This is a genomic window from Nonomuraea sp. NPDC048826, assembly GCF_043198225.1.
Classification (GTDB): domain Bacteria; phylum Actinomycetota; class Actinomycetes; order Streptosporangiales; family Streptosporangiaceae; genus Nonomuraea.
Genome location: NZ_JBICUQ010000004.1, coordinates 446,577 through 503,404 on the forward strand (window position 1 = coordinate 446,577; position 56,828 = coordinate 503,404).

Here is a 56,828-nt window from a genome sequence, read left to right on the forward strand (position 1 = left end):
ACGAGCGTGGTGCCGAGGTCGCTGCCGAGCATCACCAGGATCGCCAGGATCGCGACGCCGGGCAGCAGCGGGATCAGCATCTGCCGCCATTCGATGCGCCCCTTGCGCGCCCGCCGCGCCAGCAGGTCGGCGCCCCACAGCGCCAGCCCGAGCTTGGCCGGCTCGGACGGCTGGACGGTGAACGGGCCGAAGTAGATCCACCGCTGCGCGCCCAGCTCGGACGAGCCGATGAACAGCACCAGCACCAGCGCGATGATCGACAACGCCATCAGCGGGTAGCCCATCCAGCGGAAGAACCGGTACGGCAGCCGGGTGAAGAACCACATGATGGGCAGGCCGACGGCCGTCGACAGCGACTGCTTGATGAACCACGAGAACGGGCTGCCGGTCGCCTGCATCGCCTCGATGCTGGAGGCCGAGAGCACCATCATCAGCCCGAGCGCGAGCAGCAGCAGGCTGCACCCGAGGATCAGGTAGTAGGTGGCCAGCGGCTTGTCGAGGAGCTCCTTGAGCGTGCCGAGCTGCTCGCGGGCCCAGCCCGACGGATGCTGCGTCGCGGCCGGCCTGGCGCGCTCCTCGCGCTCGCCGCGTTCCTCGGTGGCGGTGCTCACGTGCCCGCCTCCAGGGCGCGTACGGCTCGCGCGAAGGCCTCCCCTCGGGCCGGGTAGCCGGGGAACATGTCCAGGGACGCGCCCGCCGGGGAGAGCAGCACGGTGTCCCCCGGGGAGGCGAGGCGGGAGGCTTCGGTGACGACACGGTCCATCACACCAGTGTCCTGACCATCGACGGTCACGACGGGGACATTCGGCGCGTGTCGCGCGAGAGCTTCGGCGATCGCGGCCCGGTCGGCGCCGAGCAGCACGGCCCCGCGCAGCCTCGGCGCGGCCTGCTCGACCAGTTCGGCCACGTCGGCGCCCTTGAGCTGGCCGCCGGCCACCCACACGATCGACGGGTAGGACGCCAGCGCGGCCGCGGCGGCGTGCGGGTTGGTGGCCTTGGAGTCGTCCACGTAGTCGACCTCGGCGACCCGGGCCACGTGCGCGAGCCGGTGCGGGTCGGGGGTGAAGTCGCGCAGTCCCTGCCGTACCGCCTCGGCGGGCACGCCGAACGAGCGGGCCAGCGCGGCGGCGGCCAGGGCGTTGGCGACGTTGTGCGGCGCGAGCGGGCGCACGTCGGCGAGCGTGGCGAGCTCCTCCGCCGCCGTCACGGGGTCGGGGACGAAGGCGCGGTCGATGAGCAGGTCCTCGACCAGGCCGACCTGCCCGGGGCGAGGCGCGCGCAGGGTGAAGCCGACCGCGCCCGGGTAGGGCGAGGCCAGCCTGGCGGACTCCGGGTCGTCGGCGTTGTGGACGACGGTGCCGGCCCGCTCGAAGAGACGGCCCTTGGCCTGCGCGTACGCCTCCATCGAGCCGTGCCAGTCGAGGTGGTCGGGCGCGACGTTGAGCACGGCGGCGGCGTGCGGGGCGAGCGTGGCCGACCAGTGCAGCTGGAAGCTGGACAGCTCGACCGCCAGCACGTCGTACGGTTCGCGCACGGCCTCCACGACGGGCACCCCCACGTTGCCGACGGCGGCGGCCTTGTGGCCCGCGGCGGTCAGCATCGCGGTGAGCATGCGCACGGCGGTGGTCTTGCCGTTGGTGCCGGTGAGGGCCAGCCACGGGGCGGGCTCGGCCGGACGCAGCCGCCAGGCCAGCTCCACCTCGCCGACCACCTCGACCCCGGCCGCGAGCGCGGCGGCGATCAGCGGGTGGTGCGGCGCCCAGCCGGTGGTGACCAGCCGGGTGGCGCCCTCGGGCAGCGCCGGCGGCCCGAGGCGGACCTCGACGCCGCGGCCGGACAGCTCGGCGGCCGCGGCCAGCTGGCGCTCGCCCTCGCCGGACTCCACGACCACCACGCGCTCGCCCCGCCCGGCCAGGGCCCTGGCCACCGCGGTGCCGGAGACGCCGAGGCCGGCCACGCAGGTCAGACCCGTCACTTGGGCATCCACTCGACGTAGAACAGGCCGAGCCCGAGCGCCGCGCACAGGCCGGCGATCAGCCAGAAGCGGACCACGATCGTGGTCTCGGCCCAGCCCTTGAGCTCGAAGTGGTGCTGCAGCGGCGCCATCCGGAAGACCCGTTTGCCGGTCATCTTGAAGAAGCCGACCTGGATGATCACCGACAGGGTGATGACCACGCACAGCCCGGCGAGGAGGATGAGCAGCAGCTGGGTGCGGGTGGCGATGGCCAGGCCGGCGAGCACGCCGCCGAGGGCCAGCGACCCGGTGTCGCCCATGAAGATCTTGGCAGGGGGCGCGTTCCACCACAGGAAGCCGACGAGCGCGCCGAGCACCGCGGCGGCCACCACGGCGAGGTCGAGCGGGTCGCGCACCCAGTAGCAGTTGGGGCCGAGCTGGTCGATGCAGTTGTTGCGGAGCTGCCAGTTGCCGATCAGGACGTAGGCGCCGAGCACCACGCCGGTGGCGCCGCTGGCCAGGCCGTCGAGGCCGTCGGTGAGGTTCACCGCGTTGGAGAACCCGACGATCATGATGAGCACCCAGATGGTGAACCCCACGATGCCGATCGACGGGCCGAAGTCACGCAGGAAGGACAGGCGGGTGTCGGCGGGGGTGATCTGGTAGATGTTCGGCTGCTGGGTGACGAGCACGGCGAAGATCGCGCCCACGATCAGCTGGCCGAGCGCCTTGGCGCCGCTGCGCAGGCCGAGGCTCCGCTGCTTGTAGATCTTGATGAAGTCGTCGAGGAAGCCGACGGCGCCGAGCCCGGTCATCAGGAACAGCACGAGCAGGCCGGAGGCGGTGGGCGACTCCAGCATGGCCAGGTGGGAGGCGCCGTAGGCGATGAGCGAGGCGAGCACGATGACGGTGCCGCCCATGGTGGGGGTGCCGCGCTTGCCGTGGTGGCCGGACGGGCCCTCCTCGCGGATCTCCTGGCCGTAGCCGCGCCTGGAGAACAGCCGGATGGCCAGAGGGGTGCCGAGCATCGAGAGGATGAGGCCGACGGCGCCGGCGATGATGATGTTGGTCACCGGCCCGCACCTCCCAGCAGCAGCTCGGCGGTGCGCTCCAGCCCCATCGCGCGCGGGCCCTTGACGAGCACGACGTCGCCGGGCCGCAGCCACGGGCCGAGCTCGGCGGCGGCCGCCGCGGCGTCGGGCACGTGGACGATGCGCGGCAGCGGCGTGCCCGGGGGCCCGCCGCGCCGGGCCTCTTCGGCACCGGCGTGGGCGCCTTCCAGCACCGGCCCGGCGTCAGGACCGGCCACGACGAGCCCGGCCAGGCCGCAGACGCCGGCCAGCCGGCCGACCTCGGTGTTGAGCGCCACGCTGTCGTCGCCCAGCTCGCGCAGGGAGGCGATGACCGCGAAGCGGCGCCTGCCTCGCCCGAGCACGGCGAGGGTCTCCAGCGCGGCGCGCATCGAGTCGGGGTTGGCGTTGTAGGCGTCGTTGACGATCGTCACGCCGTCGGGGCGGTCGGTGACCTCCATCCGCCACCGGCTGACCGGCTCGGCGGCCGACAGCTCCTCGGCGATGGCGGCGACCGGCAGGCCCAGCTCGTAGCCCGCCGCGGCGGCGGCCAGCGCGTTGTCGACCGCGTGTCCTCCGTACAGCTTGAGCGTGACGGGAGCGGCGCCGGAGGGGGTGCGGAGCGTGAACGAGGCCCGCCCGCGCTCGTCGGCGGTGACGTCCTCGGCGCGGATGGCCGCCTGCTCGCTCCGGCCGAACGTGGTGACGCGCGCGTCGGTGCGCGCGGCCATGGCGCTGACCATCGGGTCGTCGGCGTTGAGCACCGCGACGCCGTCGGCGGGCAGCGCCTCGACCAGCTCGCCCTTGGCCTTGGCGATGGCCTCCTTGCCGCCGAACTCGCCGATGTGGGCGGTGCCGACGTTGAGCACCACGCCGATCGTGGGCGGGGCGATGCGGGCCAGGTCGGCGATGTTGCCGATGTGGCGGGCGCTCAGCTCCAGCACCAGGTAGCGGGTGTCGTGGTCGGCCTTGAGCACGGTGAGCGGGTGGCCGATCTCGTTGTTGTGGTTGCCGGCCGGGGCGATCGTCGGGCCGATCCTCGTGGTCAGCCGGGCGAGGAGGTCCTTGGTGGTGGTCTTGCCCGCCGAGCCGGTGACGCCGATGACGGTCGCCTTCGGCAGCGACGCGGCCTGCGCGGTCGCCAGCTCGGTCAGCGCGGCCGTGGTGTCGGGCACCACGACGGCGGGCGCCTCGACGGGGCGGCCGGCCAGCACCGCGACGGCGCCGGCCCGCACGGCCTGGGCCGCGTAGTCATGGCCGTCGACGCGCGCGCCTCTGAACGCGACGAACAGGGATCCAGGCTCCACGGCCCGCGAGTCGATCACGACGGGGCCGCGCACCACGGCGCGGGGGTCGGCCATGCCCGACAGCGCGCCCGAGGTTATCTCGGCGATCCTGGCCAGAGGCAACGGGATCATTCGTGCTTCCTGCTTTCCTTACGTGCGTCGATCGCGGCGGCGACCACCTCCCTGTCGTCGAAGGGGATCACCTCGCCTGAAACGTACTGGCCCTGCTCGTGGCCCTTGCCTGCCACGACTATGACGTCACCGCGCGAGGCGCGGTTCACCGCGAGGTCGATGGCGGCCGCGCGGTCGGGCTCAATGATCACATGAGCGCGCTCCTCGCGCGGCACGCGCAGCGCCCCCTCCATCATCGCGGCCAGGATGGCCAGCGGATCCTCCGAGCGAGGGTTGTCGCTGGTGAGAACCGCCACATCGGCCAGGCGAGCCGCCGCCTCACCCATGAGCGGCCGTTTGCCCTTGTCGCGGTCGCCGCCGCAGCCGAGCACGACGGTGAGCCGGCCCGCGGTCACCTCGCGCAGCGAGAGCAGCACCGACTCCACCGCACCGGGTTTGTGCGAGTAGTCGACGACGGCCTGGAACTCGTCGCCTGAGCCGGTCACGCGTTCCATGCGGCCGGGCACGCCGGTGAGCGTGCCGATGCCGTGGACCGCGGTCTGCAGCGGCACCCCCGCCTCCACCAGGGTGACGACGGCGCCGAGCGCGTTGGCGACGTTGAACGGGCCGGGCAGCGCGATCTGCGCGTCGGCCTCGACGCCGCCGGGGCCGACGATCCGGAAGGCGCTGCCGTCGGCGCCCAGCCGGGCGTCCAGCGCCCGCCACTCGGCGCCGGGGTCGCCCTGGGCGGAGAACGTGGTCATCGGCACCTTGGCCAGGCGCAGCAGCTCGCGCCCGTACCGGTCGTCGACGTTGGTGACGCCGACCCGGCTCAGCTCCGGCTGGAACAGCCTGGCCTTGGTGGCGAAGTAGTCGTCGAAGTCGCGGTGGAAGTCGAGGTGGTCCTGCGAGAGGTTGGTGAACAGCGCCACGTCGTAGAAGACCCCGTCGACGCGGTTGAGCGCGAGCGCGTGGCTGGACACCTCCATGGCCGCGGCGGTGACACCCCGCTCGCGCATGAGCGCGAACAGGCCGTGCAGCTCCGACGCCTCCGGGGTGGTGAGCCTGGACTCGAAGCACAGGTCGCCGGCGTGGATCTCGACGCCGCCCACCAGGCCGGTGCGGTGACCCGCCGCGCGCAGCCCTGCCTCCAGCAGGAACGTGGTGGTGGACTTGCCGCTGGTGCCGGTGACGCCGAGCACCGTGATGTCCTGGACCGGGCGGCCGTAGACCCAGGCGGCGACCTGGCCGAGCAGGGCCCGCGGATCGGGCACGACGAGCACCGGCAGGCCGGTGGCGACGGCGGCCTCGCGGCCGGCCGCGTCGGTCAGGATCGCCACCGCGCCGCCCGCCATGGCCTCGGCCGCGAAGTCGGCGCCGTGCGCGCGCTCACCGCGCAGCGCGACGTAGAGATCTCCGCGCCGCACCTGGCGGGAGTCGTGGGTGACACCGGTCAGCGCGGCATGCGGCGACCGCGCGGTGCCGGTCTCGGCATCGAGCATGGCCGCCAGCGCGGTCAGCGGGCGCGGCGGACTGTTCGTCGGACGCATGGACGACGGGGGACGCACTGCGGAAGCGTATCCTTCCCGGTCACTGCTCCGCGCGTGCGCGCGCCGAGGACGCGGCCGAGCCTGTAGGCGGGATCTTCCTGCTCTTGAGAGCGAACGTCATCACATCCTTGAACACCGGGGCCGCGAGCTGCCCGCCGTAGTGGCCGTTCTTCGGGTTCTGCAGCACCGACAGCACCACCAGCCGGGGCGCGTCGGCGGGCGTGAAGCCCACGAACGAGGCGGTGTAGCCGTCGTAGCGGCCGAGTTCGGCATCGTAGCGGTTCGCGGTGCCGGTTTTGCCCGCCACGCGGTAACCCGGGATGGCGGCCAGCTCGCCGGTGCCCTCCTCGCCGACCGCGGCCTCCAGCATGGCGGTGATCTCCTTGGCGGTGGCCGTGCTGATGACCCTGGTCTTCTTGGCGGGGGCGGCGGGCGTGAACGTGCCGTCGGGGGCGGTGGCGCCCGCCACCACCCTCGGCTCGATCTTGACGCCGCCGTTGGCGATCGTCTGGTAGACGCTGGCCATCTGCAGCGCGGTCACGGACACGCCCTGACCGTACGCGACGGTGCAGCTCTGGCTGCCCGACCACTTGTCGTGGTGCGGCAGCAGGCCCGCCTCGGCGCCCGGCATGTCGGCGCCCGGCTTGCCGCCGAACCCGAACGCCTTGAGCATGTCGTACAGGCCCTTGCTGCCGACCTTGCGGGCCGCCATGACAGTGGCGACGTTGCTCGACTGGGCCATGGCCTGGGCGAAGGTCATGTCCTGCGGCGGGTGCGGGTGCGCGTCGCGCAGCACCCGGTCGTAGCACTGGATGTAGTCCTTGACGTGGAAGACCGTCTCGGGATCGACCACGCCGGCCTCGATCGCGGCCGCCGCGGTGATCACCTTGTTGGTGCTGCCCGGCTCGAAGACGTCGGAGGCGGCCCGGTTCAGGTAGCGGGACTGGGGCTCGTTCCGCCAGTTCGCCAGGTCGAGCTCGGGGGCGTTGGCCATGGCGATGACGTCGCCGGTGCGCACGTCCATGACGATGACGGTGCCGCTGGCCGCGCCGGCCGACTCGACCTGCTCGGTGATCGCCCGCTGGGCGGCCCACTGGATGTCGCGGTCGATCGTCAGGCGGACGTCGCTGCCGTCGACGGGAGGCGTGCGCTGGCTGCCGGTCATCGGGATGCGCTGCCGGTCGCGGCCGGTCTCGATCTGCAGCTCGCCGTCGCGCCCGGCCAGCACGGAGTTCTTGACCTCCTCGATGCCGCTCAGGCCCTCCTTGTCGTCGCCGACGAACCCGATCAGGCTGCCCGCCAGGTCGCCGCCCGGATAGACGCGGCGGAAGGTGCTGGTCGCGACCAGCGACGGCACCGGCTCCTCGAGCAGCCGGTCGGCCACGGTCGGGGCGATCCCCCTGGCCAGCAGCTGGTAGCGGGTGTCGGTCTTGGCCAGCTTGGCGGCCATGTCCTCCACCGGCCTGCCGAGGTGGCGGGCGAGCAGCGAGGCCACGGCCTGCCTCGCCTCGGCCGGGATCTTGGTCGGGTCGATGGAGATGTCGCGCGCCTCGACGGTGTGCGCCAGGTCGTGCCCGTTGACGTCGGTGATGGAGCCGCGCTTGGCGGGGATCTCCTCGACGTGCAGGCGCTGCCTGGTGGCCGCGGCCTCGTACACCTTGGAGTCGAGGCCCTGCATCTGGATCAGCCGGCCGGCGAAGATCGACAGGATGAAGGTCATGCCGATGAGGCCGATGCTGATGCGCCGCCGGGGGTTGCCGAGGCGGAGCACGAGCGGCGGCTTCGGCGGCGGGGGCGGCCTGCGTCCGCCGCCCCCGGCACGCGGCCGCGGCCCTTCCTGCGGGCCCCGCCGGGCGCCGTCGCCCGCCCGGCCGCCCGCGCCGTCGCGGACGCCCCCACGGCCGCCCGCGTCCGTCCCGGCGCGCCCGCTCGCCCGCGCCTCGGCCCGTGGTCCCTCGCCGTGGCGGGCGCGTCCCGGCTCCTCGTCCCTGACCCGCCGTACGGGGTTGTCCTCCGCGGGGGTACGCCGCGCCGCCCGGTCGTCGCGGCCCCGCGCGTCGCCGTCACCCCTGGACCGGTCGCGCAAGGGCGGCCGTACGCTGTCGGACGGCCTTCTGCGGAACGCGTCGTCCTGCCGCTCATCGGCGTCCCGCTGGGCCCGCCCGCGCGGACCGGCGTCACGCGGCGGGTCGGCTTCCCCGCGACGGAACCTCTCACCGGCGCGCGGCCCGTCCGGCTCGTCATCCCCCCTGCGGAGCCTTCCTCCTCGGACGGACCGGCCGTGCGGGTCCTCCGACGGCACGCCACCGCCCCGACGCGAACCCGCCCCACGACCCTCCTTGGAAGGGTCCCCCTGACGGGACCCGGCACCACGAACGGGGCGTCCCTCATCACGAGGGTCACTCCCGCTCCGGCGGGAGCTCGCCCCGCGGACGGGACGGTCGTCCTCGGGGAGGTCTTCGTCGCGGCGGGGGCGTGCCTTGGGGGTGTCCGCCGATGACGGGTCGCCGCCGGGCGCGCGGGCGCCGCGCGGGGAGCGGCCACGGGTGCCGTCGCCCGAGGGCCGCCCGGAGCGGCCGCGCCGGGGTTCGTCCTCGTCAGGGAGGTCGTCCTCACGGCGGGATCTGCCCCGCTGAGGAGACCGTCCCGCGGACGGGTCGTCGCGGCGGCCCTTGCCGGGGGTCTCGTCGTCGTCGGCCCCCCGTGTCCGCGGGGTGTCGCCGAAGGGCAGGTGGAAGGGGTCGTCGGAGGACGAAGGCCGGCCCGTGCCGTCGGAACGGGCCGGACCGCCCGTCCGTCCCGCCCGTCCGGGGCCACCGGGCGTACGACGAGCGGCGCCGGGCCCTCCTTGAGAGCCGGCGCCGCTTCCGCCACGACCGGGGCCTTGCCCCCTGCCGCCGGAATCCCTCACCGTCCTGAGCCCACCTGACCGGTGGCGGAGCTGTCGTAGGTGTTGACCCGGTCCCAGTCGCGCCGCAGGCCGAGGTCCTCGGCCCGCTCGGCGACCCGGCCGGGCAGCTTCTCCTCCTCGATGCGCCGCTGCAGGTCCTCGTTCTGCTGGCGGGCGTCGGAGATCTCGTCGACCAGGGTGGAGGCGGTCATCGAGTCCTGCGCGAGGACCGTGTTGAGCAGCAGCAGCGTGACCAGGCCGCCGCAGAGCAGCCCGACGACGAGCAGCACGAACGGGGTGCGCTGACGCCGCCCGGGCCGCCCGGGCCGCTTGGCCGCGACGCGCCTCGGACGCGCCTCCTCCGGCCGCGGCCCGCGCACGCCTGGCCGCGTCCGCCGCGGCTCGGTGACGGTCCGCGACCCGCGCACCCCGGTCTCGGCCGCGCGAGCGCCGGCCTGCGCACGGGCGGCGCCGTCACGGACGCCGGTCGCGCCGCGCGCACCGGTCTCACCGCGAAGGCCGGTCGCCCCGCGGACGCCGGTCTCGCCGCGCGCGCCGGTCTCCGTACGGGCGCTCTCCGCGCGGGCGGACGCCGGGCGGGCCGCGCGGGGCGGCTGCTCGTCGTCGGCACGCGGGCGGCGCCTGGCCGTGTCGGGGCGCGGCTGCGGCACGGGCTTGGCCGGGTGCGGCGGCTCGGGCCTGCGCTGGCCGGTCTTGGCCCCAGTCGTGGGCACAGCGCCGCGGACGGGCGCGCCCCGCCTGGTCTCCTGCTCAGTCCTGGTCGTCAACACGGATCCTCTCTGCGGCCCTGAGCCGGGCCGAAGCCGCCCGCGGGTTGCGGGCCAGCTCTTCTTCGCTCGGGAGCTCGGCTCCCTTCGTCAGGATGCGGAACCGCGGCTGGTGAGCCGGCAGCGGGACGGGCAGCCCGGGCGGGCTGGTGTCCCTGGTCCGCGCGGTGAGGACCTGCTTGGTGAGCCGGTCCTCCAGCGAGTGGTAGGAGAGCACGACGACTCTCCCGCCCAGCGCCAGCGCGTCGAGCGCGGCGGGCAGCGCCACCTCCAGGGCGGCGAGCTCCGCGTTCACCTCGATGCGCAACGCCTGGAAAGTCCTTTTGGCGGGGTTTCCCCCGGTGCGCCGGGTAGCGGCCGGGATCGCGTCCCTGACGAGGTCCGCGAGCCGCTTCGTCGAGGTGATGGGCTCCTTGGCCCTGGTCTTGACGATGAGGTTCGCGACCCGGGACGCGAAGCGTTCCTCGCCGTAGTCGCGCAGGATCCGGGCCAGGTCGCCCGCGGAGTAGGTGTTGACCACCGCCTCCGCCGTGAGCTCCTGCCCGGTGTCCATCCGCATGTCGAGCGGTGCGTCATAGGAATAGGCGAAGCCGCGCGCCGCCTCGTCCAGCTGCGGGGAGGAGACACCGAGGTCGAACAGCGCCCCGTCGACGGTCGTGCGACCGGCTCGGGCCAGCACGTCGCTCAGCTCGTCGGACGAGGCGTGGACCAGCGTGGTGCGCCCGGCGTACGGCGCGAGCCTGCGCGTGGCGTACTCGATCGCGAAAGGGTCGCGGTCGATGCCGATCACGTGCAGGGAGGGGTGCGCGGCGAGCAGGGCCTCGGTGTGGCCGCCGAGCCCGAGGTTGGCGTCGACGACGACGGGGGCGGGACCTGACGCGGACGCGGCGATCGCTGGCTCCAGCAGCTCCAGAACGCGTCCGAGCATGACCGGAACGTGACCGGTCGTACCGGCGTCGTCGTGCATCTCCACCCCCCTTTCGCGTCCTGGCTCGCGGATGACGCGGCCGGCCGATGTGTCGGTTCATCCGTGGGTCCCCACCCCGGCGCCGCCCGGCCAGGTCCCCATCCGCACCCTCTTCGTGGACGCCTGCCATCTGACACCGGGGAAGGTGCATCAGCTGACCGGCAGTGGTTGCGGGTGGAGACCTCGCCGAACGACATCTCCGACGGCTCGACCGTTATTTACAAGATCCCTGGCAACACCTCCTCGGACAGGTCGGCGAACGCCTGCTCCTGCGCGTTGAGATAGGTGTCCCACGCCTGCGCGTCCCAGATCTCCAGCCGGGTGTTGGCCCCGATGACCACGCAGTCACGCTCCAGGCCGGCGTACTGCCGCAGGCCCTGCGGGATGGTGACGCGCCCTTGCTTGTCTGGTTTCTCGTCGGACGCACTGGCGAAGAAGACGCGGCTGTAGTCACGCACCGCCTTGGCGGTGACCGGGGCGGTGCTGAGAGCCTCGGTAATGCGCTGGAACTCCTCCACGGGAAAGACGTAGAGGCATCGCTCCTGGCCTTTGGTGATCACAAGACCCTCCGCCAGCTCCTCACGGTACTTAGCCGGCAGGAACAGCCGTCCCTTGTCGTCCAGACGCGGGTGATGGGTGCCGAGGAACATCGGCGCCACCTCCCGTGCCTCGTGAAGCGCTCGGCGCTGGTGCACCGCGCTCTCCACTGCGCACCACCATACTCCACTTCTCCCCACCGTCAACTGATTCGAACCTTCTTCACCCCTCACCTGCGCCGCGTTACCGCAGGTCAGCGTGGTGGGGGTGGCGTGGGGGCGCGGAAGCGGCCGTGGCGTGCCCGTGGGCGTGTCGGGACGCGATCACCCCGGCCCATAAGCGTCCGCGCGCCGGGAGGGGGCGGAGGTGGGGGAAAGTGGTGCGCCGGACTGCCCGGAGTGTTACGGCATTCGCACCTCTATGGGACAAGAACACGAACACCCTCAGGCTTCTCTGGAATATCCACAAAAGTCGCCCAGGAACCCACAGAGTCGTAGGGTCGTACAGATAATGGAAAACAATGGCATGCCTCCCGCAATGGCGACCATGCGCGAGGTGGCCGGTCGCACTTCGCATGGAGGCCCGGTGGCAGTAACCCATGACGTCCCCCACCAGCTCGGGGAGCTGGTAACCACCGCTCACCGCATTCGCGAGGCCATCGAATCGGTGATCGAGGGGAAGGGTGACGCCGTCCGACTCACGCTGACCGTGTTGCTCGCCGAAGGCCACTTGCTGATCGAGGACGTCCCCGGGGTGGGAAAGACGATGCTGGCCAAGGCGCTGGCTCGGTCGATCGACTGCCCGGTGCGCCGGGTGCAGTTCACCCCCGACCTGTTGCCCAGCGACATCACCGGTGTGAGCGCGTACAACCAGCAGACGCGTGAGTTCGAGTTCAAGCCTGGGCCGGTGTTCGCCAACATCGTGGTGGGCGACGAGATCAACCGTGCCTCCCCCAAGACCCAGTCGGCGTTGCTGGAGTGCATGGAGGAACATCAGGTCACCGTCGACGGGCACACCTATCCCTTGGACGCCCCGTTCATGGTGATCGCGACGCAGAACCCGATCGAGATGGAAGGCACCTATCCCCTGCCCGAGGCGCAGCGTGACCGGTTCACCGCCCGGGTGGCGATGGGCTACCCGGAGCCGACGGCCGAGTTGGAGATGCTCGACGTGCACGGCGGCACCTCGCCGCTGGACAAGCTCGAGCCGGTGGCCACGACGGCCGAGGTGCGCGCGCTGATCGAGGCGGTGCGCGGGGTGTACGTGTCGCAGCCGGTCAAGAAGTACGCCATCGACCTGGTGGTGGCCACCCGCCACTCCCCCGATCTGCGCCTGGGCGCCTCGCCCCGGTCCACGCTGCAGCTGGTGCGCGCGGCGCGGGCGCACGCGGCGCTGGCCGGGCGTGACTACGTGATCCCGGACGACCTGCAGGACCTGGCCGTCCCGGTGCTGGCGCACCGCCTGCTGCCCAGCGTGGAGGCCCAGGGCCAGCGGCGGCTGCCGGAGCAGGTGGTGATGGAGCTCGTCAGGCGCGTCCCGGTGCCGGAGACCCGGGCCTCGTGAGAGCGGGACTACGGGCGCTCACCTCCAGGGGGCGGTCGTTCCTGGCGTCGGGTGTCGCCGCGCTGCTGATGGCGTTCCTGCTGGGCGAGAACGACCTGTTCAGGATCGGCCTGCTGGTGGCGGCGCTGCCGCTGCTGGCCGCGCTGGTGGTGGCGCGTACGCGCTACCGGCTGAGCTGCGCCAGGCGGCTGTCCCCCGCCAGGGCGGAGGCCGGCGGCGAGGCGACGGTGACGCTTCGCCTGGAGAACGTGACCAGGCTGCCCACCGGCCTGCTGCTGATCGAGGACACGGTCCCGTACGCGCTGGGCGTGCGGGCGAGGTTCGTGCTGGACCGGGTGGAGCCGCGCGGCGTCCGGGAGATCGACTACCGGGTCCGCTCGGACCTGCGCGGCCGCTACCCCATCGGCCCGCTGTCGGTGCGCATCGCGGACCCGTTCGGGCTGGTGGAGCTGGCCCGCTCGTTCACCATCACCGACACGCTGGTGGTGACGCCGAAGGTGGTGCCGCTGCCGCACGTGCGGCTGTCGGGCGAGTGGACCGGCGGCGGCGACAGCCGCACCCGGAGCGTGGCGGCGGCCGGTGACGACGACGTGGCGCCCCGCGAGTACCGGCAGGGCGACGACCTGCGCCGGGTGCACTGGCGCTCGACGGCCAGGCACGGCGAGCTGATGGTGCGGCGCGAGGAGCAGCAGTGGCAGAGCCGCGGCGCGCTCCTGCTCGACACCCGTAAGTACGCGCATCGCGGCGAGGGACCGCGCTCGTCGTTCGAGGTGGCGGTCTCGGCCGCGGCCTCGATCGGCGTGCACCTCTCCCGTGAGGGCCTGGGCCTGCGGCTGGTGACCGACCAGGGGCCCGAGCACCTGACCGACACCGGCCTGAGCTGGTCGCTGCTGGACACGCTGGCGATGGTGCGCGGGTCGTCGGCGCGCTCGCTGGAGATGGGCGTCTCGGCGCTGCGCGCGGGCGGCGGCGACGGCCTGATCGTCGCGGTGCTCGGCTCGCTCGACGCCGAGGAGGCCAGGGAACTGGCTCGGTTGAGGCACAGCGGCATCACCGGAGTGGCGGTGCTGCTGGACGTGGACACGTGGAACGGGCAGGAGCCGGAGTCCAGTGAGGAGTACCGGGCGGTGCAGACCGTGCTGGCCGGTTACGGATGGCGGATCGTCCGGCTGCCCGCCGGGGTGTCGATCGCGTCCGTGTGGCAGGACGCGGGCAGCCGCGGCCGGTACGCGCTGAGCGGAGGTTCGTCTTCATGAGGCTCTCGATCGCCGCCGCGGTGGCGACCTTCTCCGCCGCGATCCTGCTCTACCCGCTGTTCGAGGGCGGGGGCTGGTTCTGGGGCTCGCTCGGCGCCGTCGTCGCGGTGCTGCTGGCGAGCCTGATCAGCGGCCGGCTGTCGCTGCCGTCGTGGGCGGCGGCGCTGCTCGACGTGGGCGCGCTCGGGATCTACCTGACCGTGGCGTTCGCGGGCGAGGAGGCCTGGGCGCTGTTCGTGCCGACCACGGACTCGGTGCGGGAAGTGGTGGGGCTGCTGGTCACCGGCTGGGGCGACATCCAGCGGTACGCGGCGCCGGTCCCGGCGAACGAGGCGATCACGCTGCTCACCACCGGCGGCGTGGGCCTGATCGCGATCATCGTGGACCTGTTCGCCACCAGGCTGCGCAAGGCGGCCCTGGCCGGGCTGCCGCTGCTGGCGCTGGCCACGGTGCCGGCCACGATCCTGACGGACCCGATCAGCTGGCCGGCGTTCATCATCGCGGCGCTCGGGTTCACCAGCCTGCTCATCGCGGACGGCCGCGAGCGGGTCGGCCAGTGGGGCCGGGCGGTGCTGGTGCGCCGGACCCGGACGACCTCGGCGGACCTGCGGCCGGGGGCGAGCGCCGACACCAGCGGGCTGCGCCTGTCGGGCAAGCGCATCGGGTTCGCCGCGATCGCGCTGGCGGTGGTGGTGCCGGCACTGTTGCCCGCGATGGAGCCGGTCTCGTTCTTCACCTTCGGCGTGGGAGGCAGCGGATCCGGCCGGGGCAACTCGATCAGCATCCCGAACCCGATCGCGAACCTGAAGGGCCAGCTGGAGCTGCCGGAACAGCGGGTCGTCCTCACCTACGCCAACACCGACAACAAGCCCCGCTACCTGCGCATCTACTCGCTCGACACCTTCGACGGCGACCAGTTCGGCATGACACAGCCGGAGGGCGCGCCGGAGAACCGGACGGACAACGGCCCGCTGCCGCCGCCGCCGGGCCTGGGCGGGGGCGTGAAGCTGAACAACGTCCGCAGCTCGATCACCATCAGCGACGAGATCGCCAAGCTGTCGTTCCTGCCGCTGCCGTACCCGCCGCGGGAGATCCGCGTCGACGGCGACTGGCGGGCGGACGTCGCCACCCTGATGGTCTTCTCCACCCGCGACACGGCCGCGGGCCTGGAGTACGAAGTGGCGACCACCGAGCCGGCGCCCACGGCCAGGGAACTGGACGCGGCGCCGTCCACCCGGCAGGGCATCGACGAGCGCTACCTGGCTCTGCCGGACGACCTGCCGGAGGAGATCAGGGACCTGGCGCGGGAGGAGACCCGCGGCGCCCGGACGGCCTACCAGGCGGCGGTGCGGCTGCAGGAGTTCTTCACCGACACCGGCGGCTTCGTTTACAGCCTGCGCACCCAGGGGCACAGCAACTCGGCGCTGTCCGACTTCCTGCTGCGCAGCCGGGCCGGCTACTGCGAGCAGTTCGCCGCCTCGATGGCGGTCCTGGCCCGGGTCGTCGGCATCCCGTCGCGGGTGGCGATCGGCTACACGGGCGGCACGCAGATCGGCGGCCTGTGGACGGTGGCCACGAACGACTCCCACTCCTGGCCCGAGCTGTACTTCGAGGGCGTGGGCTGGCTGCCGTTCGAGCCGACCCCGGCGGGCACGCTCGGCCAGGGCAGCGCCCGGGTGCCGGACTACACGCAGCCGCCGTCCGACCCCGCCTCCGACCCGAGCTCGCCGACGCCGGACCAGACCGCCGCCAGCGGCGCGGAGGAGGACCTGGGCCCGCAGAACCGGCAGAACGTACGGGAGCTGGACCGGGAGGCGCTGCTGGCCAACGGCGGGCTGCCGCCTGAGGAGACGACGCCGCTGGCCGCCCAGATCGGCATCGGCGCCGCGATCCTGCTGCTGGTGCTGCTGATCCCGGCCGCGGTCCGGCTGGTCACCCGCAGCAGGCGGGTCCGGACCCTGGGCTGGAAGGTGTCGCAGCCGTCGGACGAGGTGACGGCGAAGGTCGTGGCGGGCCGCTACCCGGCGGTGGCGGCGGCCTGGGCGGAGCTGGACGACGCGCTGTACGACTACGGGATGGCGCGCGAGCCCAGCGAGACGCCGCGCCAGCTGGCGCGGCGGCTGACCGAGCAGTACGAGTTCGGGGCCGAACCGGCGGCGGCCGTCTCCGCGATCGCCTCGTCGGTGGAGCGGGTGCTCTACGCCCGGGAGCCCGGGGAGATCCCGCCGATGAGCGGGGACCTGCGCAAGGTGCGCAAGGCGCTGGCGGCGACCGTGTCACGGGCCCGGAGGATCCGGGCGGTGCTGCTGCCCCCGTCGACGATGCGGCGGTTGCGGCGCATGGGCGAGGGGCTGCTGGACGGCTTCGACCGCCTGGAGAACATCAGGCTGCGGAGGACGGCAGCGCAGAAGGGCGCGTGAGGGTCTGAACCGAAGGTGCGGTCGTCTCCCAGGGGGACGGCCGCACCTCCGTTTCGAGGGGAGGCTTTCGGGGGAGGCGGATCAGCGCTCGTCGTGACGACGGCGCCAGCGCTCCTCCATCCGCTCCATGAAGGTGCCCCGGTTGCCCCGGCGAACCTGCTTGCCCTGTGGTGGAGCCCCCTGCGCCGAGGAGTCACCACCGAACCCATTCATACGTTTCCAACTGGACAGGCCCCACAGACACGCGGCGAGCATGACCACGAAACCGCCGACGCCGAGCGGAATCAAGTTGATCACTACGCCGACCATCAGCAGGACGACGCCGAGGACAAAGCCGATGGTGGCCTTGACCAGGCGTCGCTTGTAATGGCTGCGCGGGTCACTGATCCTTACGGTGTTGGCCCACTTCGGGTCCTCGGCGTAGAGGGCCTGCTCGATCTGGTCGAGCAAGCGCTGCTCGTGCTCAGAGAGCGGCACGGCGCCTCCCAAGGACGGCCCCAGGACGGGGAAGACGGCAACGGACGACACGGGGTGTCCGAACCTCGCGGTCGGTTATCCCCAGAATACGAGGCTGTAGACGTAGGCGAAAGCAAACGTCCAAGGCAGACCAAACCGGAGGTGACGTCATGGCTTCATTCTGGGCCATCTTGCGCTCCTCCCCCGAAGTCGTGACATCGCCTCACGCCTCCATTTCATCAAGTTTGCCCCGAACTAGCGAAGCAGGAAGCACGGCATCGGGACCGAATCTGCGGATCGCCCGGTCCATCGCCTGCTCCGCCTCACGCCAGCCGGTCTCGCGCTCACCGAGAGTGAGCTGGCGGGAGGCCGAATCGGCGGGCCGCAGGCCCTCCATCCTGACGCCGACCAGGCGCAGGCGGACCCGCTCGAGCCCGGCGGCGTGGTAGAGGTCACAGGCTGTGGCGTAAATCTCCTGCGCGACATCAGTGGGCTCCGGAAGGGTCCGGGAGCGGGTGATCGTGGAGAAGTCGGCGCGGCGCAGCTTCACACTTACAGTCCTGCCCACGTGGCCGCCCTTACGCATCCTCGAGGCGACTCGTTCGGCCAGGCGGAGCAACTCGCGCTTGATGATCTCGGGATCGTCGATGTCGGTGGCGAAGGTCTCCTCGTTGCCGATGCTCTTGTCGGGGACGTGCGGGCTCACCTGCCGCTCGTCGCGGCCCCAGGCCAGCGCCGCCAGGTGACCGCCGGCCGCCGGGCCGAGCTCGCGCTGGAGGGTGGTGACGGGCACCCGGGCCAGATCGCCGACGGTGCGGATGCCGAGGCGGACGAGGGCCTGCTCGGTGCGCTCGCCCACGCCCCACAGGGCGGAGACGGGCAGCGGATGGAGGAACGCCACCACCTCGCCCGGTGGCACCACCAGCAGGCCGTCGGGCTTGCACTGCTTGGAGGCCAGCTTGGCGACGAACTTGCTGCCGGCCACGCCCACCGAGCAGGTGATGCCGTAGCGCTCCAGCACCTCGGCCCTGATCTTCGCGGCGATCGCGGCGGGCGGGCCCAGCCGCCGGCGGGCGCCGCCGACGTCGAGGAAGGCCTCGTCGGACGCGATGGGCTCGACCAGCGGGGTGATCGAGTGGAAGATCTCCATGACCCCCTTGGAGACCTCGGAGTATTTTCCGTGGCTGGGCGGGATGATCGTCGCCTGCGGGCAGAGCCGGCGGGCCCGGCTCATCGGCATGGCGGAGTGGACGCCGGCCGCCCTGGCTTCGTAGGTCGCGCTGAGCACCACGCCGCGCCCGGCGGGCGAGCCCACGATCACCGGGCGGCCACGCAGCTCGGGCCGGTCGAGCAGCTCGACGCTGGCGAAGAACGCGTCCATGTCGACGTGGAGGATCGGGCAGCCGCTGTCGTCGGCCCCGGTCCGCGGAGCGGGGCCGATGCCCGTGATCTGCTTGCGTGCCACGCCGCCGATTCTATCCGAACAGGAGTTCTAAGCCGATGGGCCGCGGCCGACGATGTGCAGCTGGGTCGCGATGTCGCGGAGCACCGGATGGGCGGAGGCGGCGTGCTCAAGCGCCACCAGCGCTTCCGCCGCGCCCGGCTCGCCGTCGACGAGCCTGCTGGGCACCAGGTCGGCGAAGACCCGCACGCCGTGCACGGGCCCGGCCCGCAGCCCGGCCTCGGCCAGCATGCCGGTGAGGGTCTCGCCGGTGAACCGGCGCGGGGTGGGGTCGCGGTCGCCCCAGCTGCCGAGCGGGTCGGACAGCGCGGCCCTGGCCTCGTCGAACTGCCCGGCCAGCGCGCGGTGGATGGCGGCGGCCACCGGGTTGGCGGCCAGCACGCTGACCGCGCCGCCGGGACGCAGCAGCCCGGCCATCGCGGCCAGGGCGCCGACGGGATCCTCCACGTACTCCAGCACGCTGTGGCAGAGCACCAGGTCGGCGCAGCCTGAGCTGAGCAGCTCGCCCAGGTCGGCGGTGTCGCCCTGGAGGCCGCGCACCTCCACGCCGCGCTCCTTGGCCCGGCGCTCCAGCGCGGCCAGCGAGTCGGGGCTGGGATCGACCACGGTCACGGTGTGACCCAGCGCGGCCAGCGGCACGGCGAACCCTCCGGTGCCGCCGCCGGCGTCGACGATGTCGAGCGCGTCGCGCCCGGTGACGCCGGCCAGCTCCGCCAGCACCGCGCGCAGCGCGTCCCAGACGACGGCGGTGCGCATCGCCGGGGTCCTCGTGACGCCTTCAGCTCGCAACGTGGGCTCGCCTCCCTCTCCTCGTGGCTGCGCTCCAGCCTACGCCGTACGCGCGTTCGCCCGCTCCCCGCGATCCGGACCGCTCTCGTACGGGATCGGCACACGGATCCCGTACGGCTCGATCAGGTGTCGAAGGCGGCCACCACCCGCTTCGGGGCGCGCAGCCGCCACGCGTCGGTCAGCAGCTCGCCCAGCTCCTCGGTGTCCACCTCCGGCAGGCGCACCAGCACGACGGCGTATCCGTCGTAGTGCGGCGTGGTGAAGAACGCCTCGGGCCTGGCGGCGACGAGCTCCAGCTTCTCCTCCTCGCCGGCCACCGGCAGGCCGATCACGTCCGGCTCCTCCTTCATCCTGGCGAACCACCTGCCGCGGACGTAGAAAGCGGGCGTGCCGTACATGAGCTTCTCGCCGGTCTCGGGCAGCGCGAGCGCCAGCCTGCGGACGTCGTCTTCGGTGGCCATGTCCCGATCCTGGCCCGGCCCGCAGGGCGCGGGCAACCTCACGGGTCGGCGGGCGGCGTGCGGAACCGCGGCATCCCCGGGACCAGGAGCAGCGCCGGGGGCACGACGAGCATGACGACGGCCGCCGCCCCGAGCACCGCCTCGGGCCCGGCGAGCCCGGCCAGCGGCCCGGTCAGCGCCTGGCCGAACGGCAGCAGCCCGAAGCCGCACAGCCAGGCGAACGAGCTGATCCGCCCGATCAGATGCTCGGGGATCTCACGCTGCAGGGCGACCTCCCAGCGGATCGCGTACATCTCCACCCCCGCCCCGGCGACCGCGAACGCCGCGAAGATCACCGGTCCGGCGGGCGCGAGGATCAGCGAGAGGGGCGCCGCGGCGTAGAGCGCGACGGCGGCCATCGCCACGACACCGTCGGCCCTGGGCTGCCACGCCATCGTGAGCAGGCCGCCCACCAGGCCGCCGACGCCGTAGCAGGTGAGCGCCAGGCCGTAGGCGGCGGGCGAGCCGGACGCGCCGGTCGTCACCACCGGCAGCAGGACCTGCGTCGGCCCGAGCACGAGCATGAGGTTGACCGCGGAGAAGACGAGCATGGCGCGCACCCACGGCCGCCGCCGCGCCTCGGCGACCCCGGTGAGGACGTCACGCGCGAACGAGGCCCGGGACGCGGGCGCCCGCCGCGGCTCACCCACCCGCGAGAGTGTCAGGACCGCGGCCGCGAAGACCACCAGGGCGATCCCGTACGCGGCCCGGGTGCCCGCCACGGCGATCACGCCGACGCACGCCGCGGGCCCGGCCATGACACCGGTGCGGATGGCCACGCTGATCAGCGACCGGCCGGAGACGCGCTCGCGGTCGCCGAGCACGCCCTGCAGGAGCGCGGCGAAGGCGGGCCGGACGAACGCCTCGGCGAGCCCCGACAGCAGGACGGCCACGGCCGCCGTCCAGATCGGGAAGGCCCCCGGCACGGCCAGGACTCCCGCCAGGAGTGCCTGGGCGCCGTAGGCGGCCATCAGGACCCGCTGCCGGGGCAGCCGGTCGGCCCAGACGCCGCCCACGGGCAGGAACGCCACGAGCGTGACCCCACGCGCGGCGAGCACCAGGCCCAGCGCGACCGCGTCGCCGCCGGCGTCGAGGACCGAGACGGTGATCGCGACGGCGAACAGCTGCTCGCCCATGACCGCGGCCGACTGCCCGAGCAGCAGCAGCCGGAACCGGGGATTGCCGAGCGCGGTGAACCGGGACACCGGTCAGCGGAACGTCGGGGGGCCCATACCAGCGATGCTGGCATGCCCGCCGTTCGTCCGGCTCCGGTTACGCCGAGCGCGAGATCGGGGAGCCGTCCGGAGAGGTTTCCATGACCGGCCAGGGAGGTTTCCGTGGCCGGCCCGGGGGCGTCAGAGGGTCAGGCTGGGCTTGAGCTGCTTGAAGCGCGCCAGCAGCCCGTTGACGAACTGCGGGGACTCGTCGGTGGACAGCTCGCCGGCCAGATGGACCCACTCGCTGATGACCACGCCCTCCGGGACGTCGGGCATCCACAGCAGCTCGTAGGTGCCGCCGCGCAGGAGGTTGCGGTCGACGGCGGGCATGCGGTCGAGGGTCCAGCCCTCGGAGTAGGTGGTGATCAGCTCGTCGATGCGGGGCAGATGACGGGTGACGCCCTCGACGATGGCCGAGGTGTACTCGTTCACCGGGGGGTCCTGCCGCTCCACCCGCTCGGCCAGGATCTTCAGCGGGTCCTCGCCGCGGAGCTCGGCCTCGAAGAGGATGTCGAGCGCGCGCCTGCGTGCTTTGCCTCGCGCCGACACCTCAGGCCCGGCCGAGGTATTCGCCGGTGCGGGTGTCGACCTTGACCCGCTCGCCGGTGGTGATGAAGAGCGGCACCTTGATCTCGGCGCCGGTCTCCAGCGTGGCGGGCTTGGTGCCGCCGGTGGAGCGGTCGCCCTGCAGGCCGGGCTCGGTGGTGGCGATGGTGAGCTCGACCGCGGCGGACAGGTCGACGTAGAGGGCCGAGCCCTCGTGGAAGGCCACGGTGGCCGTGGTGTTCTCCAGCATGTAGTTGGCGGCGTCGCCGACGGTCTTGGCGGACACGTTGACCATGTCGTAGGTCTCGGTGTCCATGAAGACGAAGTCGTCGCCGTCGCGGTACGAGTACTGCATCTCGCGCTTGTCGACGTTGGCCACGTCGACCTTGACGCCGGCGTTGAAGGTCTTGTCGACGACCTTGCCGGAGAGCACGTTCTTGAGCTTGGTGCGCACGAACGCGCCGCCCTTGCCGGGCTTGACGTGCTGGAACTCGACAACGGACCACAGCTCGCCACCGTCGAGCTTCAGCACCATGCCGTTCTTGAGGTCGTTGGTCGTCGCCACTCGTTCTCTCCCGCGTGTGGCCGCTCTAAAGGACGAGCAGCTCCTTGGTCGTCTTGGTGAAAAGTTCCGGCTCGCCCTGTCGGGTCACGAGGGTGTCCTCGATGCGAACACCGCCCCGGCCCGGAAGGTAGACCCCCGGCTCCACGGTGATCGGAACTCGATCCTCGAGTCTACCGGTCCGAGAGGGGCCCAGGAACGGCTCCTCGTGGATCTGGAGGCCGACGCCGTGGCCGAGGCCGTGCCGGAAGTGCTCGCCGTGACCCGCGTCGGCGATGAGGGAGCGGGCGGCGGAGTCCACCTCCTGGGCGGTGGCCCCGGGGGCGAGGGCGTGCCGGCCGGCCCGCTGGGCGGCGGCGACGAGGTCGTAGAGGTCACGCTGCCAGCCGGCGGGCGGGCCGAGGCAGACGGTGCGGGTCATGTCGGCGTGGTAGCCCTGGTAGGCGGCGCCGAAGTCGACGGTGACCAGCTCGCCGGAGCGCAGCTCGCGGTCGGTGGGGGCGTGGTGCGGGATGGCGCCGTTCTCGCCGGCGGCGACGATGGTGTCGAAGGCGGGCTTGGCGGCGCCGAGCTCGATCATGCGGGCTTCGAGGAGGCGGGCCACGTCGCGCTCGGTGACGCCGGGGCCGATGGTGTGCAGCACGTCCGCGAAGGCCTGGTCGGTGATGGCGCAGGCGGTGCGGAGGAGCTCCAGCTCGTCGTCGTCCTTGACCGCGCGCAGCCCTTCGACGAGCGGCCCGAGCGGGACCAGCCCCGGCCCGAGCCGCTGGTAGGTGGCCACGCTCATGTGGGCCGCCTCGATGCCGACGCCGGGCGCGGCCAGCTCGCCGGCCACGTCGGCGGCCTCGGCCGCCTCGACGTCGAGGCCGCGCGTCTTCTCGATGTAGCGGTTGTCCGTCACCAGCCGCGCCGAGCCGTCGGCCCGGATCAGGACGGCGGCGTTGGAGCTGACCAGCCCGGTGAGGTAGTGGACGTTGACCGTCGAGGTGACCAGCAGGGCGTCGACCTCGTGGGCGGGGAGCAGGGCCGCGAGCCGGGCTCGCCGCTGTGCGTGGTTGATGGTCACGCGCTTAATGTACGGGGATCCGCGCCCGGTCCTCCATCGGCTACACCTGCCAGTCGTCGAGCCAGTCGGACAGCGGGCCGCTGGAGGCGATCTCGTTCCTCTCCCGCGCCTTCCGCAGGTCGCGGAGGACGTCGGCGACCTGGGAGAGCCCGGCCCGCTCGTTGCCCTCGGCGAGCTTGCGCGCGGCCTTCCTCAGCTTGTCCTGCGCCTTGTCGGCGACGCCGGGATGCATCCCGTTCATGGCCATCTGGCTGCTGATCGCGTCGTCGAACCTGCGCACCCAGGTCTCCCAGCCGCCGGCCGGGACGGACTGGCCGACGGTGCCCTTGGGGATCGGCGCGTCCTCGGTCCCGCGCAGTTCGGTGGGCTCCTCCGGCTCGTAGGTCGGCGTGGGGGTGGGGGTGGGGGTGGGCGTGGGCGTCGGGGTGGGAGTCGGGGTGGGCGACGGCGGCGCCTCGCCGGTGACCTGCGTGGTGGGGGCGGCGGCGGGCTCCTCCTCGTCGCCGCCCGCCCACACGATCATGGCCACGGTGACGGCCACGATGGCGGCGAGCGCGACCCCGGCCTGGACGAACAGGCGGCGGTTCTCCCGGACGGGCGGGGCGAGCTCGGCCGCGTCGTAGACGGCGGTGTCGCCGGCCCGCGTCGGCTGAGGCCCTGACCCGGCCGGCGCGGCCGGTCCGGTGGGTGAGGCCGTCACGGTGGCGCGCGGCCTGGCGATGGCGGCCAGCGAGCGGCGCACCGCCTCGCCGCCGGCGGGGCGGTTGCCCGGCTCGGGGTCGAGCATGGCCAGCACCAGCCGGTCCAGCTCGGCGGGCACGCCCTGGCGCAGGGTGCCGGGAGGCGCGATCGTCCCTTCCCGGTCGGGCGTCCTGCCGGTGAGCAGCTCGTAGCAGACCGCGCCGAGCCCGTACAGGTCGGCCGGCGGCCGCGCCTCCTCCCCCGCGGGCCGCTCGGGCGCCTGGTAGCGGGCGTCGCCCGACTCGCCCGGCAGGCCGAAGCCGACGACCTTGAGCACGCCGCTGCCGGCCAGGCGGAAGCTGTCGGGCTCGACCTTGCCGTGGACCAGCCCTGCCCGGTGCGCGGCGTCCAGGCCGGCCGCGGCCTGTCCGATCAGGTCGCACACCTCGACCACCTTGAGCGGCCCGCGCCCGGCCAGCTCCTCGCCGAGGCTCGGCCCGGTGAGGAACTCCGTCACCAGGAAGGGGGCGCCGTCGTGCTCGCCGACGTCCAGCACCATGGCCACGTTGGGGTGGATCACCCGGGCGACGGCCTGGGCGTGGCGGCGCAGGACCTCTCTGGCGGCCGCTCCGGCCATCATCTTCACGGCCACGGTCCAGTCGGCGCGGGTGTCGTACCCCCGCCACAACTCGCCCATCGAGCCGCTGCCGATGCGCTCATCAAGCCGGTACCGCCCGGCGACCAGGGACGGCGTCGCGTCGGACATATCTCCGCCAATACTCAGCAAGTTTCAGTTTTCGACCCACCATAGGGCCCAACGGAAACGCCCGCCTCCCCCGGCGCGGGGAAGGCGGGCGTTTCGACGTGATGAGAACCGGTGTGCAGGTCGCCTCTCGGCGAGGTGCTCAACGCGGCTCCAGCCGGACGGTATTCCGCGAAGGCGATAGGTGAGGCCCGGGGACACTGGACACACCGGCCACGCTGTGTGTAACGGTGCGGCTCACCGGGGCATTCCCGGGCCGCCGTCAGGAGGCCAGGTCCTTGACGGTCTCGATCAGCCGGACCCGCTCCTCGTGCGTGCGGCCCAGCGGGGTGACGTTGAGCGTGGTGACGCCGGACTCCCGCATCGCCTGCAGCCGGTCGCGGACGAACGCCTCGTCGCCGACCAGCGACATCTTCTCCAGCAGCTCCCGCGGCACCAGCGCCGCCGCCTCGTCCTTCTTGCCGTCGAGGTAGAGCTCCTGGATCTGCTCGGCCTCCTTCTCGTAGCCGTAGCGCCTGGCCAGGTTGTTGTAGAAGTTCTTGCCCTTGGCGCCCATGCCGCCGATGTAGAGGGCGGCCATCGGCCGGCCGAGGTCGAGCAGGCCCTCGGCGTCGTCGCCGATGTACAGCGAGGCCTGGGCGACCACGTCCAGCTCGCCCAGCTCCGGGTCGCGCTTGGCCTTGCCGGCGGCCAGCGCGGCGCCCCACACGTCGGCGGCCTTCTCCGGCACGTAGAAGATCGGCTCCCAGCCTTCGGCGATCTCGGCGGCCAGCTCGACGTTCTTGGGGCCGATGGCGGCCAGCACGATCGGGACGCGGGTCCGTACCGGGTGGTTGATGATCTTGAGGGGCTTGCCCAGGCCGGTGCCCTGGTCGGGCGGGAGCGGCAGCGTGTAGTGGCGGCCGTCGTACTGCAGGCGCTCGCGCCGCCACACCTTGCGGCAGATCTCGATGACCTCCCGGGTACGGCCGATCGGCGCGGTGTAGGGCACGCCGTGGAAGCCCTCGATGACCTGCGGGCCGGAGGTGCCGAGGCCGAGGGTGAAGCGGCCGTCGGAGACGTAGTCGAGACCGGCCGCCGTCATGGCCAGCAGCGCGGGGGTGCGCGAGTAGATCGGCAAAATGCCGGAGGCGATCTGCAGCCGTTCGGTGACGGCCGCGATGTAGCCCATCTGACTGACCGCGTCGAAGCTGTACGCCTCGGCGATGAAGACGATGTCCAGCCCGGCCTTCTCGAAGTCGGCCAGCTCGGTCACCGTTTCCTTGAAGCCTCCGGAGTAGCCCAGTGTCATTCCGATACGCATGCCGACTCCCACCACAGAATGATGTTCCGTTCCGATGCCGCCAGGTTAGCGCGTCCGCGCACGGGGCAGCGAGGGGCTACCTTGGTCAGAGTGCTGAAGCGCGTCCTCGTCGCCTTGTCCGCCGTCGTCGCCATGGTGCTGGCCGGACACCGGTTCGTGCCTGCTCTGGGCGGTTTCACGACGGTCATGGAGAGCCTGCTCCCGTGGCTGGGCCTGGCCGTGCCGATCCTGTTGCTGGGCGCCGCCCTGGCCCGCTCCACGGCCGCCGCCGGAGCGGCGCTGGCGCCCGCGGTCGTGTGGGCGGTCATGTTCGGGCCGGCGCTGCTGCGCACCCCGCCCGGCGGGGCGAGCGACCTGGCGGCCGGCACGGTCAACGTGGGGGTGCGCAACGACGCCTCGGGCGAGGCCGTGCGCGCCGTCGCCGAGGACCTCGACCTGCTCGCGGCGCAGGAGCTGACCCCGGGCGGCCCGGCGGCCAAGCAGCTCAACCGGATGTTCGAGCACCGCTACACGGTGAGCACGGTCGGCCTGTGGAGCCGCTACCCGATCAGCCGCAAGCGCCCGCTGGACGTCGGCATGGGCTGGGTGCGCGCGCTGCGCGCGGTCGTGTCGACCCCGAAGGGCGACGTCACCGTGTACGTGATGCATCTGGCCTCGGCGCGGCCGGGCGAGACCACCTCCAGGGACGCCTCGCTGGCGCAGGCGCGCAAGCTGATCGACCGCGACGGGAGCAAGCGGATCCTGCTGCTGGGCGATCTCAACACGGCCACGACCGACCGCGGCATGCGCGGGCTGACACCGCCGCTGTCCGACGCGCAGGCCGTGGCGGGCACCGGGTTCGGGTTCACCTGGCCGGCCGGTTTCCCGGTGACGCGGCCGGACCACATCCTGTTCCGCGGGTTGACGGCCACCCGGGCGGGGGTGGCGCCGGCGACGGGCAGCGACCACCGGGCCGCCACCGCCTCGTTCCGCCTCTGACGGGATCTCCGGCTCACTCCGCGTCGAGGAGCCGCGCCTCCAGCCGGGCCAGGTCGTCCGGGGTGTCGATGTCGGCGGGGTCGCCGGCGCAGGGCACCTCGGTGACCAGCCCTGGGTGGGCCGCCAGGAACGGCCGGGCGCCCACGTCGCCCCGGGCCAGGGCGGCGACCTCGGCGAAGTGACGGCGCTCGATCAGCACCGGGTTCCTGCGCCGGCCGCCGTAGGTGGCGACGGCCACGGAACCGCCGGACTCGATGAGGGCGCGCACCGCCTCGGGCCGCACCAGCGGCTGGTCCACCAGCGCGATCACCACGGCCCGCGACTCGGCGGGCAGCGCGGCCAGGCCGACGCGCAGCGATGACCCCATGCCGGACCGCCAGTCGGGGTTGCGCACCGTCACCGCCCGCCGCACCTGGACGGTCGCGGCGCCCAGCACCACCACGACCGGGTGGCAGCCGCCCTCCTCCAGCAACCGCACCCCGCGGTCGACCAGCCGCTCCCCGGCCAGCTCCAGTGTCGCCTTGGGCAGGCCGAGCCGCGATCCCTCACCGGCGGCGAGCAGCAGCCCGGCCACCTCGCTCCCCTTCATGGCCGGTCTCCTACCCTTCGTGGTGGATGCGGCCCCGGGTGGTCGACAGCGGCCGGCCGGACCCGCCCCAGCGGAGCTGGATCAGCTCGGCGGCGATGGACACGGCCGTCTCCTCCGGCGTGCGCGCGCCCAGGTCCAGCCCGATGGGCGAGCGCAGCCGCGCCAGCTCCGCCTCGGTCATCCCGGCCTCGCGCAGCCGATCCAGCCGGTCCTCATGGGTGCGCCGCGAGCCCATGGCCCCCACGTAGCCGGCGGAGGTGCGCAGCGCGACCTCCAGCAGCGGCACGTCGAACTTGGGGTCGTGGGTGAGCACGCAGATCACCGTGCGCTCGTCCACCGTGACGGACGACAGGAAGTCGTGCGGCCACTTGACCACGACCTCGTCGGCGTCCGGGAAGCGCTTGGCGGTGGCGAAGATCGGCCGGGCGTCGCACACGGTGACGTGGTAGCCGAGGAACTTGCCCACCCGCGCGACGGCCGCGGCGAAGTCGATCGCGCCGAACACCAGCATGCGCGGCGGCGGCGCGAAGGAATGGACGAACACCGACAGGTCGTCCAGCCGCCGCTCGCCCTCGCCGCCGTAGTGGCGGATGCCGGTCAGGCCCTGGGCGAGCATGCCGCGCACGTCGTCGTCCACCGCGTCGTCGAGGCGGCGCGGGCCGAGCGAGCCGGTGGCGCGGTCGGGCCAGATGATCCGGCGGGCGCCCGTCCGGCCGGGGCCGGCGACGATCGTGGCGACGGCGACGGGCTCGTGCGCCTCGATCGAGGCGGCCACGTCGCCCAGCTCGGGGAACTCCTCGCGGGAGATCGGCTCGACGAAGACGTCGATGATGCCGCCGCAGGTGAGCCCGACGGCGAACGCGTCGTCGTCGCTGACCCCGTACCGCTGCAGGACGGGACGGCCGGTCTCGGTGGCCTCGGTGGCGAGCTCGAACACGGCGCCCTCGACGCACCCGCCGGACACGCTGCCCACGACCTCGTCGCCGCGCACGGCCATGGCGGCGCCCGGCGGCCGGGGCGCGCTGCTGAAGGTGCCGACCACCGTCCCGAGCCCGAACCGGGCCCCCGACCTCCACCAGCGCATGATCTCGGGGAGCACGTCACGCATGGGCGAGCCTTTCGGTGAGTTCCTCGTAGGCGGCCAGGCTGTGCCCGGCCACCAGGGCGTCGAGGTACGGCAGGGCGGCCCGCATGCCGCCGGTGAGCGGCTGGTAGTCCTCGTAGCCCTTGTGCGGGTTGACCCAGATCACCCGGTGCGCCTGCCGGGCCAGCCGGGCCATCTGGGTGCGCAGCAGTTCGGGGTCGCCCCGTTCCCAGCCGTCGGAGGCGACGACCGCGATCGCGCCGCGGGCGCTGTCGCGGGACAGGAACTCCTTCAGCTCCTCCCCCAGCCGGGTGCCGCCGCTCCAGTCGGGGATGGTCCGCGACACCTCGTCCAGCGCGGTGCCGGGGTCGCGGTGGCGCAGCTCGGCGGTGACGTCGGTGAGCCGGGTGCCGACCGAGAAGACGCGGGTGGCGCGCGGCTCGCTGCGCACCAGGGCGTGCGCGAAGCGCAGCAGCGTCTCCGCGTACGGCGACATGGAGCCGCTCACGTCGACGAAGAGCACGACGCGGCGCGGCCGGGTGGTGTGCCGCCTTCGGCGTAGCCTGGCCACCTCGCCCTTCTTGAGCGCGTCGCGGATGGTGCGGCGCTGGTCGAGTGCGCCGCGGTGGGCGCTCTCGTACCGGCGCGAGCGGCGCCGCGCCCGCCCGGCCCGCAGCATGGAGAGCATCCGGTGCACCTCGGCGCGCTCGGCCTCGGTGAGCCTGGCGACGTCGCGGTGGCGCAGCACCTCGGTGCGGCTGGCGGTGGCGGGGGCGGCCTCGCCGTCGCCCTCGCCGTCGGCGCTCTCGGCCCCGGTGGCGGTGTAGCGGGTGATGGACGTGGTGGCGACGGGGGCGGTGGTGGCCTTGGCGCCGCCGAAGTAGGCCTGGAAGCAGCGGTCGTAGCGGGGCAGGTCGTCGGGGCCGGCGCAGAGCGTGAGCCGGCCCGCCCAGTAGACGTCGACGGGGGCGGCGACGTCGAGGTGTTCGAGCGCGCGCAGGAAGCCCTGGGTGCGCTCGTGGTCGGCCCCGACCCCGGCCGCCCGGAGGGTGCGGACGAACCCGGTCATGGTCAGGGCCAGCTCATTCATGGCGGAGCAGCCCGTTGCCCAGGACGCGTTCGACGTCCTCGCGGTACTTCAGGGCGGCGCCCAGCGTGGCGGCGGCCCGGTCGGGGTCGAGCTCACCGGCGCCGAGGGTGAGCAGCGCCTCGGTCCAGTCGATGGTCTCGGCGATGCCCGGCGGCTTGACCAGGTCGGCCCGGCGCAGCCGCTCGGCGGCGGCGGCGACCTGCCGCGCCAGCGTCTCGGTGCAGGCGGGCAGGCGGCGCAGCAGGATCGCCACCTCCCGGTCGAAGCTCGGGTGCTCCAGCCAGTGGTAGAGGCAGCGCCGCTTGAGCGCGTCGTGCACCTCGCGGGTCCGGTTGGAGGTCACCACCACGACCGGCGGGGTCTCGGCCTTGATCGTGCCGAGCTCCGGGATGGAGATGGTGAAGTCGGAGAGCACTTCGAGCAGGAACGCCTCGAACTCGTCGTCGGCCCGGTCGACCTCGTCCACCAGCAGCACGCTCGGCTGGGTCTCCAGCGCCTTGAGCAGCGGGCGGGCGATGAGGAAGCGGCGCTCGTAGATCTCCCCCTCGAGCCGCCGCACGTCGGTCACGCCCGCAGCCTCGGCCGCCTTCAGGTGGAGCAGCTGCCGGGCGAAGTCCCAGTCGTACAGGGCCTGCGCGGCGTCGAGCCCCTCATAACACTGCAGCCGGATGAGCGGCGCCCCGAGGAGCCCGGCCAGCGTCTTGGCCAGCTCGGTCTTGCCGACGCCGGCCTCGCCTTCCAGAAACAGCGGCCGCCGCATCCTCAGGGCCAGGAACGCGGCCGTGGCCAGCCCTTCGTCGGCTAGATACGCATGCCGGTCGAGCAGCTCGATGAGCTTTTCCGGCGACTCGATGTCCATCACCCATATTGTCCGCCGCGGGGGGCTGTCAGGCTATGGGTCAGGAGGCTTTCCTGATATTCAGTCCTCGCGGGCCTCGCCGCGCTCGTGGATGAGGGCGGCGAGCTCGGCGATGGCGCGGCGGGCGGCGGGCTTCTCCGAGCCCTGGATGCCCATGGCGCCGATCGTCCGCCCGTCGGAGAAGTCGATCCGGGGCCACGGGTCGCCCTGCGCGAACGTGACGTCGATGACCTCGGGCCAGGTGTAGCGGTGCGTGCGGGCGGCGTTGACCAGGGTCACGCCCTCCTCGTCGGCCTCCACCCGGACCCGGCCCAGCAGGTGGAGCACGAAGGCCACCGCCCCGCCGAACGCCACGATCGCGACGCGGTCGGGCAGCTGGAACGGCGGGGCGATGAGGATCGCCATCACCACCGCGCCGATCACGATCAGCGTGGCGAAGGTGTAGGCGACGATCCTCCCCCGGCGCGGGCGCCAGATGACGGGCAACGAGGGAGGAGTCACGGGCTCGGGCACGACGAGAATCTATCGCAGGTCAGGCGAGGGTCCGCAGGAGGAGTGCGGTCTCCAGCGCGGCGATCGCCGACTCGTAGCCCTTGTCTTCCTTGCTGTCCGGCAGCCCCGAGCGGTCCAGCGCCTGATCGAGGGTCTCGCAGGTGAGCACGCCGTTGCCGACCGGGGTGCGCTCGTCGAGCGAGACCCGGGTCAGCCCGGCGGTGACCGAGTCGCAGACGTAGTCGAAGTGGGCCGTCTCGCCGCGGATGACCGCGCCCAGCGCCACCACCGCGTCGCAGCGGCGGGCCAGCGCCTGGGCGATCACCGGGAGCTCCAGCGAGCCGGGCACCCGCACCACGGTGGCGGTGGCGCCGGCGTCCTCGCAGGCGCGCACCGCCCGGTCGACCAGCCGGTCGGTGATGTCGGCGTGCCAGCTCGCGGCCACCACGCCGACGGTCAGCCCGGACGCGTCGGGCACCGCGGTGATCGCGGGTCGTCCTTCGCCGCTCATGACGCCTCCTGGATGTCGTCGATCTGGTGGCCCAGCCGGTCGCGCTTGGCCTGCAGGTAGCGGGCGTTGTGCGGGTTCACCGCGACCGGCATCGGCTCGCGGCCGAGCACCTTGATGCCGTAGCCGTCCATGCCGGTGAGCTTGACAGGGTTGTTGGTGAGCAGCCGCACGCCCTTGACCCCGAGGTCGGCGAGGATCTGGGCGGCGTTGGAGAACTCGCGGGCGTCGACCGGCAGCCCCAGCTCGACGTTGGCGTCGACGGTGTCGACCCCCGCGTCCTGGAGGCTGTAGGCGCGCAGCTTGGCCAGCAGCCCGATGCCGCGGCCCTCGTGGCCGCGCAGGTAGACGATCACGCCGCGGCCCTCGGCGGCGACGGCCGCCATGGCGTGGTCGAGCTGCACGCCGCAGTCGCAGCGCAGCGACCCGAACACGTCGCCGGTCAGGCATTCGGAGTGGGCCCGGACCAGCACGTTCTCGCCGTCGCCGAGGTCGCCGAGCACGAGCGCGACGTGCTCGCCGCCGTCGAGCGAGCTGGAGTAGCCGTACGCCCGCCACATCCCGTGGGCGTTGGGCAGGTTGGTCTCGGCGACCCGGGTGACCATGCTCTCGGTGCGCCGGCGGTAGTCGGCGAGCTGCTCGATGGAGATGAGCGCCAGGCCGTGCTCGTCGGCGAAGACGCGCAGCTCGGGCAGCCTGGCCATGGTGCCGTCGTCGTTGACCACCTCGGCCAGCACCCCCGCGGGGCTGAGCCCGGCGAGCCTGGCCAGGTCGACGGCGGCCTCGGTGTGGCCGCGCCGGGCCAGCACGCCGCCCTCGTGGTAGCGCAGCGGGAAGACGTGGCCGGGCCGGACCAGCTCGTACGGCTCGGTCGCGGAGTCGGCGAGCGCCCGGATGGTCTTCGCCCGGTCGGCGGCCGAGATGCCGGTGGTGACGCCGTCGCGGGCGTCCACGCTGATCGTGTACGCGGTGCGCAGCCGTTCCCGGTTCTGGTGGACCATGAGGGGCAGGCCGAGCCGGTCGAGCTCGCGGCCCTCCATCGGCACGCAGATCACGCCGCTGGTGTGCCGGATGGTGAAGGTGAGCAGCTCGGGCGTGGCCCTGGCGGCGGCGAAGATGATGTCGCCCTCGTTCTCGCGGTTCTCGTCGTCGACGACCACGACGGGCCGGCCCGCCGCGATGTCGTCGATGGCCCGCTCCACCTGGTCGAAGATGATCTCGGTCATGACGCCACCGCCAGATCCGCGGCGGCGGAGGCTCGATACTCGCGCAGCCACTTGACGAACCCGACCAGCACCATGACGAAGAAGATCGCGTACACCGCGCCGGAGACGTACAGCCCGGAGTTGAACGCGACCGGCACGCCCACCAGGTCGACCGCCACCCAGACGATCCAGAAGTCGACCAGCGCGCGGCCCTGCGCCCAGGTCGCGACCGCGCCGCCGACGAAGATGTAGGCGTCGGCGGCCACCACGGCCAGCGGCGCCTCGGGGTACCACGAGAGGTTGAACGTCTTGAACAGGGCCGCCACCACGATCGTGCCGAGCACCGCCGCGGCGATCAGCGCCAGCCGCTCGCGCCCGGTCGCGGGCCGCACGGCCAGCGCGTGCTCCTGGGTGCCCTGGCGCCACTTCCACCAGCCGTAGATCGCCAGCAGGCCGAACAGCGCCTGCTTGAGCGCGTTGCCGGTGACGTGCGCGCTGATGGAGGCGATGAAGAGCAGGACCGCGCCGGTGAACTGCACCGGCCAGGTCCAGATGGACTTGCGCATGGCGAGCACCACGGTCGCCAGCGCGCAGATGTTGCCGATCAGGTCGGTCCACTTCACCGGGAGACCGAAGATCTCGATCGATGCGTCCGCCCAGCTCATCGGGCGCCCACCAGCCTCTCCACGTACTTCGCTATCACGTCGACCTCGATGTTCACCAGGTCGCCCACCTGCCGCTCGGCCATGGTGGTCAGCTTGAGCGTGGTCGGGATGAGGCTCACGCCGAAGCTTCCATCGTCAACAGTCGTCACGGTCAGGCTGATTCCGTCGATGGCGATCGAGCCCTTCTCCGCGACGTACCTGCTCAGCGACTCGGGCAGGGTGAAGCGCAGGTCGTCCCAGGTGTCGCCGGGCCGCCTCGACAGCAGCTCGGCGGTGCCGTCGACGTGGCCCTGCACGATGTGGCCGCCGAGCCGCTGGTCGGCCCGGACCGCCCGCTCCAGGTTGACCGCCGAGCCCTCCGACAGGGCGCCCAGCGAGCTGCGGTCGAGCGACTCCTTCATCACGTCCACGGTGAAGACGTCGCCGTGCACGTCCACGACGGTCAGGCAGACGCCGTTGACCGCGATCGAGTCGCCGTGCCGGGCGTCGGAGGTGACCAGGGGGCCGCGTACCGAGAGCGTGGCCCCGCCGCCGGCCGGCTCGACGGCGACGACCTCGCCCTTCTCTTCGATGATTCCGGTGAACATTCACTTCTCCCTGCGGGGTTGCGAGGGCACGGGGCGCGCGACGAGTCGCACGTCCGGCCCGATGGGGGAAACCTCGTCGAAGATCAGGCGGTGCGCCTCGCCGATGGTGCGCACTCCGGCCTCGCCCAGCGCGGCGGCGCCGGCGCCGAGGAAGGCGGGCGCGAGGTAGGCGACGACCCGGTCGACCAGCCCCGCGGCCAGGAACGCCCCGGCCAGCGTGGGGCCGCCCTCCAGGAACACGCTGACCACCTCGCGGGCGGCGAGCTCCTTGAGCAGGGCGTGCAGGTCCAGGCCGGTCCCGGCGCGGGGCACCCGCAGCAGGTCGGCGCGGAGCGAGGTGACGGTGCCGTCGGCGACGGCGATCAGCGTGGGGGCGGCGCCGTCGAGCACCCGCGCGGTGGCCGGGGTCCTGGCGTCGGGGTCGACCACCACGCGCAGCGGGCGGCCCTCGGTCAGGGCGGGCCTGGCGGTGAGCCGGGGGTCGTCGGCCAGCACGGTTCCGATGCCCGCCACGATGGCGTCGCTGCGGGCGCGCAGCCGGTGCACGTCGGCCCTGGCCTCAGGAGAGGTGATCCACTGGCTGGTGCCGTCGGCGGCGGCCGAGCGGCCGTCGAGGGTGGCGGCGAGCTTCCACGTCACGTGCGGGCGGCCGAGCCTGGCGCTGGTCAGCCACTCGGCGTTGACCCGCTCGGCCTCCTCGGCCAGCACGCCGGCCGTCACCTCGACGCCGGCCGCGCGCAGCCGCGCGGCGCCTCCGGACGCCTTCGGGTTGGGGTCGGCCACGGCGTGCACCACCCGGGCCACGCCCGCGTCCAGCAGGGCGCGGCTGCACGGGCCGGTCCGGCCGGTGTGGTCGCAGGGTTCGAGGGTGACGTAGGCGGTGCCGCCGCGGGCCCGCTCCCCCGCCTCGCGCAGCGCGACGACCTCGGCGTGCGGGCCTCCGGCGTACGGGTGGAACCCCTCTCCCGCGACCCGGCCCTCGGGATCGAGCACGACGCAGCCGACGACGGGGTTGGGACTGGTGTGACCGTGACCGCGCGCGGCCAGCTCGACGGCGCGCGCCATGTGGGCCGCGTCCTGAGGGGTAGCCGCCACCCGGGGGCCTCCTACTCGCCAGTAGCTCCAAGCCATGGCGGGCCCCGGGGGAAAGACGGTGCGCGAACGCACCTATGGCGCCCGGTGGTATGCCGGACACCCGCGTGCTGCCTCCCATCCGGACTTTAACCGTCGGTCCCGGAATTTCACCGGGTCAACCGGCCGATGGCATCGGCCGGGTCGCGGACTGTCACCGCCGGTTCGGACTTTCACCGACCCCGGAGCACGCTAGCTCTGTCGTCTCAGTGTGCCATGGCCGAAATCATGCGCGCGACCGGGGGTTCCCCGTAACGGACGGTCAGGACGGTCAGGGTGGTCAGGCGGCCATGAGCTTGCGGGCGCGGCGGGCGTCGGGGCTGTAGCGGACGTCCGCCGGCACCAGGCCGATGCCGGTCTGCAGGGCCCGCAGCGTGGCGGTGGCCCACAGGTCGCCGACCGGCGTGGCCGGCAGCCCGTACAGCCGTCTGGCCCAGCGCGGCAGCGTGGCGAAGGCGAGCACGGTCAGGGCGGGGACCACCGGCCGGAACGTCGCGAGCAGACCGGGCAGCGGGGTGTGCAGGGACGCCTTGAGCGGGTGCGCGGCCTCCGGGACGAGACGCAGCCCGGGGCGGGCCCGCTCGACGTAGGCGCGCAGCTCGGCGACGGAGCCGGGCACGCCCGCCGGGTCCAGGCCGACGACCTCGGCGGCGCGCCGCCACTCGGACACGAACGCGTCGGCCTCGGCGTCGCTCAGCCGCACGCCGGCCCGGCGGGCCACCGACAGGTAGGAGTCGACCTCGCCGACGTGCACCCACAGCAGCGACTCGGGCTCGTCGAGACGGAACCGCTCGCCGGTGTCGGGGTCGCGCCCGGTCAGCGTCGCGTGGATCTTGCGGACGCGCCGACCGGCCCGCTCCACTTCCTCGCGGGTCCCGTACGTGCGCACGCGGACGAATTCTGTGGTCCGGACGAAACGCGACCACGCTTCGTCGGGATTCATGAAGGCGGAGTTCTGCATGACGCCGCGCATCGCGCGCGGGTGAAGGCTCTGCATCAGCAGTGCACGGAACCCGCCGACCAGGAGAATCGGCTCCCCCATCACCCGCCAGGTCACGGACTCCGGCCCGAACAGCCCGTGGTCTTCCATAAGGAAAGAGCTACCCGTGAGGGCATCAGGTTATGTCACGAGACTGTCGTGGTTGTGCCGCGATTCCGTGACTACGGAGCGTGCAACCGTTCCACATCCTGACATGGGCGGACAAGCCGCGTCAACGACTTTGCGAACACGACCGAATCTATTTTTTACAACAAACTTACGAAATGTCCGGAGGGCATTGTCATCGGCGGATCCTCCTTGAGAACGTCGCCTTTGGTCCGGAAATTTCCGGGCTTCGTACGTGCTTGAGGGACCACCACCACATGACGACACCGACGTCCACCGCGATCACTCCTGACGCGACGTCCGTGACCGAAACCCAGGAAGCAGCCGGCCGTTCACCTGGCCGGCTGATGTGGATGCGCTTCCGGCGCGACCGCACCGGCGTCACCTCCGCGGTGATCGTCATCTTCTTCTTCCTGGTGGCGATCCTCGCGCCGGTGATCTCGTGGCTGTACGGCAAGGACCCGTACACGCTGTACGGGCAGGATCTCCCCGGGCTGCTGAACGACTACGGCTACCCGGTCCTGCCCAACGGCGGCATCAGCTCCGAGTACTGGTTCGGGCTGGAGCCCAGCCTGGGCCGCGACGTGTTCATGCAGCTGGTGTACGGCATCAGGACATCGCTGGGCATCGCCGTGGCCGCCACGCTGATCATCACCGCGCTCGGCATCGTGATCGGCATCGTGGCCGGTTACGTGGGCGGTAGGACCGACTACTTCATCGGCCGGATCATCGACCTGACGTTGTCCTTCCCGTCCACGATCTTCATCATCGCGTTCACGCCGGTGGTGGAGAGCCTGCTGGTGCCGCCCGACGAGGAGACGCCGATCTGGCTGCGCGCGGTCTCGCTCACGATCATGCTCAGCGCCTTCGGCTGGGCCGGGCTCGCCCGGCTGCTGCGGGGTTACGTGCTGTCGCTGCGCGAGCGCGAGTTCGTGGAGTCGGCCAAGGTCACCGGCGCGTCCCCGGCCCGGATCGTGTTCAAGGAGCTGCTGCCCAACCTGTGGACGCCCATCCTCATCCAGTCGACGCTGCTGCTGCCGGCCATGGTGACGGCCGAGGCGGGACTGTCGTTCCTGGGCGTCGGGATGGGCGAACTGGTGCCCGACTGGGGGCGCATGTTCCTGCGGGCGACCCAGGTCTACCAGAACGACATCACGTACCTCATCTTCCCCGGTGTCGCCCTGCTGATCTTCGTCATCGCCTTCAACCTGCTGGGCGACTCCGTGCGCGACGCCTTCGACCCCAAGATCAAACGCTAGAGGAGAGAGATGAAATACCGTACGAGGTCGGTGTTCGCGGTGCTCGCCGCGGCGTCGCTGACCCTGGTCGGCGCCTGCGCGCCGGGCAACCAGGGCGCGCCGTCGGCCGCCCCCAGCTCCGGCGCGTCGGCCCCCGCCCAGGCGGAGTACAAGCCCGCGGTGATCACCCTCGGCACCGCCGAGGACTCCAAGGGCCCCGCCATCCCGCCGGAGGGCATGGTCAAGGGCGGCACCGTCACGATGATCGACCGTGACGACTTCGCCCACCTGGACCCCGCCCAGATCTACGTCAACACCGAGTCCAACTTCGGCCTGCTCATCCACCGCGGCCTCACCGGCTACAAGCGGGTCGCCAAGGGCGAGTTCAAGCTCGTCGGCGACCTCGCCACCGACGCCGGCCAGGTGTCCGACGGCGGCAAGACCTGGACCTTCACCCTCAAGGACGGGGTGAAGTGGCAGGACGGCTCGCCGATCACGTCCGAGGACGTGAAGTGGACGATCGAGCGGATGTTCGCCCCCTTCATCACCTTCGGTCCCTCGTACATCCAGCAGTGGCTGACCGAGGAGGACTACAAGAAGGCGTACAAGGGCCCGTACGACGGCGAGCGGCTGGACGCCATCGAGACTCCGGACGAGAAGACGATCGTCTTCAAGTTCAAGGAGCCGCACGCGGACGCCAACTACGCCTTCGCCATGGGCGGCTACGCGATCGTGCCCAAGGAGAAGGACACCAAGGAGAAGTACGACAAGGAGCCCGTCTCCTCCGGCCCGTACATCATCAAGTCCCACACCGTCGACAAGTCGATCGAGCTGGAGCGCAACCCGCACTGGGACGCCAACTCCGACCCCATCCGCGGCGCGTACCCGGACGTGTGGAAGCTGGAGTTCGGCCAGGAGGCCCTGCAGATCACCGACCGCTTCGTCGCGGACAACGGCCCTGACCAGCAGGCGTTCACCTTCTACGCGGCGGTGCCGCCGGAGCGGCTGCAGCAGGTGCTCAACGACCAGAGCCTGGCCGAGCGCCGCATGATCAGCCCGTCGCCGTACGGCAACTACTACTACTTCAACCTCGACCGGGTGAAGGACATCAAGATCCGCCAGGCCGTCAACCACGCCTGGCCGTCGAAGCAGATCCAGCAGACGCTGGGCGGCCCGCAGGCCGCGGCCCTGCCGACGACGATCCTGAACGAGAACACCACCGTCGGCTACCAGTCGTACGACCTGTTCGGCAAGGCCGACAAGCCCGAGGGCGACATCGAGAAGGCCAAGCAGCTGCTGGCCGAGTCGGGCAACCCGAACCCCACCATCGTCTACGCCTACAACCAGACGCCCGTCCAGGAGCAGGTCACCGTGGTGATCAAGAACGCCCTGGAGAAGGCCGGCTTCAAGGTCGTGGGCAAGCCGCTGGACCGCAAGACGTACTACGACTCGATCAGCCAGACCAAGAACGAGTTCGACCTGTACTGGGGCGGCTGGGGCTCCGACTGGCCGTCCGGCTCGACCGTGATGCCGATCATCTTCGGCCCGGTCAGCGACGGCGGTCAGAACATGTCGCACCTGCGTGAGCCCGAGCTCGACGCCAAGATGAAGGAGATCTCCGCGAACCCGGACATCGACGCGGCCAACGCCGCCTGGATGGAGCTGGACAAGGAGATCCAGGAGAAGTACACGCCGCTGGTCGTCGGTGAGAACCGGATCGCGACCACGCTGCACGGCTCCAAGGTCGGCGGTGCGGAGATCGACCCGCAGATGTGGGTCGTCTCCCCGAACACCATCTTCGTGAAGCCGTAGTGCCACCTGCCCCGGGCGCCCACGCGGGCGTCCGGGGCGCCCCTTTGGAGATTCCGTGCTTCGATTCCTCATCCGCCGCACGCTGGGAGCCCTGGTCATCCTGCTGGTCATCTCGGCGGTGACCTTCTTCCTGTTCTACGCGATCCCCGCCGACCCGGCCCGGCTGGCCTGCGGAAAGGTGTGCCCGCCCGAGACCCTCGAGCAGGCCCGTCACAACCTGGGCATCGACCAGCCGCTCATGGTGCAGTTCGTGTCATGGCTGGCCGGGATCTTCGTCGGCCGCGACTACGAAGGGCTGGGCAACTGCCCCGCGCCCTGTCTCGGCTTCTCGTTCGTCAACCGCGCCCCGGTGTTCGAGACGATCATGGACCGGATGCCGGTCACGATCGCGCTCACGCTCGGCGCCGCGGTGATCTTCCTGATCTTCGGCGTGGCCACCGGCATCGTCGCCGCGCTGCGCCAGGGCAAGCCGCTCGACAAGATCGCCAGTGTCTCGTCGCTGATCGGCGCGTCGGTGCAGATCTACTTCGTCGGCACCCTGGCCATGTACTTCTTCGTCTATCAAACCCAGGTCTTCTCGCAGCCCAAGTACGTGCCGATCACGGAGGATCCGCTCGGCTGGTTCAACGGCCTGCTGCTGCCCTGGCTGGTGCTGGCGCTCATCTTCACCGCGAACTACACCCGCATCACCCGCTCCACCATGGTGGAGAACCTCAACGAGGACTACGTCCGCACGGCCAGGGCCAAGGGCATGTCAGGCCGGAGCGTGGTGCTGCGGTTCGCGCTGCGCGGGACGCTCACCCCGATCGTCACGATCTTCGGTGTCGACCTGGGCACGCTGATCGGCGGCGCGATCATCACCGAGACCACGTTCGGCCTGCAGGGCATCGGCCGGCTGGCCGTGCGCGCGGTCGACTACTCCGACCTGCCGACGCTGATGGCCACCGTGGTGCTCGCGGCCGGCGCGATCGTGGTGATGAACGTGATCGTCGACTCCCTGTACGCCGTCATCGACCCCCGCGTGAGGCTGAGCTGATGTATCTCGAAGTCAACGACCTCACCGTCGACTTCCACACCGAGGACGGCGTCGTGCACGCCGTGGACGGGCTCTCCTTCGAGGTCGAGCAGGGCAGCACCCTGGGCATCGTCGGCGAGTCCGGCTCCGGCAAGTCGGTGACCAACCTGGCCGTGCTCGGCCTGCACAACCCGGAGACCGCGCAGATCTCCGGCAGCATCACGCTCGACGGGCAGGAGCTGCTGGGGGCCTCCCGGTCCACGATGGAGCGGCTGCGGGGCAACAAGATCGCGATGATCTTCCAGGACCCGCTGACCTCCCTGTCCCCGTTCCACACCGTCGGCGTGCAGATCGCCGAGGTGTACCGCAAGCACAAGGGCGTGTCCAAGTCGGTGGCGCGGGACCGGGCGATCGAGATGCTCGACCGGGTCGGCATCCCGCAGCCGAAGGTCCGCGTCGACCACTACCCGCACCAGTTCTCCGGCGGCATGCGGCAGCGCGTCATGATCGCGATGGCGCTGGTCTGCGACCCCGGCCTGCTCATCGCCGACGAGCCGACGACCGCGCTGGACGTCACCGTCCAGGCGCAGATCCTCGACCTGCTGCGCGAGCTGCAGGAGCAGTCCGGCACCGCGATCATCCTGGTCACGCACGACCTCGGCGTGGTGGCCAGCACCGCGCACGACGTGCTGGTCATGTACGCGGGCCGGGCCGTGGAACGCGGCACGATGCACGAGGTGCTGCGCGAGCCCCGCCACCCGTACACGTGGGGCCTGCTCGGATCCATGCCGAGCCTGCGTCACCCGGTGGACGTGCCGCTGCGCCCGGTGCGCGGCACGCCGCCCAGCCTGATCAACGTTCCGCCGGGCTGCCCGTTCCACCCCCGCTGCGACTACATGGAGCTGCTGGGGCGCGAGGTGTGCACCGGCGAGCGACCGGAACTGTCGCCGCACCGCGGCCACGGCGACGCCTGCTACCTGTCGCTGAAGCAGAAGACGGAGATCCGCGAGCGGGCCGCCGGTAAGGAGACGACGACGTGACGGAGAAGCTGCTGGAGCTTTCCGGCCTGGAGAAACACTTCCCCGTCAGAGGCGGCGCGTTCATCAAGCGCCAGATCGGCGCCGTGCACGCGGTGGACGGCATCGACCTGACCGTGTTCGAGGGCGAGACCCTCGGCCTGGTCGGCGAGTCGGGCTGCGGCAAGTCCACCACCGGCCGGCTGGCCGCCCGGCTGCTGGAGCCCACCCAGGGCTCGATCAGCTACCGGGGCCGCGACATCAGCCACGCCTCCCGCCGGGAACTGAAGCCGATCCGCTCCGAGATCCAGATGATCTTCCAGGACCCGTACTCGTCGCTCAACCCGCGGCACACGGTCGGATCGATCATCAAGGGCCCGATGGAGATCAACGGCATCGACCCGCCGGGCGGCCGCGAGGCCAGGGTCCGCGAACTGCTGGAGATCGTCGGGCTCAACCCGGAGCACTACAACCGGTTCCCCCACGAGTTCTCCGGCGGTCAGCGCCAGCGCATCGGCGTCGCCAGGGCGCTGTCGGTCAACCCCAAGCTGATCATCGCCGACGAGCCCGTCTCGGCCCTGGACGTGTCGATCCAGGCCCAGGTGATCAACCTGCTGCAGCGGCTGCAGCGGGAGCTGGGCATCGCGTTCCTGTTCATCGCGCACGACCTGGCCGTGGTGCGGCACTTCTCGCAGCGGGTCGCGGTGATGTACCTCGGCAAGGTGGTGGAGATCGCCGACCGGGAGTCGCTGTACGAGCGCCCGCGTCACCCGTACACGCACGCCCTGCTGTCAGCCGTGCCCGACGCCGACGTGAACGGCCCGGCCCGTGAGCGCATCCGCCTGGCGGGCGACGTGCCCTCGCCGATCGACCCGCCGTCGGGCTGCCGCTTCCGCACCCGCTGCTGGCGGGCGCAGGACAAGTGCGCCGTGGAGGAGCCGCCGCTACTGCGCCTGACGGGCAACCGCGACGGCCACCTCACCGCCTGCCACTTCCCCGAGGAGCCGACGACCAAGGGCGAGGACATCGTCCTGGACCCGGCGCTCAAGGACTGAACCCGGGGTCCCCGCCGTCCACGGCGGGGACCCTCCCGTCTCCAGGAGGCTCTCAGGCCCTTTCCGCGAGGGCGCGCAGCGAGTCGATCGCCGCCACGCGGTCGTCGGCCCCGTAGACGGCGCTGCCCGCCACGAACACGTCGGCGCCCGCCTCCGCGCACCGCTCGATGGTCTCGGCCGACACCCCGCCGTCGACCTGCAGCCACACCTGGCCGCCGTGCCGCTCGATGAGCGCACGCGTGCGCCGGATCTTCGGCAGCACCATGTCGAGGAACTTCTGCCCGCCGAACCCCGGCTCCACCGTCATCAGCAGCAGCATGTCGAGCTCGCCGACGAGATCCTCGTACGGCTCCACGGCCGTCGCCGGGTTGAGCGCCAGCCCGGCCCTGGCCCCCCGCGCCCGGATCTCCCGCAGGGTGCGCACGGGCGCCGCGGACGCCTCCGCGTGGATGGTCACGCTCCCCGCCCCCGCTTCCGCGTACGACGGCGCCCACCGGTCAGGGTCGTCGATCATGAGGTGGCAGTCGAGCGGCAGCGAGGTCGCCTTGCGCAGCGCCTCGACCACGGGCAACCCGAGGGTCAGGTTGGGCACGAAGTGGTAGTCCATGACATCCACGTGCAGCCAGTCGGCGTTCGGCACCGCCGCCGCCTCGTCGGCCAGCCGCGCGAAGTCGGCGGACAGGATGCTGGGAGAGATCTGTACGGCCATGATGCCCCGAGTCTATTGGTGCGCCCCTCCCCCGGCACCCCCGCCCCGGGTCTCAGCGCGCCTTCCTGGCCAGGCGCTAGGCGCGTTTGCGGAGCAGGGCCAGGAACATCGCGTCGGTGCCGTGCCGGTGCGGCCAGAACTGGGCGTGCGGCCCTTCGCCCAGCCCGCCGACCTCCGGCAGGTAATCGCGGGCGTCGAGCTGCTCCACGTCGTCCCTGCGGGCCAACACGTCACCCACGACCACCCGGGTCTCGGCCAGGTGCGGCGAGCAGGTGACGTACGCGACGACCCCGCCGGGCCGGACCGCGTCCAGGGCGGTGCCGAGCAACCGGCGCTGCAGCCCGCTCAGCTCGGCGATGCTCGAAGGATCCCGCCGCCACCGCGCCTCAGGCCGGCGCCGCAGCGCCCCGAGCCCGGTGCAGGGCGCGTCGAGCATCACCCGGTCGAACACCCCCGGCCGCCACGGCGGTTCGGTGCCGTCGGCGGTGATCACCATGGCGTCGGCCGTCGTCTGCCGCACCAGCCGCGCCCGATGCGGCTGCACATCACTGGCCAACAGCCGCGCCCCACCCCCGAACGCCCGCACAACCCCGCTCTCGCGGTCGGTCCCACTCTCGGGCTTTCGCTCCGCCCCGCTCTCGCCTTCGCCCCCGCTCCCGGACGCCTGGCCGGCTCCGCCCTCGGACGCCGAGACGGTGCCGCTTTCGCGGTCTGGCCGGTCGCCCAGGGCTTCCAGGTCGCCGTGCGTCGCGATGGCGTCCAGCAGACCCGCCTTGCCGCCAGGGCCCGCGCACAGGTCCAGCCAGCGCTCGTCACGGCCGTCGAGCGGGACGCGGGTCAGGGCGAGCGCCACGAGCTGGCTGGCCTCGTCCTGCACGGCGGCCCGGGTCTCGGCGATTGCCGGGATCCGGCCCGGGTCGCCCTCGGGCAGGATCGCGCCGTACGGGGAGTAGCGGGCGGGCTCGGCGCCCGCGTCGCGCAGCTCCTTCATCGAGGAACGCCCCGGCCTGGCCACCAGGGTCACCAGGGGACGGTCGTTGTCGGCCGCCAGCACGTCGGCGGTCTCCCCGGAGTCCTTGCCGAGCGCGTCGCGGAAGGCGGTCACCACCCAGCGCGGATGGCTGTGGGCGACGGCCAGATGACCTGCGGGGTCGCGCTCCGGGTCGGGCGCGACGATCGCCACCCACTCCTCCAGCGTCCGCCCGCCGATCTTGCGCAGCACCGCGTTGACGAACTTGGCCGCGCCCTGCCCGATCCGCAGCCGTACGAGATCGACGCTGGTGCCGACCGCGGCGTGCGGCGGGATGCGCATCTTGAGCAGCTGGTGGGCGCCCAGCCGCAACGCGTCGCGCACCGCCGGGTCGGGCGCGCGGTCGCTGCACGCCATGATGATCTCGTCGTACGTGCCGAGCCCGCGCAGCGTGCCGTAGGTCAGCTCGGTGGCGAGCGCCGCGTCGCGTCCGCTGATGTCGCGCTCGCGGAGCAGTCGCGGCAGGAGCAGGTTGGCGTACGCGTCGCGCTCCGCCACGGCACGCATGACGTCGAACGCGACGTTGCGCGCCTGATCGCGGACCGGCCGTCGTGGCCTCTTCGCGCCGCCCCTGCCCGCGGCCCCCCGTGGTGTCATGCCCTCCGACTTCCCGTCACGGCCGCGCCGCTGACCTGTCGCTCACCCGGCCGGCCCCGTCCTGCCTGTCGTCCGTCCTGAGCCGCGCCCCAGCCCACCGGTCGGCGGTCGCGACTCACTTGAGGACCTCTCCGGCCTCCGGGCGAACGCCGCGGGCCCACTCGACCGCGCTCATCAGGCGTTTGCCCTGGGGCTGGACCTCGCCCAGCTCGACCGGGTCGGTGGCGGTGCCGGCCAGCACCCGGTGCTTGCCGGGGGCCAGCTCGCCGGGAGCCAGGCGCTCCTCGCCGGCCGCGACGCGCACCGCGCCGAGCTTGATCCGCTGGCCGCGGAACTCGGCCCACGCCCCCGGGTTGGGGGTGCAGGCGCGGATGAGCCGGTCGACCCGCATGGCGGGCGCCGACCAGTCGACGCGGGCGTCGGGAACAGTGATCTTGGGTGCGAGGGTCACCCCGTCGGACGGCTGCGGACGGGCTTCGAGCGAGCCGTCCTCGATGCCGTCGAGGGTGGCCGCGAGCAGCCCGGCGCCGGAGACCGACAGCCGCTCCAGCAGGACCCCGCTGGTGTCGTCGGACCTGATCTCCTCGGTGACCACGCCGAAGACCGGACCGGCGTCGAGCTCCTTGACGATGCGGAACGTGGTCGCGCCGGTGATCTCGTCGCCGTGCAGCACGGCGTGCTGCACGGGGGCCGCACCCCGCCAGGCGGGCAGGATCGAGAAGTGGAGGTTGACCCAGCCGTGGCGCGGGATGTCGAGCGCCGCCTGCGGGAGCAGCGCTCCATAGGCGACGACGGGGCAGCAGTCGGGCTCCAGGGCGCGCAGCCGGTCGAGGAAGGCCGGATCGCCGGCCTTGGGCGGGCGCAGCACCTCGATGCCCGCCTCCTCGGCCAGCTCGGCGACCGGGGAGGGGTGGACCTTCCGCCCCCGGCCGGACTGGGCGTCGGGCCGGGTGACGACCGCGACGACCTCGTGGCGCGGCGAGTCGATCAGGGCCCGCAGCGACGGCAGCGCCGTCTCCGGGGTGCCGGCGAAGACCAGGCGCATCGTCAGAGGGCCTTTCCGCCGGTCGCGTGGGGCGAGAACTTGACCGTGGGCGCCTGCAGCCCGCTCCACTCGGCCTCGCGGACGGCCTTCATGGCGAGCTTGCGCTGCTTGGGGTCCATCCGGTCGATGAACAGGATGCCGTCGAGATGGTCGGTCTCGTGCTGGAAGCAGCGCGCCATCAGGTCGGTGCCCTCCAGCACCACCGGCTCCCCGTGCACGTCGAAGCCCTTGGCGACGGCGCGGATCGCGCGCGGCGTCGGGAAGGACAGGCCGGGGAAGGACAGGCAGCCCTCCTCGCCCTCCTCGTCGATCTCGCCGGACAGGTCGAGGTCGGGGTTGACCAGGTGGCCCAGCTGGTCGTCGACGTAGTAGGTGAACACCCGCAGCCCGACGCCGATCTGCGGGGCGGCCAGGCCGGCGCCCGGCGCGTCCATCATCGTGTCGGTGAGGTCTTTGACGAGCTTGCGGAGCTCCTTGTCGAAGTCGACCACGGGAGCCGCCGGGCTGCGCAGCACCGGATCTCCGAACAGCCGGATCGCCTGGATCGCCAAGGGTCACTCCGTTCCTTCGAGGGATCAGCTCAGTTTAGTGGGCGAGCGAGCGAGCCTTCATCGCCGCTTTGCGCGCCGCCTTGACGACGGCCTCGTCGTCGTGGGCGCGGGCGAGCATGTCGAGCACGGCGAGGGTGTCGGGGTGACCGACGGCAGGCATCTCGGTGACGAGCCGGATCAGATCCTCGCGGGGTTCGGGCGTGTCGAGCCGCTCGGCCGCGTGACCGGACAGGTGCATGAGCGCGGCCAGCGAGTCGACCGCGATCCAGGTGTGGTCCTCGGGGCTGAGCGGGGGCGCGTCGAGGTCGCGGATGTGCAGCCATGAGGCGGCGTAGCGGCGCATGAGCGGCAGGTCGAGCGCCTCGCGCAGCGGCGTCTCGGCCTCGGGGCCCAGCTCCTCCAGGACGGCTCCGACGGCGCCGCGGCGGCCGGCGCCGCCCTCGGCGGCGATCGCGATCAGCTGGCGGGCGGCCTCCTCCGGCGGGCGGCGCTCCAGCCAGCCCGCCACCGCGCTCTGCGTGGCCGACCCGCTGACCAGGGCGTCGACCAGCTCGGCCGCGGTCAGGTCGGCGAACACCGCGACCTCGTCGGTGGTGGGCGCGTCGTGGCCCTCGCGCAGCAGGTCGCGCCTGATCGCCCAGACGCCGAGCGGGGTGAGCGCGGTCCGGCCGGCGGCGGTCTGCTCGACCACGCCGCAGTAGGCGAGCAGGGACAGCGCCTGCAACAGCTCGCCGGGCAGGTCGGCGGCCAGGCGGCGCATCCCGCTCTGGCCGGGGGCGCAGGCGACCTCGTGGGACTGCAGGATGCCGCGGGCCAGGTTGGCGACCGCCACGCCGGACCGTACGGAGTAGATCGTGGCGAGCATCTCGGCCAGGTGGCCGTCGATGACGGTGGAGCCGGTCAGGCCCTCGTCGGCCCGGTCGAGGACGTCCATGACCACGCCGTCCCAGAACTCCAGGGTGGCCTCGACGGTGAGGTGCTGCGGCAGCGGGCCTCGCGAGGCGCGGCCGCCGAGGATCTGGAGCAGGCCGGTGTTGACGGCGACGACCCAGACGAGGCGCAGGCGGGCCGGGTCGAGCCCGAGCTCGGCGACGGCGGCCTCGGCGTCGGACTCGGTGAGCAGGCCCTCGGGGGTCACCGGGCGGGTGCCGGTCCAGCCGGCCAGGCGCACCGCGTCGGCCACGAGCGGGACCTGGGGGACCGCCCTGGCCAGCTCGGCGTCACCGGCGAGGGCGACGGGCGGGAAGGTGAGCGCCTCGTGCTCCACGGACGTCTTCTCAGGCGGCCGCGGCGGCACGACGGCCTGCTCATCGATCAGCTTGCGCAGCTCGGCGAGGTCGAAGACGTTGTTTGCCACCCAGGAAACTTACTCCACGTCAGTCACACAAGCGTACTCATCTGATGCCGCGGGAGCGTGCCTTGAACGCGGCCTTGCGCGCGGCCTTGGCCGTCGTGGTGTCGGGCAGGGAGCGCCCGAGCAGCTCCAGCACCTCGACCACGTCGGGATGGTCGACCTGCCACATCTCCTCGATCAGATGGGCGGGCGGACCGGAGGCGGACATGTTCTCGGCGAAGATGTCCGGCGCCTCCTGGGCGGCGGGCATGGCCAGCGCCAGCATGTCGACGCTGACCCACAGCAGCTCCTCGTGGGTGAGCTGCGGCGCGGGCAGACGGCGGGCGGTGAGCCAGTGGATGGCGTGCGGCCGCAGCTCCGTCTCGTCGAGGCTCTCGCGTACGGCGGGCTCCGCCTCGGCGCCGAGCTGGTCGACGATCGTGACGGCGATGCCCCGGGCCACGGCGGGCGCTCCTGAGGCGGCGGCGAGGAGCTGGGCGGCGGCCTCGCCGGGGCTCCTGGCGGCGAGCCAGCGCTCGATGTCGGACTCGGCCAGCTCGGCGGGCACGCCGTCGAGCAGCCCTTCGATGAGCCCGCGGGCGTCGGCCTCGGCCAGGTCGGGCGCCTGCGGCGCGTCGAGGCCGAGGCCGAGGTAGTGCTCGCGCAGCGCCCACACGGCGGCCGGGGTGAGCCCCGCGGCCGTCGAAGGGCCGTCGCCGGTGACGCGGACGAGGCCGCACCAGGCGAGGCGGCCGAGCACGGCGGGCACGTCGACCTCGTCGTCGACGAGCTCCTCCAGGTATTCGCCGATCACCTCGGCGGGCACCGGCGCCTGCACCCGGTAGAGCATGTCGAACAGGTCGTAGAGCTCCTCGTCGACGCCGGCGGAGCCGGTGACCCCGCCGCCGGTGTCGCCCTCGACCAGGTAGGCCACGACGGCCGCCCACCGGCCCAGCCCGTCAGAGGGCGTGTCCAGCCCTTCCAGGAAGGCGACCGCGCCGCGGTCGAGCTCGGCCAGGAGCGGGATGCCGCGCAGCTCGGCCTCCAGCGCCTCGGGGGCCGCCAGCCGGACGGCGGGCCGCGGGGCGCAGCCGGGGCAGTCGCAGGGCGCCTCCCCCAGATCGGGCACCTCTCCGGACGGGATGGCGACGGACTGCTCCAGCGCCTCGGGCCCGATGGAGCTGAACAGGCTCTTGGCCATGCCGAAGTTGGCCGTGTCGGCCAAGGCGTCCGGCATCAGGGTCTCGATGTCGTCGAGCCGCTCGCGCATGGCCGCGGCCGTCTCGCCGCCGACCTCGCCCGACTCCTGGAGGTAGTGGACGAGGGTGCGACCGGCGGCCACGGTCTCCTGGGCGCTCTCGGGCGGCGCGATGACCTTGCGCGGATAGATGGAAAGCAGCAGCTCGTCGAAGGTGGCGGGCGTGAAGTCGGCCAGTTTGTTGACGTTCAGGTAGTCGCTGGCGTAGTCGCAGAGCAAGCGGACCTCGTCCGCGTCCACCTCGACGCCCCGGGCGCGCCCCCAGGCACGCAGGTCGTCGATGGCCGCGTTCACCCATTCGATCGACACAGTGGCACGCTAACGGCTGGCTTACAGATGAGCGAATCGGGGAAACGGTCTAAATCAGGTCGAGCGGGTCGACACATACCTTGACCACGTCTGGTGCTTTTCTGGCGGCACGCACCCCGCTGGCCCCTTTGAGGGCCGCGGCGAGTGCCGCCCCGCCGGCGCGGGGCACCCGCACCAGGGCGCGTTCCTGGCCCGCGTCGTCCACCGGGACCGGGCCGAGCACCTGCGCGCCGCCGGGCAGCCGGGATTCCTCCAGCATCTGCCGCACGGCCGACGAGGCGCCGGTGAGCGTGGCCATCCGCACCGCCGGCGGGAAACCCAGCTCGGCCCGATCGGCCAGCTCACGCTCGGCGTACGTGACCGGGTCCCAGCGCACCAGCGCCTGCACGGCCGGCAGCGCGGCGTCGGCGAGCACCACCAGCCCGCCGCCGGGGCGGAGCAGGGCCGCGGCGTTCAGCCATCGGCGTACCGCCTCCTCCCCCGCCCGCAGGTCGGCCCGGCCCAGCAGCGCCCACCCGTCGAGCAGCACGGCGGCCGCGTACCCGCCCTCGACGACCGGCTCCGCCCCCGGGGTCGCCACCACCAGCGCGGGACCGGCGGGCAGCCGGGCCAGCACCCCGTCCCGCCCGGACGTCCGCACCGGCACCGAAGGGAACGCCCTGCCCAGTTCCTCGGCGGTGCGCCTGGCCCCCACGACCACGGCGCGCAGCCGGTGGTTCCCGCACGCCGGGCACTTCCAGGCGGCGTCGACCCGGCCGCACCAGCGGCAGTAGGGCGCGGCGTGCCCGGTGCGCAGGGCCAGCGGCCCATGACAGTGCTCCTCGGCCTTCGAACCGCCCTCCGGGCGCCCTGCGCCCTCGGGAGCACCGCCCGAGTGATGAGGCCCGTACGCGCTCTCCTCGTACGGAAGTTCCCCCGCACCGGCGATCCGGACGGGGTACGCCTGCTCCCTGGCGCTCATGCGGGTCGGCGGGTGGGCGCACCGGGCGGGGGCGCGGCACTGCGCGCACGCCAGCGCGGGAAGATAGCCCCGCCGGGGGACCTGCACCAGGACGGGACCGTCCGCCAGCCCCTGGCGCAGCACCCGCCACGCCACGCTGGGCAGCCTGGCCGCCCGCGCCGCCTGGTCCCTGGCCAGTTCGGCGTCCTCCCCCGCGGCGCGCACGCGCGGCGCCCTGCGCCTGATCTCCTGCCGGGCGGCCACGATCGGCCGCGCCCATCGGGTGGCGATGAGCTGCGTCGCCTCGGCCGTACGCGCGTACCCGCCGATCAGCATGGCCGCGCCGGTGCGGTGGGCGCGCAGCCCGAGCACCTCGCGGGCGTGCGGGTACGGGGCCAGCCGTTCGGCGTGCAGGTCGTCGCCGTCGTCCCACAGCGCCACCAGCCCGAGCCCGTGCACGGGCGCGAACATCGCCGCCCGGGTGCCCACCACGGCCCGCACCTGGCCGCGCAGCACGCTCAGCCATCGCCGGTAACGCTCGGCCGGGCCCAGGTCGGAGGTGAGCGCCACGTGCCGTCCGGGCCCCAGCGCCCGGCTCAGCTCGGCGTCGAGCAGCGCCACGTCCTTGCCGTCGGGCACCACGGCCAGCGCACCCCTGCCGCCCTCCAGCGTCGCCCTGGCGGCCTCGGCGAACCCCGTCGCCCACCCGCCCCCACCGGGCAACGCGGTCCACACCGCACGCGGCGCCCGCCCGTGACGCAACGCGTCGACGAACGACGGCCCCATCGGATAGTCGCCCCAGGAACCCACGTCGGAGACGTCGGCGCTGCCCCCCGGGGCCGAGGTTTCCGCCGGGTGATGCTCCGCGCGAACGGACGCGGGTGCCTCCGGACGCAGTTCTTCACGTCCGGCCGCGGGCCCCTCCGGGCGAACGCCCTCCTGTACGGATGCAGACCCTTCCGGAGAAAGATCACCACGTACGGATCCAGACCCCTCTGAGGGAAGATCACCGCGTACGGATACAAGGTCCTCACGGACAGCCTCAGGGCCCGCCGGAGAAAGATCCTCTCGTACGGGCGCGTCCGCGTGGACCGCAGCCCCGGCCACCTCAGAGGCGGGGCGGGTGGCCGCCTCGGTGCGTGCGTGGCGGGGCGGGATCGCCAGGCGCAGGACGTCGGCCAGCGTTCCCGCGTAGCGGTCGGCCACCGCCCTGGCCAGCCCGGCGATCTCGGGCGTCAGCACCTGTTCGGGTGAGACGACGCGTTCGAGCGGCGTCAGCTTGCCCGCGTGGTCGCTCTGCCCGGCCCGCTCCAGCAGGAACCCGTCGACCAGTTTGCCGGCGAACCGCACCCGCACCCGCACCCCCGGCCGGGCGGTGTCGTGCATGGTGGCGGGCACCAGGTAGTCGAACGGCCGGTCGAGGTGGGGCAGCGGGTTGTCCACGGCCACCCGCGCGACGGGCAGCTCGGCGGCGGGGACGACGGCTCCCTTGGCGTCCTTCGACGACGCGGCGGGCCGCACGGCGTCGAGCGGCAGCAGCGCGTCGTCGGAGTCGGTCACGCACTACGTCTACCAGACCCGCCGGCCGGCGGACGCCCGGCGACCTCCGGGACCCGGCTTGCGAAGACCCAGAGGTCACAGGACATGCCGGCCGCCTCGTACGGCACATCCGCCGTACGAGGAGAGAGCGGACGTCGCGTGGGCACGCGACGCCCGCTCACCGTGAAGAATCAGAGACCGATCAGAGACCGGCGGCCGTGCGGAGCGACTCCGCGCGGTCGGTGGACTCCCAGGAGAAGCCCTCGCGGCCGAAGTGGCCGTAGGCGGCGGTCTCGGAGTAGATCGGCCGCAGCAGGTCGAGGTCGCGGATGATCGCGGCCGGGCGCAGGTCGAACACGGCCAGCACGGCTTCCTGGATCTTCTCGACCGGCAGCTTCTCGGTGCCGAAGCACTCGACGAACAGGCCGACCGGCAGGGCCTTGCCGATCGCGTAGGCGACCTGGACCTCGCAGCGGTCGGCGAGCCCGGCGGCCACGACGTTCTTGGCGACCCAGCGCATGGCGTAGGCGGCCGAGCGGTCGACCTTGGACGGGTCCTTGCCGGAGAAGGCGCCGCCGCCGTGGCGGGCCATGCCGCCGTAGGTGTCGATGATGATCTTGCGGCCGGTGAGGCCGGCGTCGCCCATCGGGCCGCCGATCTCGAAGCGGCCGGTCGGGTTGACCAGCAGGCGGTAGCCGTCGGTGTCGATGTCGAGCCCGTCGAGCACGACGTCGACGACGTGCTCCTTGATGTCGGGGGTCAGCATCTCCTTGAGGTCGATCTCCGCGGCGTGCTGCGTGGAGACCACCACGGTGTCGAGCCGGACCGGCCGGTCGCCGTCGTACTCGATCGTGACCTGGGTCTTGCCGTCGGGGCGGAGGTAGGGCACGGTGCCGGACTTGCGCACCTCGGACAGCCGCAGCGCCAGGCGGTGGGCCAGGGTGATCGGCAGCGGCATCAGCTCGGGCGTCTCGCGGCAGGCGTAGCCGAACATCAGGCCCTGGTCGCCCGCGCCCTGGCGGTCGAGCTCGTCGATGTCACCCTCGACGCGGTGCTCGTAGGCGTCGTCGACGCCCTGGGCGATGTCGGGCGACTGCGCTCCGATGGACACCGACACGCCACAGGAGGCGCCGTCGAAGCCCTTGTAGGAGGCGTCGTAGCCGATCTCCAGAATCTTCTCCCGGATGACGCCCGGAATGTCGACATAGGTCTCGGTCGTCACCTCGCCCGCGACGTGGACCTGGCCGGTAGTGATCATCGTCTCGACGGCGACCCGGCTCTTGGGGTCGTCCTTGAGCATGGCGTCCAGAATCGCGTCACTGATCTGGTCGGCGATCTTGTCCGGGTGGCCTTCGGTGACCGACTCGGAGGTGAACAGGCGACGTGACAACTCAGTGGCTCCTCATGCAGCGGCTGCTGACGGATGTAGGGCTCAGGGCGGGTTGGCACGCCAGAGCCTCGCCGAAGTCTAGCCCTACCCAGTGCCCGGCCGCGAAACCCGTCCACGATCCGTACGCGTCGGTCGATGTTCCCGGCATGGGCCCGAGCAGCGGCGCGAGCCGTCCCCGGCCCGGGACCGCCTCGGGCGGGGAGTCACAGGTGGGGCAGCGGATCCGGCGGGAGCGTCTCCGGGGCGAACACCTCGGCGTCGGCGGCGGCCACCACCGCGGCGTACTCGTCGTCGAACTCGAACGTCATGTCCCCCAGTTCGATGACGGGCCCGGGCGCCAGCGTGATCGGCCCCAGCCGCGTGTCGCGCGGGTACGTCGCGTACACCGAGATCGGCCGGTCGCCGCGGAACATCCGCGTGGACAGCACCACCACGGCCAGATCGGTCACCACGATCAGGAAGTTGGCCGAACCACCCGGCCCGACGGACAGCGCGGGGAACACGTAGCGGATCGCGCCCTTGTGTCCCAGAACCGTCCTGCAGCGGTCTCTGACAGCAGAATTCACCGGCATGCCGCCCCCCTTCGCCCCAGTATCAGCAGGCATTCCGGAAAGCTGCAACAGGTGATCGGGTAATCAATCTAGCCTTTTCGTCCCGTACGTCCCGAGAGTGCGTACGGGCACCTCCCGGCGAAGCCGCCCGTACGGGAGAACCCGGTCAGCCGAGACGGGCGGCGACGGCGTCCCAGACGGCGTCGGCGACGTCGTCCTTGGGGCCGCGCGGCACCTCGATCGGGTCGCCGCCCGCGACCAGGATGGTGGCGGCGTTGTCGGGGGTGCCGAAGGCGAGACCCTCGCCGACCTGGTTGACGACGAGCAGGTCGCAGCCCTTGCGGGCGAGCTTGGCCTGGCCGTTGGCGAGCACGTCGTGGGTCTCCGCGGCGAAGCCGACCAGCACCCGAGGCCCGCCGTCGCCCCGTTCGGCACGGCGGCTGCCCAGCTCGGCCAGGATGTCGGGGTTCTTGGTCAGGTGGATGGGCGCGGGCTCGCCGTCGGTCTTCTTGATCTTGATGTCCTGGCGCTCGGCGGGCCTGAAGTCGGCGACCGCGGCGGCCATCACCACCACGTCGGCGTCGCCGGTCGCGGCGAGCACCGCCTCCCTGAGCTGGGCGGTGGACTCGACGCGCACGACCGTGGCGCCGGCCGGGTCGGGCAGCGTCACGTTGGCGGCCACCAGCGTCACCTCGGCGCCGCGGGCGGCGGCGGTGCGGGCGAGCGCGTAGCCCTGCATGCCGGACGAGCGGTTGCCGATGTAGCGGACCGGGTCGATGGCCTCGCGGGTGCCGCCGGCGGAGACGACGACGCGCCGGCCGGCGAGGTCGCGCGGGCGGCCGCTCAGCACGCGCAGGCAGACCTGGAAGATCTCCGCGGGGTCGGGCAGCCGGCCGGGGCCGGTGTCGGCGCCGGTGAGCCTGCCGACGGCCGGGTCGATCACGACGGAACCGCGCTCGCGAAGCGTCGCGACGTTGGCGCGGGTGGCCGGGTGCTGCCACATCTCGGTGTGCATCGCGGGCGCGAACACCACCGGGCAGCGCGCGGTCAGCAGCGTGTTGGTGAGCAGGTCTCCGGCCAGCCCGTGGGCGGCCTTGGCCAGCACGTCGGCGGTGGCCGGGGCGACCACGACGAGATCGGCCGCCTGGCCGATGCGCACGTGGGGCACCTCGTGCACGGACTCCCACACGTCGGTCGTCACCGGGTTGCCGGACAACGCGGCCCAGGTGGGCTCGCCGACGAACCGCAGGGCGTCGCGGGTGGGGACCACCCGCACCTCATGACCGGACTCGGTGAACAGCCGCAGCAACTCGCACGCCTTGTAGGCGGCGATGCCGCCGCTGACGCCCAGGACGACCTTCATCGAGGGGTCAGGCCGCGCCTTCGATGGGCTCGGAGTTGAGCAGGCCCTCGGAGACCTCGCGCAGCGCGATGGACAGCGGCTTCTCCTGCGCGTGGGTCTCGACCAGCGGCCCGACGTATTCGAGCAGACCCTCGCCGAGCTGGGAGTAGTAGGCGTTGATCTGACGGGCCCGCTTGGCGCCCATGATCACCAAAGAGTACTTGCTGTCGACGATGTCGAGCAGCGCGTCGATCGGGGGGTTGGTGATGCCCTCAGCGACCGGGGCAATTCCTGCCACGATTGTCAGACCTCTCGGTTGGTGGTTGCGGTGACCCCCTGAGGGTCAGTCATCAAGGCTATCAGCCGGTGGCACACGTCTTTGACATCCGTGTTCACCAGCGTGAGGTCGAACTCCTTCTCGGCCGCCATCTCGATCCGCCCGGCGTCCAGCCGGCGGGCGATGACGTCCTCGGGCTCGGTGCCCCGGCCGCGCAGCCGCTTCTCCAGCTCCGCCCAGCTGGGCGGGGCCAGGAAGATCAGCAGCGCCTCCGGCATGCTGCGCCGCACCTGCCGGGCGCCCTCCAGGTCGATCTCCAGCAGGGTCGGCACGCCGGCGGCCAGCTTGTCGAGCACGGCCTGCCGCGGCGTGCCGTAGCGATTACCCGCGAACTCCGCCCACTCGAGCAGCTCGCCACGCTCCACGAGCCGGTCGAACTCCTCGCCGTCGACGAAGTAGTAGTGGACTCCGTGCACCTCGCCGGGACGGGGTCGCCTGGTGGTCACCGAGACCGACAGCCACACCGCGGGGTGCGCCCGCCGGAGCTCGGCGACGACCGTCGACTTGCCGACGCCCGACGGCCCGGACAGGACCGTCAGCCGTCTCTCGCTCGAGGGGAGGAAGTCTCCGACTCTGCTGTCCGCGCCGGCCGCCTCGTGAGCCGTCACACCGCCGGACCAGGACCTGTCGGTCACTTCCTACCCCCCGTCGAACCTGCGCTTCGTATGGAACCGAGATTAGCTCTCGTTGCCACCGAACTCGCGCTCGAGGGAGGCCCTCTGGTTCGCGCCGAGGCCCCGCACGCGGCGGGACTCGGCGATGGCAAGCCGCTCCATGAGCTGCTTGGCGCGGACCTTGCCCACGCCGGGGAGCGATTCCAACAATGCCGACACCTTCATCTTGCCGATGACGTCGTCGGTCTGCCCATCCTTGAGCACCTCAGCCAGAGAAACCGCGCCATGCTTGAGCCGGTTCTTGACCTCGGCACGCTCTTTACGGGCCTTGGCAGCCTTCTCCAGGGCTGCGGCGCGCTGCTCAGGGGTCAGGGGAGGAAGAGCCACGCCGGGTCACCTCGAATTTCTGTCGATGTACTCGGACGGGAGAGGAAACTAGCTGGTCATCGCCCCCTAGGCAACGCCAAGAGCGGTTTCTCTGCCCACAAAATCCACTTCATCACTTTGCGTGATCGTAAAATCACCTAGTGCTGATCAAATCGCCCTCACTTCCCTGTTTTCAACTCCGCACCCCGGGGCGCCCGAGGGCGCTACGATGATCACGTACGGGCATGCGGGGCGTGTCCGAAAGCGGGGCTGACCTGTGTCCGAAACCTGGACCGTGCCATGCGGAACCGGCGACGGCGCGCCTCCCGGCGGGCGTGGATGATCTAGAACCGCGGCCCCGCCCCGCCACGCCCCCGCACGCCCTTTCCCGCCCTCCGAACACCCTTGTGTGGAGTCCTCTGTCAAGTCCGCGCGAATGACGCTTCTTTGTGAACGGAACCCTCAACTGAAGAACATCGGCGAGCCCTGAGAACCGTGGACTCGGGTAGATGACGGCGCCCGACAGCGCCACCCGGCGTAAGCCGCTCCGGAACTTCGCGGCCGGTCAGGCGTGGCTGGTGCGGCGGAGGGAGGCGGCGATGGCGGCGGCGGTCGCGCCCGGGTCCGGGGAGCCGGTGATGGGGCGGCCGATCACCAGCAGGTCGGCCCCATCGGCGAGAGCCTGTTCGGGGGTGGCCACCCTGGCCTGGTCCTGGCTGGCGGCGCCGGCCGGGCGGACGCCGGGGGTGAT

At 72.4% G+C, this 56,828-nt stretch carries 53 protein-coding genes and 1 riboswitch (2 of these 54 cut by a window edge); of the genes, 9 read left to right on the forward strand and 44 right to left on the reverse strand.

The features are described from left to right. The 9 genes from ftsW to mraZ all read right to left on the reverse strand — a co-directional run. Positions 1-611, reverse strand: partial view of a putative lipid II flippase FtsW gene (gene ftsW, locus ACGFI7_RS16555; protein WP_393404914.1) — the beginning only. Its footprint begins 691 nt before the window's first position; only the first 611 of its 1,302 coding nucleotides appear in the window; the start codon lies at positions 609-611; the stop codon falls past the left edge of the window. Next, complete coding sequence (murD, locus tag ACGFI7_RS16560; RefSeq protein WP_393405689.1) at positions 608-1,966, reverse strand: UDP-N-acetylmuramoyl-L-alanine--D-glutamate ligase; 1,359 nt, start codon at positions 1,964-1,966, stop codon at positions 608-610. The genes ftsW and murD overlap by 4 nt, the downstream gene beginning before the upstream one ends. A gap of 5 nt (positions 1,967-1,971) precedes the next feature. Continuing rightward, positions 1,972-3,027: a phospho-N-acetylmuramoyl-pentapeptide-transferase gene (mraY, locus tag ACGFI7_RS16565; protein ID WP_393404917.1), complete on the reverse strand. Its 1,056-nt coding sequence runs from the start codon at positions 3,025-3,027 to the stop codon at positions 1,972-1,974. After that, entirely contained in the window at positions 3,024-4,442 is a 1,419-nt protein-coding gene (gene murF, locus ACGFI7_RS16570) for a UDP-N-acetylmuramoyl-tripeptide--D-alanyl-D-alanine ligase (protein WP_393404919.1), read from the reverse strand. Before murF ends, mraY begins: the two co-directional genes overlap by 4 nt. Further along, a complete protein-coding gene (locus tag ACGFI7_RS16575) occupies positions 4,439-5,971 on the reverse strand; it encodes a UDP-N-acetylmuramoyl-L-alanyl-D-glutamate--2,6-diaminopimelate ligase (RefSeq protein ID WP_393404922.1) in 1,533 nt (510 codons plus the stop codon). Before ACGFI7_RS16575 ends, murF begins: the two co-directional genes overlap by 4 nt. 40 nt (positions 5,972-6,011) lie before the next feature. Next, positions 6,012-8,057 carry a peptidoglycan D,D-transpeptidase FtsI family protein gene (locus ACGFI7_RS16580; protein ID WP_393404924.1) on the reverse strand — a complete coding sequence of 682 codons (2,046 nt, stop codon included), beginning with the start codon at positions 8,055-8,057 and terminating at the stop codon, positions 6,012-6,014. Positions 8,058-8,878: 821 nt separating this feature from the next. Then, positions 8,879-9,649 (reverse strand): hypothetical protein, encoded by a 771-nt coding sequence (locus ACGFI7_RS16585; RefSeq protein ID WP_393404926.1) that lies wholly within the window; start codon positions 9,647-9,649, stop codon positions 8,879-8,881. Further along, positions 9,633-10,616: a 16S rRNA (cytosine(1402)-N(4))-methyltransferase RsmH gene (rsmH, locus tag ACGFI7_RS16590; RefSeq protein WP_393404929.1), complete on the reverse strand. Its 984-nt coding sequence runs from the start codon at positions 10,614-10,616 to the stop codon at positions 9,633-9,635. Before rsmH ends, ACGFI7_RS16585 begins: the two co-directional genes overlap by 17 nt. A 218-nt stretch (positions 10,617-10,834) precedes the next feature. Then, a complete protein-coding gene (gene mraZ / locus ACGFI7_RS16595) occupies positions 10,835-11,266 on the reverse strand; it encodes a division/cell wall cluster transcriptional repressor MraZ (RefSeq protein ID WP_393404931.1) in 432 nt (143 codons plus the stop codon). A gap of 433 nt (positions 11,267-11,699) precedes the next feature. Here mraZ and ACGFI7_RS16600 point away from each other — a divergent pair, with 433 nt between their 5' ends. From ACGFI7_RS16600 to ACGFI7_RS16610, 3 genes are read left to right on the forward strand one after another with little or no spacing between them, the layout of a single operon-like run. Then, a complete protein-coding gene (locus ACGFI7_RS16600; protein ID WP_393405691.1) occupies positions 11,700-12,716 on the forward strand; it encodes an AAA family ATPase in 1,017 nt (338 codons plus the stop codon). Beyond that, the gene (locus ACGFI7_RS16605) at positions 12,713-13,972 is read left to right on the forward strand and encodes a DUF58 domain-containing protein (protein ID WP_393404933.1); all 1,260 of its coding nucleotides are present in this window, start codon (positions 12,713-12,715) and stop codon (positions 13,970-13,972) included. Before ACGFI7_RS16600 ends, ACGFI7_RS16605 begins: the two co-directional genes overlap by 4 nt. Continuing rightward, the gene (locus ACGFI7_RS16610) at positions 13,969-16,392 is read left to right on the forward strand and encodes a transglutaminaseTgpA domain-containing protein (RefSeq protein ID WP_393404935.1); all 2,424 of its coding nucleotides are present in this window, start codon (positions 13,969-13,971) and stop codon (positions 16,390-16,392) included. The genes ACGFI7_RS16605 and ACGFI7_RS16610 overlap by 4 nt, the downstream gene beginning before the upstream one ends. A gap of 81 nt (positions 16,393-16,473) precedes the next feature. On the opposite strand, the gene ACGFI7_RS16615 is transcribed toward ACGFI7_RS16610, so the two are convergent. From ACGFI7_RS16615 to ACGFI7_RS16660, 10 genes are all read right to left on the reverse strand, one after another. Next, positions 16,474-16,869, reverse strand: a complete 396-nt coding sequence (locus tag ACGFI7_RS16615; protein WP_148032686.1) for a DUF3040 domain-containing protein — start codon at positions 16,867-16,869, stop codon at positions 16,474-16,476. Between the two features lie 202 nt (positions 16,870-17,071). After that, complete coding sequence (gene dinB / locus ACGFI7_RS16620; RefSeq protein WP_393404937.1) at positions 17,072-18,313, reverse strand: DNA polymerase IV; 1,242 nt, start codon at positions 18,311-18,313, stop codon at positions 17,072-17,074. 27 nt (positions 18,314-18,340) lie between these two features. After that, complete coding sequence (locus ACGFI7_RS16625) at positions 18,341-19,066, reverse strand: methyltransferase domain-containing protein (RefSeq protein WP_393404939.1); 726 nt, start codon at positions 19,064-19,066, stop codon at positions 18,341-18,343. Between the two features lie 155 nt (positions 19,067-19,221). Further along, positions 19,222-19,560, reverse strand: coding sequence for an MmcQ/YjbR family DNA-binding protein (locus ACGFI7_RS16630; RefSeq protein WP_393404941.1), 339 nt, complete (start codon positions 19,558-19,560; stop codon positions 19,222-19,224). A gap of 38 nt (positions 19,561-19,598) precedes the next feature. Then, positions 19,599-20,804 carry an MFS transporter gene (locus ACGFI7_RS16635; RefSeq protein WP_393404944.1) on the reverse strand — a complete coding sequence of 402 codons (1,206 nt, stop codon included), beginning with the start codon at positions 20,802-20,804 and terminating at the stop codon, positions 19,599-19,601. Positions 20,805-20,954: 150 nt separating this feature from the next. Further along, complete coding sequence (gene nusB, locus ACGFI7_RS16640) at positions 20,955-21,365, reverse strand: transcription antitermination factor NusB (protein WP_393404947.1); 411 nt, start codon at positions 21,363-21,365, stop codon at positions 20,955-20,957. Position 21,366: 1 nt separating this feature from the next. Then, positions 21,367-21,927, reverse strand: a complete 561-nt coding sequence (gene efp / locus ACGFI7_RS16645) for an elongation factor P (RefSeq protein ID WP_393404949.1) — start codon at positions 21,925-21,927, stop codon at positions 21,367-21,369. Between the two features lie 25 nt (positions 21,928-21,952). After that, entirely contained in the window at positions 21,953-22,990 is a 1,038-nt protein-coding gene (locus ACGFI7_RS16650) for a M24 family metallopeptidase (protein WP_393404952.1), read from the reverse strand. 40 nt (positions 22,991-23,030) lie between these two features. Then, positions 23,031-24,437 (reverse strand): serine/threonine-protein kinase, encoded by a 1,407-nt coding sequence (locus ACGFI7_RS16655; protein ID WP_393404955.1) that lies wholly within the window; start codon positions 24,435-24,437, stop codon positions 23,031-23,033. Positions 24,438-24,696: 259 nt separating this feature from the next. Continuing rightward, complete coding sequence (locus tag ACGFI7_RS16660; RefSeq protein WP_393404958.1) at positions 24,697-25,737, reverse strand: LLM class F420-dependent oxidoreductase; 1,041 nt, start codon at positions 25,735-25,737, stop codon at positions 24,697-24,699. A gap of 90 nt (positions 25,738-25,827) precedes the next feature. Here ACGFI7_RS16660 and ACGFI7_RS16665 point away from each other — a divergent pair, with 90 nt between their 5' ends. Further along, the gene (locus ACGFI7_RS16665) at positions 25,828-26,715 is read left to right on the forward strand and encodes an endonuclease/exonuclease/phosphatase family protein (protein WP_393404961.1); all 888 of its coding nucleotides are present in this window, start codon (positions 25,828-25,830) and stop codon (positions 26,713-26,715) included. A 13-nt stretch (positions 26,716-26,728) separates the two neighbouring features. On the opposite strand, the gene ACGFI7_RS16670 is transcribed toward ACGFI7_RS16665, so the two are convergent. The 11 genes from ACGFI7_RS16670 to ACGFI7_RS16720 all read right to left on the reverse strand — a co-directional run bounded on the left by ACGFI7_RS16670 (position 26,729) and on the right by ACGFI7_RS16720 (position 36,015). Continuing rightward, positions 26,729-27,304: an NTP transferase domain-containing protein gene (locus tag ACGFI7_RS16670; RefSeq protein ID WP_393404964.1), complete on the reverse strand. Its 576-nt coding sequence runs from the start codon at positions 27,302-27,304 to the stop codon at positions 26,729-26,731. A gap of 10 nt (positions 27,305-27,314) precedes the next feature. Next, positions 27,315-28,412, reverse strand: a complete 1,098-nt coding sequence (locus tag ACGFI7_RS16675; protein WP_393404967.1) for an XdhC family protein — start codon at positions 28,410-28,412, stop codon at positions 27,315-27,317. After that, entirely contained in the window at positions 28,405-29,478 is a 1,074-nt protein-coding gene (locus tag ACGFI7_RS16680; RefSeq protein WP_393404970.1) for a VWA domain-containing protein, read from the reverse strand. The genes ACGFI7_RS16675 and ACGFI7_RS16680 overlap by 8 nt, the downstream gene beginning before the upstream one ends. Continuing rightward, positions 29,471-30,337, reverse strand: coding sequence for an AAA family ATPase (locus ACGFI7_RS16685; protein WP_393404973.1), 867 nt, complete (start codon positions 30,335-30,337; stop codon positions 29,471-29,473). The genes ACGFI7_RS16680 and ACGFI7_RS16685 overlap by 8 nt, the downstream gene beginning before the upstream one ends. A 60-nt stretch (positions 30,338-30,397) precedes the next feature. Next, positions 30,398-30,850 (reverse strand): PH domain-containing protein, encoded by a 453-nt coding sequence (locus ACGFI7_RS16690; protein WP_393404976.1) that lies wholly within the window; start codon positions 30,848-30,850, stop codon positions 30,398-30,400. 19 nt (positions 30,851-30,869) lie between these two features. Further along, positions 30,870-31,340 (reverse strand): 6,7-dimethyl-8-ribityllumazine synthase, encoded by a 471-nt coding sequence (ribH, locus tag ACGFI7_RS16695; protein WP_393404978.1) that lies wholly within the window; start codon positions 31,338-31,340, stop codon positions 30,870-30,872. Further along, on the reverse strand, positions 31,337-32,563 hold the full coding sequence (locus ACGFI7_RS16700) for a bifunctional 3,4-dihydroxy-2-butanone-4-phosphate synthase/GTP cyclohydrolase II (protein ID WP_393404981.1): 1,227 nt from the start codon (positions 32,561-32,563) through the stop codon (positions 31,337-31,339). Before ACGFI7_RS16700 ends, ribH begins: the two co-directional genes overlap by 4 nt. Continuing rightward, positions 32,560-33,207, reverse strand: a complete 648-nt coding sequence (gene pnuC, locus ACGFI7_RS16705) for a nicotinamide riboside transporter PnuC (protein WP_393404984.1) — start codon at positions 33,205-33,207, stop codon at positions 32,560-32,562. The genes ACGFI7_RS16700 and pnuC overlap by 4 nt, the downstream gene beginning before the upstream one ends. Continuing rightward, positions 33,204-33,794: a riboflavin synthase gene (locus ACGFI7_RS16710; protein ID WP_393404987.1), complete on the reverse strand. Its 591-nt coding sequence runs from the start codon at positions 33,792-33,794 to the stop codon at positions 33,204-33,206. The genes pnuC and ACGFI7_RS16710 overlap by 4 nt, the downstream gene beginning before the upstream one ends. Further along, entirely contained in the window at positions 33,795-34,889 is a 1,095-nt protein-coding gene (gene ribD / locus ACGFI7_RS16715) for a bifunctional diaminohydroxyphosphoribosylaminopyrimidine deaminase/5-amino-6-(5-phosphoribosylamino)uracil reductase RibD (RefSeq protein ID WP_393404990.1), read from the reverse strand. It lies immediately after the preceding gene. Positions 34,890-34,989: 100 nt separating this feature from the next. Next, positions 34,990-35,120, reverse strand: a riboswitch (FMN riboswitch). An 85-nt stretch (positions 35,121-35,205) separates the two neighbouring features. Continuing rightward, positions 35,206-36,015, reverse strand: coding sequence for an oxygenase MpaB family protein (locus ACGFI7_RS16720; RefSeq protein ID WP_393404993.1), 810 nt, complete (start codon positions 36,013-36,015; stop codon positions 35,206-35,208). 272 nt (positions 36,016-36,287) lie between these two features. On the opposite strand from ACGFI7_RS16720, the gene ACGFI7_RS16725 reads away from it, so the two are divergent. The 5 genes from ACGFI7_RS16725 to ACGFI7_RS16745 are packed head-to-tail and all read left to right on the forward strand — an operon-like array spanning position 36,288 to position 42,166. Beyond that, complete coding sequence (locus ACGFI7_RS16725) at positions 36,288-37,289, forward strand: ABC transporter permease (RefSeq protein ID WP_393404996.1); 1,002 nt, start codon at positions 36,288-36,290, stop codon at positions 37,287-37,289. 9 nt (positions 37,290-37,298) lie between these two features. Further along, a complete protein-coding gene (locus ACGFI7_RS16730; RefSeq protein WP_393404999.1) occupies positions 37,299-39,080 on the forward strand; it encodes an ABC transporter substrate-binding protein in 1,782 nt (593 codons plus the stop codon). Between the two features lie 55 nt (positions 39,081-39,135). After that, positions 39,136-40,116 (forward strand): ABC transporter permease, encoded by a 981-nt coding sequence (locus ACGFI7_RS16735; protein WP_393405002.1) that lies wholly within the window; start codon positions 39,136-39,138, stop codon positions 40,114-40,116. After that, the gene (locus tag ACGFI7_RS16740) at positions 40,116-41,135 is read left to right on the forward strand and encodes an ABC transporter ATP-binding protein (RefSeq protein WP_393405004.1); all 1,020 of its coding nucleotides are present in this window, start codon (positions 40,116-40,118) and stop codon (positions 41,133-41,135) included. The genes ACGFI7_RS16735 and ACGFI7_RS16740 overlap by 1 nt, the downstream gene beginning before the upstream one ends. Beyond that, positions 41,132-42,166 carry an ABC transporter ATP-binding protein gene (locus ACGFI7_RS16745; protein WP_393405007.1) on the forward strand — a complete coding sequence of 345 codons (1,035 nt, stop codon included), beginning with the start codon at positions 41,132-41,134 and terminating at the stop codon, positions 42,164-42,166. Before ACGFI7_RS16740 ends, ACGFI7_RS16745 begins: the two co-directional genes overlap by 4 nt. Positions 42,167-42,218: 52 nt before the next feature. Here ACGFI7_RS16745 and rpe read toward each other — a convergent pair whose 3' ends face one another. From rpe to pyrF, 14 genes are all read right to left on the reverse strand, one after another. After that, positions 42,219-42,875, reverse strand: a complete 657-nt coding sequence (rpe, locus tag ACGFI7_RS16750) for a ribulose-phosphate 3-epimerase (RefSeq protein ID WP_393405010.1) — start codon at positions 42,873-42,875, stop codon at positions 42,219-42,221. A 76-nt stretch (positions 42,876-42,951) separates the two neighbouring features. Further along, positions 42,952-44,502, reverse strand: coding sequence for an RsmB/NOP family class I SAM-dependent RNA methyltransferase (locus ACGFI7_RS16755; RefSeq protein ID WP_393405013.1), 1,551 nt, complete (start codon positions 44,500-44,502; stop codon positions 42,952-42,954). A 115-nt stretch (positions 44,503-44,617) separates the two neighbouring features. After that, on the reverse strand, positions 44,618-45,547 hold the full coding sequence (gene fmt, locus ACGFI7_RS16760; RefSeq protein WP_393405015.1) for a methionyl-tRNA formyltransferase: 930 nt from the start codon (positions 45,545-45,547) through the stop codon (positions 44,618-44,620). A 2-nt stretch (positions 45,548-45,549) separates the two neighbouring features. Continuing rightward, entirely contained in the window at positions 45,550-46,098 is a 549-nt protein-coding gene (def, locus tag ACGFI7_RS16765; protein WP_393405017.1) for a peptide deformylase, read from the reverse strand. A gap of 34 nt (positions 46,099-46,132) precedes the next feature. Next, on the reverse strand, positions 46,133-47,455 hold the full coding sequence (locus tag ACGFI7_RS16770) for a hypothetical protein (protein ID WP_393405019.1): 1,323 nt from the start codon (positions 47,453-47,455) through the stop codon (positions 46,133-46,135). A 37-nt stretch (positions 47,456-47,492) separates the two neighbouring features. Then, positions 47,493-48,998 carry a hypothetical protein gene (locus ACGFI7_RS16775; RefSeq protein ID WP_393405020.1) on the reverse strand — a complete coding sequence of 502 codons (1,506 nt, stop codon included), beginning with the start codon at positions 48,996-48,998 and terminating at the stop codon, positions 47,493-47,495. A gap of 49 nt (positions 48,999-49,047) precedes the next feature. Further along, positions 49,048-51,498 carry a primosomal protein N' gene (locus tag ACGFI7_RS16780; RefSeq protein ID WP_393405023.1) on the reverse strand — a complete coding sequence of 817 codons (2,451 nt, stop codon included), beginning with the start codon at positions 51,496-51,498 and terminating at the stop codon, positions 49,048-49,050. Positions 51,499-51,679: 181 nt separating this feature from the next. Next, entirely contained in the window at positions 51,680-52,867 is a 1,188-nt protein-coding gene (gene metK, locus ACGFI7_RS16785; RefSeq protein ID WP_393405025.1) for a methionine adenosyltransferase, read from the reverse strand. Between the two features lie 203 nt (positions 52,868-53,070). Continuing rightward, positions 53,071-53,439: a hypothetical protein gene (locus tag ACGFI7_RS16790; RefSeq protein ID WP_393405027.1), complete on the reverse strand. Its 369-nt coding sequence runs from the start codon at positions 53,437-53,439 to the stop codon at positions 53,071-53,073. 145 nt (positions 53,440-53,584) lie between these two features. Next, positions 53,585-54,781: a bifunctional phosphopantothenoylcysteine decarboxylase/phosphopantothenate--cysteine ligase CoaBC gene (gene coaBC / locus ACGFI7_RS16795; protein WP_393405030.1), complete on the reverse strand. Its 1,197-nt coding sequence runs from the start codon at positions 54,779-54,781 to the stop codon at positions 53,585-53,587. Between the two features lie 7 nt (positions 54,782-54,788). After that, positions 54,789-55,058, reverse strand: coding sequence for a DNA-directed RNA polymerase subunit omega (gene rpoZ / locus ACGFI7_RS16800; protein ID WP_393405033.1), 270 nt, complete (start codon positions 55,056-55,058; stop codon positions 54,789-54,791). A gap of 5 nt (positions 55,059-55,063) precedes the next feature. Next, complete coding sequence (gene gmk, locus ACGFI7_RS16805; RefSeq protein WP_393405693.1) at positions 55,064-55,636, reverse strand: guanylate kinase; 573 nt, start codon at positions 55,634-55,636, stop codon at positions 55,064-55,066. 138 nt (positions 55,637-55,774) lie between these two features. Further along, positions 55,775-56,098 (reverse strand): integration host factor, actinobacterial type, encoded by a 324-nt coding sequence (gene mihF / locus ACGFI7_RS16810; RefSeq protein WP_020541698.1) that lies wholly within the window; start codon positions 56,096-56,098, stop codon positions 55,775-55,777. A gap of 544 nt (positions 56,099-56,642) precedes the next feature. Next, positions 56,643-56,828 carry the 3' end of an orotidine-5'-phosphate decarboxylase gene (gene pyrF / locus ACGFI7_RS16815; RefSeq protein WP_393405036.1) on the reverse strand. 513 nt of this gene lie beyond the right edge of the window, so only the last 186 of its 699 coding nucleotides appear in the window; its start codon lies off the right edge, out of view; it ends in the stop codon at positions 56,643-56,645.

What these genes read in the sequence shown, in the direction of transcription:
- murF (WP_393404919.1), bottom strand. Translation starts at nt 4,442, where the DNA reads ATGATCCCGTTGCCTCTGGCCAGGATCGCCGAGATAACCTCGGGCGCG.
- ACGFI7_RS16575 (WP_393404922.1), bottom strand. Translation starts at nt 5,971, where the DNA reads ATGCGTCCGACGAACAGTCCGCCGCGCCCGCTGACCGCGCTGGCGGCC.
- rsmH (WP_393404929.1), bottom strand. Translation starts at nt 10,616, where the DNA reads ATGCACGACGACGCCGGTACGACCGGTCACGTTCCGGTCATGCTCGGA.
- mraZ (WP_393404931.1), bottom strand. Translation starts at nt 11,266, where the DNA reads ATGTTCCTCGGCACCCATCACCCGCGTCTGGACGACAAGGGACGGCTG.
- ACGFI7_RS16600 (WP_393405691.1), top strand. Translation starts at nt 11,700, where the DNA reads ATGCGCGAGGTGGCCGGTCGCACTTCGCATGGAGGCCCGGTGGCAGTA.
- ACGFI7_RS16610 (WP_393404935.1), top strand. Translation starts at nt 13,969, where the DNA reads ATGAGGCTCTCGATCGCCGCCGCGGTGGCGACCTTCTCCGCCGCGATC.
- ACGFI7_RS16625 (WP_393404939.1), bottom strand. Translation starts at nt 19,066, where the DNA reads ATGCGCACCGCCGTCGTCTGGGACGCGCTGCGCGCGGTGCTGGCGGAG.
- ACGFI7_RS16630 (WP_393404941.1), bottom strand. Translation starts at nt 19,560, where the DNA reads ATGGCCACCGAAGACGACGTCCGCAGGCTGGCGCTCGCGCTGCCCGAG.
- ACGFI7_RS16655 (WP_393404955.1), bottom strand. Translation starts at nt 24,437, where the DNA reads ATGTCCGACGCGACGCCGTCCCTGGTCGCCGGGCGGTACCGGCTTGAT.
- ACGFI7_RS16660 (WP_393404958.1), bottom strand. Translation starts at nt 25,737, where the DNA reads ATGCGTATCGGAATGACACTGGGCTACTCCGGAGGCTTCAAGGAAACG.
- ACGFI7_RS16670 (WP_393404964.1), bottom strand. Translation starts at nt 27,304, where the DNA reads ATGAAGGGGAGCGAGGTGGCCGGGCTGCTGCTCGCCGCCGGTGAGGGA.
- ACGFI7_RS16675 (WP_393404967.1), bottom strand. Translation starts at nt 28,412, where the DNA reads ATGCGTGACGTGCTCCCCGAGATCATGCGCTGGTGGAGGTCGGGGGCC.
- ACGFI7_RS16680 (WP_393404970.1), bottom strand. Translation starts at nt 29,478, where the DNA reads ATGAATGAGCTGGCCCTGACCATGACCGGGTTCGTCCGCACCCTCCGG.
- ACGFI7_RS16685 (WP_393404973.1), bottom strand. Translation starts at nt 30,337, where the DNA reads ATGGACATCGAGTCGCCGGAAAAGCTCATCGAGCTGCTCGACCGGCAT.
- ribH (WP_393404978.1), bottom strand. Translation starts at nt 31,340, where the DNA reads ATGAGCGGCGAAGGACGACCCGCGATCACCGCGGTGCCCGACGCGTCC.
- ACGFI7_RS16700 (WP_393404981.1), bottom strand. Translation starts at nt 32,563, where the DNA reads ATGACCGAGATCATCTTCGACCAGGTGGAGCGGGCCATCGACGACATC.
- pnuC (WP_393404984.1), bottom strand. Translation starts at nt 33,207, where the DNA reads ATGAGCTGGGCGGACGCATCGATCGAGATCTTCGGTCTCCCGGTGAAG.
- ACGFI7_RS16710 (WP_393404987.1), bottom strand. Translation starts at nt 33,794, where the DNA reads ATGTTCACCGGAATCATCGAAGAGAAGGGCGAGGTCGTCGCCGTCGAG.
- ACGFI7_RS16720 (WP_393404993.1), bottom strand. Translation starts at nt 36,015, where the DNA reads ATGGAAGACCACGGGCTGTTCGGGCCGGAGTCCGTGACCTGGCGGGTG.
- ACGFI7_RS16725 (WP_393404996.1), top strand. Translation starts at nt 36,288, where the DNA reads ATGACGACACCGACGTCCACCGCGATCACTCCTGACGCGACGTCCGTG.
- ACGFI7_RS16730 (WP_393404999.1), top strand. Translation starts at nt 37,299, where the DNA reads ATGAAATACCGTACGAGGTCGGTGTTCGCGGTGCTCGCCGCGGCGTCG.
- ACGFI7_RS16740 (WP_393405004.1), top strand. Translation starts at nt 40,116, where the DNA reads ATGTATCTCGAAGTCAACGACCTCACCGTCGACTTCCACACCGAGGAC.
- rpe (WP_393405010.1), bottom strand. Translation starts at nt 42,875, where the DNA reads ATGGCCGTACAGATCTCTCCCAGCATCCTGTCCGCCGACTTCGCGCGG.
- ACGFI7_RS16755 (WP_393405013.1), bottom strand. Translation starts at nt 44,502, where the DNA reads ATGACACCACGGGGGGCCGCGGGCAGGGGCGGCGCGAAGAGGCCACGA.
- fmt (WP_393405015.1), bottom strand. Translation starts at nt 45,547, where the DNA reads ATGCGCCTGGTCTTCGCCGGCACCCCGGAGACGGCGCTGCCGTCGCTG.
- ACGFI7_RS16790 (WP_393405027.1), bottom strand. Translation starts at nt 53,439, where the DNA reads ATGCCGGTGAATTCTGCTGTCAGAGACCGCTGCAGGACGGTTCTGGGA.
- coaBC (WP_393405030.1), bottom strand. Translation starts at nt 54,781, where the DNA reads ATGAAGGTCGTCCTGGGCGTCAGCGGCGGCATCGCCGCCTACAAGGCG.